Source organism: Nonomuraea sp. NPDC003754 (assembly GCF_053605785.1).
The window spans coordinates 56,551-113,268 of sequence record NZ_JBSGJX010000019.1 but is presented as its reverse complement, the minus strand read 5'-3'; the positions used below and the strand labels follow the sequence as shown (position 1 = coordinate 113,268).

At 72.1% G+C, this 56,718-nt stretch carries 52 protein-coding genes (2 of these 52 cut by a window edge); 25 read left to right on the top strand and 27 right to left on the bottom strand.

Annotation, left to right across the window (positions count from 1 at the left end; all coding sequences use genetic code 11):
* Positions 1 to 606: the end of an alpha/beta hydrolase-fold protein gene (locus ACWEVS_RS23915; RefSeq protein WP_452553342.1), read on the top strand. Its footprint begins 831 nt before the window's first position; 606 of the gene's 1,437 nt are visible here — the last part of the coding sequence; the start codon falls outside the window, past its left edge; it ends in the stop codon at positions 604 to 606.
* 10 nt (positions 607 to 616) lie between these two features.
* A complete protein-coding gene (locus tag ACWEVS_RS23910; RefSeq protein ID WP_449918430.1) occupies positions 617 to 1,222 on the top strand; it encodes a TetR/AcrR family transcriptional regulator in 606 nt (201 codons plus the stop codon).
* On the opposite strand, the gene ACWEVS_RS23905 is transcribed toward ACWEVS_RS23910, so the two are convergent.
* The 8 genes from ACWEVS_RS23905 to ACWEVS_RS23870 form a co-directional block, all read right to left on the bottom strand.
* On the bottom strand, positions 1,191 to 1,484 hold the full coding sequence (locus tag ACWEVS_RS23905; protein WP_449918432.1) for a DUF6204 family protein: 294 nt from the start codon (positions 1,482 to 1,484) through the stop codon (positions 1,191 to 1,193). The genes ACWEVS_RS23910 and ACWEVS_RS23905 overlap by 32 nt on opposite strands.
* Positions 1,466 to 2,110, bottom strand: a complete 645-nt coding sequence (locus ACWEVS_RS23900; protein WP_452418392.1) for a TetR/AcrR family transcriptional regulator — start codon at positions 2,108 to 2,110, stop codon at positions 1,466 to 1,468. The genes ACWEVS_RS23905 and ACWEVS_RS23900 overlap by 19 nt, the downstream gene beginning before the upstream one ends.
* Positions 2,111 to 2,151: 41 nt before the next feature.
* Positions 2,152 to 3,438, bottom strand: a complete 1,287-nt coding sequence (locus ACWEVS_RS23895; RefSeq protein ID WP_449918436.1) for a hypothetical protein — start codon at positions 3,436 to 3,438, stop codon at positions 2,152 to 2,154.
* Positions 3,439 to 3,480: 42 nt separating this feature from the next.
* Positions 3,481 to 4,647: a glycosyltransferase gene (locus ACWEVS_RS23890; protein WP_452553340.1), complete on the bottom strand. Its 1,167-nt coding sequence runs from the start codon at positions 4,645 to 4,647 to the stop codon at positions 3,481 to 3,483.
* 49 nt (positions 4,648 to 4,696) lie between these two features.
* The gene (locus tag ACWEVS_RS23885) at positions 4,697 to 6,052 is read right to left on the bottom strand and encodes an MFS transporter (protein WP_452553338.1); all 1,356 of its coding nucleotides are present in this window, start codon (positions 6,050 to 6,052) and stop codon (positions 4,697 to 4,699) included.
* Positions 6,049 to 9,642, bottom strand: a complete 3,594-nt coding sequence (locus ACWEVS_RS23880; RefSeq protein WP_452553337.1) for an MMPL family transporter — start codon at positions 9,640 to 9,642, stop codon at positions 6,049 to 6,051. The genes ACWEVS_RS23885 and ACWEVS_RS23880 overlap by 4 nt, the downstream gene beginning before the upstream one ends.
* Positions 9,635 to 11,260, bottom strand: a complete 1,626-nt coding sequence (locus ACWEVS_RS23875) for a fatty acyl-AMP ligase (protein ID WP_452553335.1) — start codon at positions 11,258 to 11,260, stop codon at positions 9,635 to 9,637. The genes ACWEVS_RS23880 and ACWEVS_RS23875 overlap by 8 nt, the downstream gene beginning before the upstream one ends.
* A 121-nt stretch (positions 11,261 to 11,381) precedes the next feature.
* Entirely contained in the window at positions 11,382 to 12,017 is a 636-nt protein-coding gene (locus tag ACWEVS_RS23870; protein ID WP_449918448.1) for a hypothetical protein, read from the bottom strand.
* A gap of 63 nt (positions 12,018 to 12,080) precedes the next feature.
* Here ACWEVS_RS23870 and ACWEVS_RS23865 point away from each other — a divergent pair, with 63 nt between their 5' ends.
* The 7 genes from ACWEVS_RS23865 (at position 12,081) to ACWEVS_RS23835 (ending at position 18,639) form a co-directional block, all read left to right on the top strand.
* Positions 12,081 to 12,707 carry an IclR family transcriptional regulator gene (locus tag ACWEVS_RS23865; RefSeq protein ID WP_354914374.1) on the top strand — a complete coding sequence of 209 codons (627 nt, stop codon included), beginning with the start codon at positions 12,081 to 12,083 and terminating at the stop codon, positions 12,705 to 12,707.
* 72 nt (positions 12,708 to 12,779) lie between these two features.
* A complete protein-coding gene (locus ACWEVS_RS23860) occupies positions 12,780 to 13,940 on the top strand; it encodes a homogentisate 1,2-dioxygenase (RefSeq protein ID WP_452553333.1) in 1,161 nt (386 codons plus the stop codon).
* The gene (locus ACWEVS_RS23855; protein WP_449918451.1) at positions 13,937 to 14,695 is read left to right on the top strand and encodes a hypothetical protein; all 759 of its coding nucleotides are present in this window, start codon (positions 13,937 to 13,939) and stop codon (positions 14,693 to 14,695) included. Before ACWEVS_RS23860 ends, ACWEVS_RS23855 begins: the two co-directional genes overlap by 4 nt.
* On the top strand, positions 14,695 to 15,792 hold the full coding sequence (gene fahA, locus ACWEVS_RS23850) for a fumarylacetoacetase (protein ID WP_452553331.1): 1,098 nt from the start codon (positions 14,695 to 14,697) through the stop codon (positions 15,790 to 15,792). The genes ACWEVS_RS23855 and fahA overlap by 1 nt, the downstream gene beginning before the upstream one ends.
* Before the next feature lie 52 nt (positions 15,793 to 15,844).
* Entirely contained in the window at positions 15,845 to 17,011 is a 1,167-nt protein-coding gene (locus tag ACWEVS_RS23845) for an Ig-like domain-containing protein (RefSeq protein ID WP_452553329.1), read from the top strand.
* Between the two features lie 124 nt (positions 17,012 to 17,135).
* Positions 17,136 to 17,567 carry an NfeD family protein gene (locus ACWEVS_RS23840; RefSeq protein WP_449918460.1) on the top strand — a complete coding sequence of 144 codons (432 nt, stop codon included), beginning with the start codon at positions 17,136 to 17,138 and terminating at the stop codon, positions 17,565 to 17,567.
* Between the two features lie 4 nt (positions 17,568 to 17,571).
* Positions 17,572 to 18,639, top strand: coding sequence for an SPFH domain-containing protein (locus ACWEVS_RS23835; RefSeq protein ID WP_449918462.1), 1,068 nt, complete (start codon positions 17,572 to 17,574; stop codon positions 18,637 to 18,639).
* A gap of 100 nt (positions 18,640 to 18,739) precedes the next feature.
* Here the strand turns inward: ACWEVS_RS23835 and ACWEVS_RS23830 are convergent, their stop codons facing one another.
* From ACWEVS_RS23830 to ACWEVS_RS23810, 5 genes are all read right to left on the bottom strand, one after another.
* Positions 18,740 to 19,909: a Gfo/Idh/MocA family protein gene (locus ACWEVS_RS23830; protein WP_354914358.1), complete on the bottom strand. Its 1,170-nt coding sequence runs from the start codon at positions 19,907 to 19,909 to the stop codon at positions 18,740 to 18,742.
* 30 nt (positions 19,910 to 19,939) lie between these two features.
* Entirely contained in the window at positions 19,940 to 21,565 is a 1,626-nt protein-coding gene (locus ACWEVS_RS23825) for a hypothetical protein (protein ID WP_449918465.1), read from the bottom strand.
* A 25-nt stretch (positions 21,566 to 21,590) separates the two neighbouring features.
* Entirely contained in the window at positions 21,591 to 22,472 is an 882-nt protein-coding gene (locus tag ACWEVS_RS23820) for a carbohydrate ABC transporter permease (protein ID WP_354914354.1), read from the bottom strand.
* Positions 22,469 to 23,431 carry an ABC transporter permease gene (locus tag ACWEVS_RS23815; RefSeq protein WP_449918468.1) on the bottom strand — a complete coding sequence of 321 codons (963 nt, stop codon included), beginning with the start codon at positions 23,429 to 23,431 and terminating at the stop codon, positions 22,469 to 22,471. The genes ACWEVS_RS23820 and ACWEVS_RS23815 overlap by 4 nt, the downstream gene beginning before the upstream one ends.
* A gap of 361 nt (positions 23,432 to 23,792) precedes the next feature.
* Positions 23,793 to 24,926, bottom strand: coding sequence for an ROK family protein (locus ACWEVS_RS23810; protein ID WP_452418376.1), 1,134 nt, complete (start codon positions 24,924 to 24,926; stop codon positions 23,793 to 23,795).
* 140 nt (positions 24,927 to 25,066) lie between these two features.
* On the opposite strand from ACWEVS_RS23810, the gene tdh reads away from it, so the two are divergent.
* From tdh to ACWEVS_RS23790, 4 genes are all read left to right on the top strand, one after another.
* Positions 25,067 to 26,110, top strand: coding sequence for an L-threonine 3-dehydrogenase (tdh, locus tag ACWEVS_RS23805; RefSeq protein WP_354914348.1), 1,044 nt, complete (start codon positions 25,067 to 25,069; stop codon positions 26,108 to 26,110).
* A 108-nt stretch (positions 26,111 to 26,218) separates the two neighbouring features.
* A complete protein-coding gene (locus ACWEVS_RS23800) occupies positions 26,219 to 27,388 on the top strand; it encodes a glycine C-acetyltransferase (protein ID WP_449918474.1) in 1,170 nt (389 codons plus the stop codon).
* Positions 27,389 to 27,552: 164 nt separating this feature from the next.
* On the top strand, positions 27,553 to 28,434 hold the full coding sequence (locus tag ACWEVS_RS23795) for a LysR family transcriptional regulator (RefSeq protein WP_452553328.1): 882 nt from the start codon (positions 27,553 to 27,555) through the stop codon (positions 28,432 to 28,434).
* 87 nt (positions 28,435 to 28,521) lie between these two features.
* Positions 28,522 to 29,334, top strand: a complete 813-nt coding sequence (locus ACWEVS_RS23790; RefSeq protein WP_452553326.1) for an SAM-dependent methyltransferase — start codon at positions 28,522 to 28,524, stop codon at positions 29,332 to 29,334.
* A 172-nt stretch (positions 29,335 to 29,506) separates the two neighbouring features.
* On the opposite strand, the gene ACWEVS_RS23785 is transcribed toward ACWEVS_RS23790, so the two are convergent.
* Positions 29,507 to 30,340: an amidohydrolase family protein gene (locus ACWEVS_RS23785; protein WP_354914340.1), complete on the bottom strand. Its 834-nt coding sequence runs from the start codon at positions 30,338 to 30,340 to the stop codon at positions 29,507 to 29,509.
* Between the two features lie 135 nt (positions 30,341 to 30,475).
* Between ACWEVS_RS23785 and ACWEVS_RS23780 the strand changes: the two genes are divergently transcribed.
* The 3 genes from ACWEVS_RS23780 (at position 30,476) to ACWEVS_RS23770 (ending at position 32,996) form a co-directional block, all read left to right on the top strand.
* Complete coding sequence (locus ACWEVS_RS23780; protein WP_452553324.1) at positions 30,476 to 31,369, top strand: TIGR04222 domain-containing membrane protein; 894 nt, start codon at positions 30,476 to 30,478, stop codon at positions 31,367 to 31,369.
* Positions 31,370 to 31,580: 211 nt separating this feature from the next.
* On the top strand, positions 31,581 to 32,081 hold the full coding sequence (locus ACWEVS_RS23775; RefSeq protein WP_452553322.1) for a GNAT family N-acetyltransferase: 501 nt from the start codon (positions 31,581 to 31,583) through the stop codon (positions 32,079 to 32,081).
* A 129-nt stretch (positions 32,082 to 32,210) separates the two neighbouring features.
* Positions 32,211 to 32,996 (top strand): nucleotidyltransferase domain-containing protein, encoded by a 786-nt coding sequence (locus ACWEVS_RS23770; RefSeq protein ID WP_452553320.1) that lies wholly within the window; start codon positions 32,211 to 32,213, stop codon positions 32,994 to 32,996.
* A gap of 30 nt (positions 32,997 to 33,026) precedes the next feature.
* On the opposite strand, the gene ACWEVS_RS23765 is transcribed toward ACWEVS_RS23770, so the two are convergent.
* The 7 genes from ACWEVS_RS23765 to ACWEVS_RS23735 all read right to left on the bottom strand — a co-directional run bounded on the left by ACWEVS_RS23765 (position 33,027) and on the right by ACWEVS_RS23735 (position 41,478).
* Complete coding sequence (locus ACWEVS_RS23765; RefSeq protein ID WP_452418367.1) at positions 33,027 to 34,619, bottom strand: GTPase family protein; 1,593 nt, start codon at positions 34,617 to 34,619, stop codon at positions 33,027 to 33,029.
* Positions 34,616 to 36,475: an ABC transporter gene (locus tag ACWEVS_RS23760; protein ID WP_452553318.1), complete on the bottom strand. Its 1,860-nt coding sequence runs from the start codon at positions 36,473 to 36,475 to the stop codon at positions 34,616 to 34,618. Before ACWEVS_RS23760 ends, ACWEVS_RS23765 begins: the two co-directional genes overlap by 4 nt.
* A gap of 69 nt (positions 36,476 to 36,544) precedes the next feature.
* Entirely contained in the window at positions 36,545 to 37,225 is a 681-nt protein-coding gene (locus ACWEVS_RS23755) for a response regulator transcription factor (protein ID WP_449918493.1), read from the bottom strand.
* 41 nt (positions 37,226 to 37,266) lie between these two features.
* Positions 37,267 to 38,640: a sensor histidine kinase gene (locus tag ACWEVS_RS23750; RefSeq protein WP_449918496.1), complete on the bottom strand. Its 1,374-nt coding sequence runs from the start codon at positions 38,638 to 38,640 to the stop codon at positions 37,267 to 37,269.
* Positions 38,637 to 39,338: a response regulator transcription factor gene (locus ACWEVS_RS23745; RefSeq protein WP_354914324.1), complete on the bottom strand. Its 702-nt coding sequence runs from the start codon at positions 39,336 to 39,338 to the stop codon at positions 38,637 to 38,639. Before ACWEVS_RS23745 ends, ACWEVS_RS23750 begins: the two co-directional genes overlap by 4 nt.
* Before the next feature lie 26 nt (positions 39,339 to 39,364).
* The gene (gene lhgO, locus ACWEVS_RS23740) at positions 39,365 to 40,519 is read right to left on the bottom strand and encodes an L-2-hydroxyglutarate oxidase (RefSeq protein WP_452553316.1); all 1,155 of its coding nucleotides are present in this window, start codon (positions 40,517 to 40,519) and stop codon (positions 39,365 to 39,367) included.
* Positions 40,516 to 41,478, bottom strand: a complete 963-nt coding sequence (locus ACWEVS_RS23735; protein WP_452553314.1) for an NAD-dependent epimerase/dehydratase family protein — start codon at positions 41,476 to 41,478, stop codon at positions 40,516 to 40,518. Before ACWEVS_RS23735 ends, lhgO begins: the two co-directional genes overlap by 4 nt.
* A gap of 209 nt (positions 41,479 to 41,687) precedes the next feature.
* Here ACWEVS_RS23735 and ACWEVS_RS23730 point away from each other — a divergent pair, with 209 nt between their 5' ends.
* Genes ACWEVS_RS23730 through ACWEVS_RS23720 form a run of 3 tightly spaced genes read left to right on the top strand, consistent with a single transcriptional unit; the run spans position 41,688 to position 42,932 of the window.
* On the top strand, positions 41,688 to 42,269 hold the full coding sequence (locus ACWEVS_RS23730; protein ID WP_452553312.1) for an RNA polymerase sigma factor: 582 nt from the start codon (positions 41,688 to 41,690) through the stop codon (positions 42,267 to 42,269).
* Positions 42,259 to 42,543: a hypothetical protein gene (locus tag ACWEVS_RS23725; RefSeq protein WP_452553310.1), complete on the top strand. Its 285-nt coding sequence runs from the start codon at positions 42,259 to 42,261 to the stop codon at positions 42,541 to 42,543. Before ACWEVS_RS23730 ends, ACWEVS_RS23725 begins: the two co-directional genes overlap by 11 nt.
* A gap of 14 nt (positions 42,544 to 42,557) precedes the next feature.
* Complete coding sequence (locus ACWEVS_RS23720) at positions 42,558 to 42,932, top strand: hypothetical protein (protein ID WP_449918503.1); 375 nt, start codon at positions 42,558 to 42,560, stop codon at positions 42,930 to 42,932.
* Here the strand turns inward: ACWEVS_RS23720 and ACWEVS_RS23715 are convergent.
* The 4 genes from ACWEVS_RS23715 to ACWEVS_RS23700 all read right to left on the bottom strand — a co-directional run bounded on the left by ACWEVS_RS23715 (position 42,904) and on the right by ACWEVS_RS23700 (position 50,307).
* The gene (locus tag ACWEVS_RS23715) at positions 42,904 to 46,491 is read right to left on the bottom strand and encodes an SCO7613 C-terminal domain-containing membrane protein (RefSeq protein WP_452553308.1); all 3,588 of its coding nucleotides are present in this window, start codon (positions 46,489 to 46,491) and stop codon (positions 42,904 to 42,906) included. The two genes, ACWEVS_RS23720 and ACWEVS_RS23715, sit on opposite strands and share 29 nt — an antisense overlap.
* Before the next feature lie 72 nt (positions 46,492 to 46,563).
* Positions 46,564 to 47,766, bottom strand: coding sequence for a hypothetical protein (locus ACWEVS_RS23710; RefSeq protein WP_452553306.1), 1,203 nt, complete (start codon positions 47,764 to 47,766; stop codon positions 46,564 to 46,566).
* A 7-nt stretch (positions 47,767 to 47,773) separates the two neighbouring features.
* A complete protein-coding gene (locus ACWEVS_RS23705; RefSeq protein ID WP_452553304.1) occupies positions 47,774 to 49,054 on the bottom strand; it encodes an MATE family efflux transporter in 1,281 nt (426 codons plus the stop codon).
* Entirely contained in the window at positions 49,051 to 50,307 is a 1,257-nt protein-coding gene (locus tag ACWEVS_RS23700; RefSeq protein ID WP_452553302.1) for an MATE family efflux transporter, read from the bottom strand. The genes ACWEVS_RS23705 and ACWEVS_RS23700 overlap by 4 nt, the downstream gene beginning before the upstream one ends.
* Before the next feature lie 95 nt (positions 50,308 to 50,402).
* Here ACWEVS_RS23700 and ACWEVS_RS23695 point away from each other — a divergent pair, with 95 nt between their 5' ends.
* The gene (locus ACWEVS_RS23695; protein ID WP_452553300.1) at positions 50,403 to 51,371 is read left to right on the top strand and encodes an aldo/keto reductase; all 969 of its coding nucleotides are present in this window, start codon (positions 50,403 to 50,405) and stop codon (positions 51,369 to 51,371) included.
* Positions 51,372 to 51,378: 7 nt separating this feature from the next.
* Here ACWEVS_RS23695 and ACWEVS_RS23690 read toward each other — a convergent pair whose 3' ends face one another.
* Positions 51,379 to 51,630, bottom strand: a complete 252-nt coding sequence (locus tag ACWEVS_RS23690) for a DUF2530 domain-containing protein (RefSeq protein WP_449918516.1) — start codon at positions 51,628 to 51,630, stop codon at positions 51,379 to 51,381.
* A 107-nt stretch (positions 51,631 to 51,737) separates the two neighbouring features.
* Here ACWEVS_RS23690 and ACWEVS_RS23685 point away from each other — a divergent pair, with 107 nt between their 5' ends.
* The 5 genes from ACWEVS_RS23685 to thpR all read left to right on the top strand — a co-directional run bounded on the left by ACWEVS_RS23685 (position 51,738) and on the right by thpR (position 55,881).
* Positions 51,738 to 53,192, top strand: coding sequence for an NCS2 family permease (locus ACWEVS_RS23685; RefSeq protein ID WP_449918519.1), 1,455 nt, complete (start codon positions 51,738 to 51,740; stop codon positions 53,190 to 53,192).
* The gene (locus ACWEVS_RS23680; protein WP_452553299.1) at positions 53,189 to 53,323 is read left to right on the top strand and encodes a hypothetical protein; all 135 of its coding nucleotides are present in this window, start codon (positions 53,189 to 53,191) and stop codon (positions 53,321 to 53,323) included. Before ACWEVS_RS23685 ends, ACWEVS_RS23680 begins: the two co-directional genes overlap by 4 nt.
* 280 nt (positions 53,324 to 53,603) lie before the next feature.
* Positions 53,604 to 54,032, top strand: coding sequence for a MarR family winged helix-turn-helix transcriptional regulator (locus ACWEVS_RS23675; protein WP_354914296.1), 429 nt, complete (start codon positions 53,604 to 53,606; stop codon positions 54,030 to 54,032).
* Positions 54,033 to 54,055: 23 nt separating this feature from the next.
* Complete coding sequence (locus ACWEVS_RS23670; protein ID WP_449918527.1) at positions 54,056 to 55,276, top strand: MFS transporter; 1,221 nt, start codon at positions 54,056 to 54,058, stop codon at positions 55,274 to 55,276.
* A gap of 59 nt (positions 55,277 to 55,335) precedes the next feature.
* The gene (gene thpR, locus ACWEVS_RS23665; protein ID WP_449918530.1) at positions 55,336 to 55,881 is read left to right on the top strand and encodes an RNA 2',3'-cyclic phosphodiesterase; all 546 of its coding nucleotides are present in this window, start codon (positions 55,336 to 55,338) and stop codon (positions 55,879 to 55,881) included.
* A 186-nt stretch (positions 55,882 to 56,067) separates the two neighbouring features.
* Here the strand turns inward: thpR and ACWEVS_RS23660 are convergent, their stop codons facing one another.
* Positions 56,068 to 56,718, bottom strand: the end of a protein-coding gene (locus ACWEVS_RS23660; RefSeq protein ID WP_452553424.1) for a sacsin N-terminal ATP-binding-like domain-containing protein. Its footprint extends 2,307 nt past the window's final position; the window shows 651 of its 2,958 coding nt (coding positions 2,308–2,958); its start codon lies beyond the right edge, outside the window; the stop codon is at positions 56,068 to 56,070.

Below are 56,718 nucleotides of genomic sequence, written 5' to 3'. Positions count from 1 at the left end.
AAGTACGCGGCGCAGAACCCCGGCATGTTCGGGTTCGTCGGCGCCTTCAGCGGCATCATGGCCACCCAGCTGCCCGGCATCCCGCAGATCATCCAGAACGCCCAGCTCAGCGAGGGTCACGACCCGAACGCGCTGTGGGGCGACCCGGCCGGGAACAAGGACGTCTGGGCCGCCAACGACCCCCTGGTGCTCGCGCCGAACCTCAGGGGCACCGCGATCTACATGTCCAGCGGCACCAACAGCTTCCTGGGCCCGCTGGACCCGCCCGGCTCGCCGTGGCATCCCGCCCATCTGGGCGAGCCCATCTCCGCCTACACCGCGAAGGCGCTGAGCAAGCGGCTGGATCGGCTCGGCATCAAGCACACCATGAACATGTACGGCAACGGCACCCACACCTGGCCGTACTGGAACAGGGAGTTCAAGAACTCCTTCCCGATGGCCCTGCGCGCCCTCGGCCTGAGGGGCGGCGGGGATCCCTCGGCGGCGACGATGCGGGACGAGCGCGAGTGGGAGTACGACGACCCGCTGCCGCCGATCACGCCGCCCGACGCCGTCCAGCCGGGCCCGCTTCCTCTCGGTGTCATGAACTGGACGCTGCAGCGGTGACACTTGATCCATGAACCTGCGTGACCGCAAGAAGGAGCGAACGCGGCAACTGCTGTCCGACACCGCGATCGCGATGTTCCTGGCCGAGGGTTTCGACCAGGTGGCGGTCGCGGACATCGCGGCGGCGGCGGAGGTGTCGAAGCCGACGCTGTTCAGGTACTTCCCCGTCAAGGAGGACCTGGTCCTGCACCGCATCGCCGACCACCAGGGCGAGCAGGCGAGGGTGGTGGCCGCCCGCGACCCGCGGGAGTCGCCGCTGCGGGCCCTGCGCCGGCACTTCCGCCAGGGCCTGGAGGCGCGCGACCCCGTCACGGGGCTGTGCGACCTGCCCGAGGTGCTGGCCTTCTACCGCCTGGTGTACGGCACGCCGAGCGTGGCCGCCCGCCTGGTCGAGTACGGCACCGCCGACGCCGCCCTGCTGGCCGGCGCGCTGGGCGGGCCCGCGCCGCGCCTGGTGGCCGTCCAGGTGATCGCCGTCACCCAGGTGCTCGCGCACGACAACGTGGCGGCCGTGTCGGCCGGCCGTACGGCCGATGAGGTCTTCCCCGAGGCGGCCGCGGCCGCCGATCTCGCCTTCGACCTGCTCAGCCACGGCGCCGCAGGGCGCGGCTACTGATCTCCGTCATGTTCGTGACGCCGATGGTCTCCTTCTTGAAGGGGTAGGCGAGAGCGTCGAGCGCGGCGAGCTGGGCCTCGGTGTCGTCCTCGGCCTCGGTCTGGAAACGGAAGGTGAACCAGCTGATGGACCGGTCGTAGGCGAGCGAGCCGCCCTCGCGGAAGCCGATCTCGCAGGCGTCGGCCTGCTCGCGCAGCGTCTCCCGCTGGGCGTCGGTGAGGCCGTCGAACCTGGCGCGGATGATCACTCGGTAGGTGTCCATGTCGTGTCCCTCGTCGCGTAGGTGAGGACCCGGTCGCCGAGCAGGCTCTCGATGGTGTCGAGCCGTTCCAGCAGCGCGTCGGCGATGGCCGCGGGGGGCTGCCCGTCGGCCGTCCGCCTGCCGATCTCGCGCAGGACGTGCTCGTGCACCCAGCCGAGCTGCTCGGCCACGAGCGCCGGCGTCGGATCGCCGGGTGCGGCGCCGGTCTCCTCCGCCAGGGCGGCGGCGAGCTCGGCGACCATCTGCTCGGCCAGCTCGACCAGCCTCGCGGTGAGGGTCGGGGCGGCTCGCGCCATCTCCAGGAAGCGGCCGAAGCCCTCGGTCAGCCCGATGCTCCCGTCACGGCGGCGCAGCTCGTCGCGCAGCGTGGCCAGCACGGCGCCGGCGGCCGACTGCCCCGCCGCCCGCCCGCGCACGATCGCGGCGAGCCGGTCCCGCGAGGCGGGCGGGATGACCAGGTCCTCTTTGACCTTGAAGTAGTTGTAGACCGTGTTGGCCGCCACGTCGGCGGCCCTGGCCACCTCGGTGACGGTGACATGGTCGAACCCGCGCTCGACGAAGAGCCGCAGCGCCACTTCGGAGATGTGGCGCTTGGTCTCTTGCTTCTTGCGTTCGCGCAGGCTCACGCCGATGGAGTCTACTCCAAACTTGGAGTCGACTCCATGATTTATCCGACGGCCAGGTAGACCTGGCCGAACACCTCGGCGTACTTCTTCAGGTCCGTCGCCACGTCCACCTCGGGCGTCGCCGGGTTGTACAGGGTGGCCAGGCGCGGCTTGACCTCGCTCAGCCTGCGAAGCTGCTCCCAGGTCGGGTTGGCCGCGAGCTTGTCGCCGAGCACCCGGTTCACCGCGCCCTTCGGGTCCTGCCAGCGCGTCCAGAGCGTCACCGTCTCGGCCGCGTCGGACTGCAGTGGCGTCGCCACCCGCTCGGTGATCGTCTTGAGCGCCTGCTCGGCGGTCAGCTTCGAGGAGCCGGGAGCGGTGAAGACCGCGTCCTCGGCGCCGATCGTGCCGTAGGCGTCCCAGGCGCGGGCCCTGACCTGGATCCACTGGTTGCGCTGAGCGGTGGGGCCGTCGATCTTCCAGGTGGCGTACTCGGTGGCCAGGTGGCCGTTGTCGAGGGAGAGCTGGTCGACCAGGCCCTTGGACAGCCAGGCGCCGACGCGGTCGGGGTCGAGCAGCGGGTACTTCTTGCCCAGCTCCGTCTTGCACTCCTCGTTGGCCCCGCAGCCCAGCACCGGCACGACCGTGTGCAGGGCGAGCTTCCTGCCGGGCACGGCGTCACGCAGCGCCGCAGCGGCCTCGGTGACGAACCTGTCGATCTCGTCGGCCGCGGCGAACGTCTGGTTGTAGCCGAGCTGCGAGGAGAACCTGATGCCCACGGCGCCCTGCTGCATCGCCAGCGCACCGACCCGCTTCACGGCCTCGGCGAGCTTGCCGGCCTTCCAGTCGTCGGCCAGGTCGGTGTCGATCCAGACCCGCAGCCCCGCCTCGGCGGCGGTCTTGACCGCCTGCCCCTCGGCGGTCTCGGCGGCGGTCTTCACCTCGGCCGCCGACAGCTCGGCGGGATCGACGTAGCAGTCCTTGGCACCGCCCTGGCACTCGGGCGTTCCGCCGCCGTCGTTCTCGCCGGCGGGGTCGGGGTCGCCCACGTCACCGGAGGTGCTGTCGCCCGGCGGCTCGACGCAGGTGTTGCCCTCCTCGGTGCAGTCGATGATCGGGGTGTCGATCGGCCCGGCGTTCCTCATGTTCTCGCCGTCGTTGTCCAGCCAGAACCGGGCGATGTCGGCGGCCTCCTCCGGCGTCGCCATCCACCTGCAGACGACGTACGCGGGGGTGTCGCTCGACATCAGGTCGTTGCAGCTCCTGGGGTCGTTGTCCGACCAGGCGGGGACGCCGATGCCCAGCAGCGAGAGCGCCAGGCCGATGACGAAGATCTTCCGGAAACGCATGTCGCCTACTTCGGGGGTGATCAAAGGTGGGCAAGTAGCACACTATCTGGACACTTCTAAGAGATCTACCGCTTGCCGCACCCCGTCTTCCACACGCAGTCGAGCGGCCAGTCGAGGATTCGGTACGGCACGCAGCACCCTGGCCGCCAGCGCCTCTGCCGTGAGGCGCCGGACCGGCAGCGGCGCGGGACCCGCCCGCAGCGCGGCGACGCGCGCCCCCCAGAAGTGCTGGTCGGCGAAGAACGGGCAGACGACCGTGGGCACGCCCGCCGTGAGGCTCGCCGCCGTCGTGCCCGCCCCGCCGTGGTGGACGACCGCGGCCATGCGCGGGAAGAGCGCGGCGTGATCCACCTCGTCGACCGGCAGGACCGTGGCCGAACGCGCCACGCCCAGACCCTGGACCACCGCCCTGACGCCTGCCAGCCTGAGCGCCCGCAGCACCAGCGGGGCGAGCCCCTTGGGCGGCCTCATGCTGCCGAACCCGACGAACACCGGCCTCGGCCCCTCCTCGACGAAGGCCGCGACATGCTCGGGAAGGGGTCCGGGCGGGAGCCGCCAGTAGCCGGTGAGGTGGACCCTGGCGGGCCAGTCGCGCGGCCGGGGCACCACCAGCGGGCTCACCGCGCACAGCACGGGCACCTCCCGCTCCCGTCCCGCCGGCCCGAGCCCGAACACCGTGCGCCGCAGCCGGTTGACCATGCGGCCGAGGACCAGCGAGGTCAGCCTGTCGATCAGGGCGTAGCTGGCCCGGTTGCCCCAGCCGCCCAGAGTGCGTGCCGGGACGAGCGGGTTGGGGAAGGCGGCCGTGGGATGGCTGGGCTGGAAGTGCAGGAGCCGGTACGGCATGCCGTACCGGTCGGACAGGTGGGCACCCATGCCGCCGAGCGCCGGGGACAGGACCAGGTCGGCGGTGCGGGCGGCGGCGTCCACCTCGACGACGAGCTTCTCGGCGAACGGCTCGACGACCCGTTTGAAGCCGGAGACGAAGCCGAGCGGGCCGCTGCGCAGCCATGCCTGGCCCTCGTCCGAGTCGAGCACCGCCGCGGGGTCCACGCTGAGCGGCGCGAGCGTGAGGCCGTCCATCAGCGGCGCGTAACGCGGGGCGGCGACGACGGTGACGTCATGGCCGCGGGCGCGCAGCCCCCGGCCGAGCGCGACGCACGGCTGGGTGTCCCCCCTCGACCCGAACGCGAGGATCGCGACCTTCACGGCGACCCCACCCTCCGTCTCGACGACAGGCCCGCCCCGATGGCGCCTTTCATGGCAGCGTCGCCAGGCCGACCACCGCGCCCGCCAGCACCAGGCCCGCCGCCACCAGCAGCCCCGCGGAGTACCCCGCGGCGAACGTCCCCGCGCTCTGCACGATCACCCCGATCGCCGCGATCCCGAACAGCCCCGAGATCTCCCTGCCCACCGTGAAGACGCCACCGGCGACCCCCGCCCGGCCCTCCGGCACCGCCGCCAGCACCGCCGAACCCAGCGGCATCGTCAACGCCGACCCGATCCCGATCGCGCACACCGCGGGCAGCAGCTCGCCCCACCCGTCGCCCGGCCCGAGGAAGGCGACCCCCGCCATCCCCGCCGCCACCAGCGCCAGCCCCGCGGCCACCGTCCTGCCCGCCCCCAGCCGCCGCTCCACCAGCGGCACCAGCGGCGTCACCGCCACCACCAGCACGGCCAGCGGCACGAACGCCACCCCCGAGGCGGTCGGCGAGAACCCCAGCACTCCCTGCAGGAAGATCGCCGTGTAGAAGAAGACGCCGTTCACGCCGAGACCCCACAGCACCTGCGCCACCACCCCGCCGGTGAAGGACCGGGCGGCGAACAGCGCCGGATCCACCATCGGCTCGGCCGCCCGCCGTTCGACCACGACGAACGCCACGGCCCCCGCCACGCACGCCAGACCCGCCCCGACGATCACCGGCGCCGTCCAGCCGTACTCCGAGCCGTGGATCAGCGCGAACGTCCCTGACGACAGCACCACCGCCGAGGCCGCCACGCCCGGCAGGTCCACCCGCGCCGCGCCCCGCTCCCTGCTCTCGGGGACGACCGCGACGGCCAGCGCGGTCACCGCCGCCCCGATCGGCACGTTGATCAGGAACACCCACGTCCAGTGCGCGTGCTGGCTCAGATAGCCGCCCACCAGCGGCCCGAGCGCCAGGGCCCCCGCGCCCGACGCCATCCACACCGCCACGCCCGCCGACCGCTGCCGGTCGTCCTTCCCCGCGAGTACGGCAAGCGTCGCGGGCAGGATCAACGCCGCGCCCACGCCCTGGACCAGCCGGGCGGCGACCAGCAGCTGGATCGTGGTGGCGAGGCCCGCCGCGAGCGACGCCGCGGTGAACGTCACCAGGCCCGCGACGAGCGCCTTCCTGCGCCCGTACACGTCGGCGAGCCGACCGCCCGCGAGCATCAGTCCCGCGAAGGTCATGATGTAGCCGGTCGCCACCCACTCCAGCGCGGCCAGCCCCGCGCCGAGATCCGCCCTGATCGTGGGGAGGGCGACGGTGACGACCGTGTTGTCCAGCGTGGTCACGAACCCGGCGAGGGCGACGACCAGGAAGAGCGGCCAGACCCTGGAACTCCTCTTGGTGTGGACGGTGACCTGAGTCATCCGTCCACCTCCTGCCAGCTCCATCCGGGACCGTCGGGGCTCGCCCTGACGACCCTGGTGCGCGGCTCGACCTTCACCCAGGTCAGCCGGGGTTCGGGGATCTTCGGCTCGTCCGGCTCCGCCGCCCCGTCGTGAGGAGGAGCCCCAGGAGGAGCCGCCGGAGGGTCCTGGCGAGAGTGCCGGCCCGGCTGCGGGCGGGGCCTGCGGGGGGCGGTGGTGCCGGGGTACGGGTTGAGCCCCCGCTTGCGCCGCACGCCCTTCCCGGGGAGAGCGTCCGCGCCAGGGAGCGCGGCGGAACGAGGGCTGGGGTCGGTCCCGAACAACGGGCCGGGACGAGGGCTGGGGTCGGTCCCGAACAACGGGGCGAGACGAGGGCTGGGGTCGGTGTCGGTCCCGAACAGCGGGCCGGGGGCGAGCACGAGCCCCGGATCCGTGTCCAGCGCGGTCCCACCCGAAGCGTCCGGCACAGGACCGCCAGACGAACCAGGCACCGGACCGGCCGAGACCCCCACAGGACCGGACACCGCGCTGGCCGAGACCCCCGAACGACCGAGCACCGCGCTGGCCGAGACCCCCGAAGAACCGGACACCGCACTGGCCGATCCTCCCGGCACGGTGGCCGCCGAAGAGCCGGACCCTGGACCGGCCGACGGGCCGTGCTCCGGGCTGGCTGACGGGCCGTGCCCCGAGCAGGCCGACCGGCCGGGCCCCGGGCTGGCCGACGGGCCGGAGCGAGAACCGGCCGGGCGCTCCTCCTCGTCGGCCCAGTGCCAGCCCGGCCCGTCGATGTTGGGCCGGACGACACGCCGGCTCCTCCGCCCGCCGGCCTCCGCCCCACTCCGCCCGGAAGCGCCCGCGGCCCTGGGCACCCCGGGCATGCTGTCGGGCCAGGGCCGGCCGGACACACCGGAACCGGACCTGCCTGACGAGCCGGGTGCAGGCGGAACAGGAAGGGCGAGACCCGCCGCCTGGGGCACGGGAGCCGGGGAAACCTCCGGCCGGGGCGAAGTGCGGGTTGGGGAGACGCTGGAGGTTGGTGAGACGGCGGGGTTCGGGGAGACGGAGTCGGTGGGGGTTGGGGAGGCGAAGTCGGTGGGGGCTGAGGAGACGATGGGAGCTGGGAAGACGGTGGAGGGTGTGGAGACGTCGGGGGTTGGAGAGACGCCGGAGACGCCGGGGGTTGGGGAGATGATGCCGGGTGTCGGGGAGACCGCCAGGATCGGAGGGGTGGCGGCGAGGGCGCGGCGGGTGGGCGCGGGAGCCACGGCGGCCCGCGAGCGGCGGGACCCGGAAACCGCGGCGGTGGCCCGGGAGGCCGCGGCGCGAGGGTCGGTGGCAAGCGCCCGCGAGGCGGTGGTGCCGGCCGTGGCGGCGTGGGGGCCGGAGGTGGGCGGGGACTCGTCGGGAAAGTGTTCCCGCAGCTCGATCCGCCGGTGGAGCCCGCGTAACGGACCGGGCAGCCACCAGTTGGCCGCTCCCATCAGCCGCATGGTCGCGGGCACCAGCAGCGCCCGCACCAGCGTGGCGTCCACCACGATCGCCACGAACATCCCGACTCCGAGCAGCTTCACGATCGTGATCCCGGCGGTCGAGAAGGCCCCGATGACCACCAGCAGCAGCAGCGCCGCGCTGGTGATGATCCCGCCGGTCTTCTGCAGCCCGGCCGCGACCGCCGCCGCGTTGTCCCCGGTCCGCAGCCACTCGGCCCGTACCCGGGACAGCAGGAACAGCTCGTAGTCCATCGACAGCCCGAACACCACCGCCAGGATGAGCACCGTGACCGTCGCCTCGATGGTGCCGGTGGGTGTGAAGCCGAGGAGTCCGGCCAGGTTGCCGTACTGGAAGGCCCACACGATGACCCCGAAGGACGCGCCGATCGACAGCACGTTCATCAGCAGGGCCTTCACCGGCAGCAGCAGCGAGCCGAACGCCGCGAACAGCAGGACGAAGGTGGCCCCGCACACCACCAGCGCCATCCACGGCAGGGTCGCGGCGAGACTGTCGACCAGGTCCATCTGCGCGGCCGTGGGCCCGCCGACGACGACCGACCTGATGTTCGGCTCGGGCGTCATCGATCTGATCAGGGTGACGAGCGACCGAGCGGAGTCGGACATGGGGTCGCCGTCGTAGCGGACGGCCAGCCGTACGGCGCCGTTGTCCGGGGAGAAGCCGGTGACGTCGACGCCGGTGACGCCGGGCAGGCGGCGCAGGCGGTCGGTGAAGGGTTTGACGTCCGAGGGCAGCACGGGTGTGAGCGGGCTGACCACGGTGTGGCCCTGGCCGAGCGGGCCGGGCAGCAGCGGCTCGGCCTCCTGGAAGTCGCGCTCGACGAGCACGTGGACGTCGACGGCGGCCATGGAGTTCCGGGCGAAGGAGGTGTCGACGGCCTCGGCGACCTGGCGGCTCTCGACCCGCGGCGGCAGCACCCGGTGGTCGACGTTGCCGAACTTCACGTCGACGAACGGCAGCGCGAGCGAGATCAGCACGGCCGTGACGCCGACGAGGTAGAGCAGCGGGGTGCGCATCACGCTGGAGGCGACGGCGTGCCAGGCCCCGCCGTTCCGCGGCCCGCCGAAGGAGGGGGTGATGCGGAGCGCGTCGACCTTCCGCCCGAGGATCCCGAGAACGGCGGGCAGGACGACGAGCGCGGCGACCATCGCGACGAGCACGACGGCGGCGGCGCCGAGCCCGATGGAGCGCAGGAACATCTGGGGGAACAGCAGCAGCCCGAGCAGCGCGGTCGCCACGGTGAGCCCAGAGAAGGCCACGGTCCTGCCCGCCGTGGCCATCGTCGCCACCACGGCCGCCTCGGTGGACGTCCCGCGCCTGATCTCCTCGCGGAAGGCGCTGAGCACGAACAGGGAGTAGTCGATCGCCAGGCCCAGCCCGAGCATGGTGACGACGTTCAGCGAGAACACCGACACGTCGGTGACCTCGGTGAGCAGCCGCAGCAGCACCAGCGCGCCGAGCACCGACAGCAGCCCGACGAGCAGCGGCAGCCCGGCGGCGACGAGGCTGCCGAAGACCAGCACGAGCAGCACCAGCAGCACGGGCATCGAGATCGCCTCGGCCCTGGCCAGGTCGGCGCCCGTCTGGGTGTTGAGGTCGTCGAGCAGCGGCACCGCGCCGCCGATCTTGACGGACAGCCCTTCGACGGTGCGCAGCCGCTGCTCGATGGCGGTGTACGCGCGCTGCTTGTCGCCCTTGAGCGTGATCAGCGCGTAGGTGGAGCGGCCGTCCCGCGAGATCATCGTGGCGGAGCGGGAGGTCCAGTACGTCGTCATCCGCCGGACGTAGGTGGCCGGCAGGCGGCGCAGCGAGTCGTGGACGGCCTTCCTGTACCTCCGGTCGCGGGCCGGGACCGTGGGGTGGGTGTAGAGCACCACCACGTCGGGCGAGTTCCCGCTGTACCACTCGTCGTTCCAGGTCGCCGACGTGGTCGACTCGGCCGCGGGGTCCTCGAACCCGCCGTCGGCCATCCGCCCGAACAGTTCCAGGCCGAAGGGCGCGACGAGGACCGCGACGGCCACGCTCAGGACGAGGAGCGTCCAGCGGCCGCGGTAGACCAACCGGCCGAGCGACTCAAACAAGCGCGCCCTCCAGGTAGGCCTGCCGGCAGGCCCGCCGGGCGATCTTCCCGCTGGAGGTGCGCGGCACCGCGCCCGCCGCGACCAGCACGACCTCGGCCGCGACCTCGTGGCCGCGGGAGATGGCGGCGCGGACCTCGCGGACGACGCTCTCGTCTGTGCGGCCCGCCCGCGACCGCTCGGCCACGACGACGAGCCGTTCGGTCTCGGCGCCCGGCACCGCGAACGCGGCCACGTGTCCCTTGCGCACGCCGTCGGAGGCGTCCTGCGCGGTCGCCTCGATGTCCTGCGGGTAGTGGTTGCGCCCGTCCACGATCACCAGGTCCTTGACGCGGCCGGTGACGTAGAGCTCGCCCTCGTGGATCACGCCGAGGTCGCCGGTGCGCAGCCAGCCGTCCGCGAAGACCTCGGCGGTGCGCTCGGGGTCGCGCCAGTAGGCGCGGGCCACGTTCGGCCCCTGCACCAGGATCTCCCCCACGCGCCCGTCACCTGGGGAGTCGATCCGCACCCGCTGCCCGGTCGGCTTTCCGCAGGAGACCAGCGTGCTGGCGACGCCCACACCCCCGTCACCGTCGTACGGCACGGCCCGCCCCTCCGCCAGGGCGTCCCTGTCGAAGTCGGTGACCAGCGGCGGCGCGTCGATGGATCCCGCCGTGACGAAGACCGTCGCCTCGGCCAGGCCGTACCCGGGGGTGTGGGCTTCGGGCCGCAGACCGTACGGCGCGAAGACGGAGGTGAAGCGGGAGACGGTGGCGGGTCGCACCGGCTCGGCCCCGTTGAGCATGACCCGCACCCCCGACAGGTCGAGCCCGTCGAGGTCGGCGGGATCGCTCGCCCTGGCGGCGGTGTACTCGTAGGCGAAGTTCGGCCCGCCGGTGTAGACGTCGGCGTGGCCGGACAGCAGACGCATCCACCGCGTCGGCTTCATGACGAACGCCACGGGGTCCATGAACACCGCCTGGTTCCCTCCGACGATCGGGCAGGCGATGATCGCGATCAGTCCCATGTCGTGGAAGAGCGGCAGCCACAGCGCGGCGACCGAGGTGCGGGGCCTGGCGCCGAAGGCCTCCCACAGCTGGGCGGCGTTGGCGCCGAGGTTGCCGTGGGAGATCTCCACTCCCGCGGGGGTCCTGGTCGAGCCGGAGGTGTACTGCAGGTAGGCGAGGTCGCCGGGGCCGATCGGCTCGTCCTCCCACTCGTCGGCGAGCAGGTCGGAGACCGTGTCGACGGCGATGACGGCCTTGGCGGGGGGCAGCCGGTCGGCCGGTGTGGCGCTGGTGGTGAGCACGACCACGGGGTCGGCGTCGGCGTAGGCGAGGGCCAGCCGCTCGGCGTGGCCGGGCAGGTCGGGCGAGAACAGCGGCACGGCCACCACCCGGGCGTACATCGCGCCGAGCATGGCCACCACGTACTCCAGGCTCTGCGGCGCGAGAACGGCCGCCCTGTCGCCGGGCGCGCAGACCTCGCGCAGCCGTACGGCCAGCGCCCGCGCCTTGAGGTCGACCTGCCGCCAGGTGAGCGTGCGGGCGCGCCCGTCGCCGAGGTGGTCGACGAAGGTGTAGGCCGGAGCGTCGGGGATCTCCCGCGCCCACCGGGCGACCCGGCCGATCAGAACGTCCATGCCGAAAGTCCCCTCGCCGCTGACAGGGACCTAGCAAATTACGGCAGAAAGCCCTGCGATTCTTGCCAAAGGCCTGCACATTCCGCGACCGGTCTTGTTACCGGCGTGACAACCCGCCGGGCTAGGCGATGATGATCCGGACGACGACGCCCGAACAGTCGCTCGCCACGCAGACCTGGACGGGGACGGTGTAGACGCCGGGCTTCTCCGGTACGCCGCCCACGTGCCCGTCCGGCCCGATGGTGACGCCCGGCGGGAGCTGGCGGGGGTCGATGACGGTGAAGGTGGGCAGCACGCCGCGCGGGGCGCCCTCGATCTCGATCTCGCTGTCCATCATCACGTGCACCCGGCCGGGGAAGGTGAGCTGGGTGGGCGACCACGACACCCTCGTGTGCACGACGAGCGTGATCGGCTCGCGGGTGCAGGTGTCGCCCTTGCAGATCTTGAGGGTGGAGGTGTAGGTGCCGGCCCGATTCGGCGTGCCGTACAGGAAGCCGATCTCGGAGATCCCGACGCCGGGCGCGACCTCTTTGCGCTGGAAGTAGTAGCCGCTGTCGACGGTCAGCACCCGCTCGTCGACCTCGACTCCCTCGGTGACGTGGAAGATGTTCTCGACGAGCAGGTGGGGACGGGTGTGGTCCTGGATCACGGGGGTGTCGCGGACCATGGAGACGGGTTGCGTGCTCACGGAGGGAAGGAGAGGAATGGCCGCGAACACGGCCGCGATGGCCGCGAGCGCCAGCCATTTCAACTGCATGACGCATTACCTACCCTTTCGCCGGTCGGCGTCACACTCCGCACACGCGGACATAATCAGGACATGGCTGAATCCGCCCAGACGCTTGAACGCGGGCTCCACCTGCTCAGACTGCTCGCCGACGGCCACGGCGGGCGCACGCCGACCGAGCTCGCGGCCCAGCTCTCGCTGAGCCGTCCGGTGGTCTACCGGTTGCTGACGTCGCTGCAGAACGAGGGCTTCGTCCGGCGCGACCGCGAGGGAAGGGCGCATCTCGGCTACGGCGTGCTGGTGCTGGCCCAGGCCGTGCAGCCGCTGCTGAGGGCGGCGGCGCTGCCGACGCTGCGCAGGCTGGCCGAGGAGGTCGGCGCGACGGCTCACCTCACGGTGGCGGAGGGTGACGACGGTCTCGCCGTCGCCGTGGTCGAGCCCTCGTGGACCAACATGCACGTCGCCTACCGGGAGGGCGCGCGGCATCCGCTCTCCAGGGGCGCCGCGGGCCAGGCGATCCTGGCGATGCGTTCGGGCGAGGCCGGGTATCTCGTCACGGAAGGGCAGTTGCAGGAGGGCGCGCGCGGCGTTGCCGCTCCGGTCACCGGGCTGCCGTGGCTGGAGGCGTCGGTGGGCGTGGTGACGTTCGGTCCGCTGGACGAGCGGGTCGGGCCCCGGGTCGTCGAGGCCGCGAAGGAGCTCACCGTCGCGCTCGGTTGACATCTTCGCCCTGATAAAGGACCGTGAATACGGATAGAGGACACTATTGTCCGATAAACGGACGGAGTTGCGATGCCGTACTACCGCCAGGTGGGCGAGGTCCCGCGCAAGCGCCATGTGCAGTTCAAGCGCCCGGACGGCGGGCTGTACGCGGAGGAGTTGATGGGCGAGGAAGGCTTCTCGTCCGACTCGTCACTGCTGTACCACCGCTACCTGCCGACCGCCATCATCAAGGCGGAGGCGGTCGAGTCGCCGCTGCCACTGGCCACCTCGCCCAACCTGCCGCTGTCCCCGCGGCACTTCCGCACCCAGGACCTGACGAGCGCGGGCGACCTGGTCAGCGGGCGGATGCTGCTGTCGGCCAACAACGACGTCCGATTGTCGTACGTCACGACGGACCAGCCCAGCGAGCTCTACCGCAACTCCAAGGGCGACGAGTGCGTCTACATCCAGCAGGGCACCGTCCGCTTCGAGTCGACCTACGGCGCCATCGAGGCGGGCGAGGGCGACTACGTGGTGATCCCGACCGGCACGATCCACCGCTGGGTCCCGTCGGGCCGGGTCAACGCGCTGGTCATCGAGGCGTCCGGGCACATCAGGCCGCCCCGTCGCTACCTGTCGCAGTACGGCCAGTTCCTCGAGCACGCCCCCTACTGCGAGCGTGACCTCAGGACGCCGCAGGCGCCGCTGCTGGAGGAGGGCGAGGAGGTCCCCGTCCTGGTGCGCACGCGCGGCGGGCTCACCCGGCTGACCTACCGCCACCACCCCTTCGACGTGGTCGGCTGGGACGGCTACCTCTACCCCTACGCCTTCAACATCGACGACTTCGAGCCCGTGGTGAAGAAGACGCACGCGCCGCCGCCGGTCCACCAGACCTTCGAGGGGCCGGGATTCGTGGTCTGCTCGTTCATGCCGCGGCCGCTCGACTTCCACCCCGAGGCGGTGCCGATCCCCTACAACCACCACAACGTCGACTCCGACGAGTTCATGTTCTACGTGGGCGGCGACTACTCCGCGCGGGCCGGCTCCGGCATCGACGTCGGCTCGATCTCGCTGCACCCCGCCGGCTTCACCCACGGCCCGCAGCCCGGCGCGGTCGAGGCGGTGATCGCCGCGGGCGCCACCCATACCAACGAGATGGCCGTCATGGTCGACACCTTCCGCCCGCTGGACCTCGGCGAGGGCGCCCTGGCGTGCGAGGATCCCGCCTACGCGTGGACGTGGGCCCGATGAGCGCCGTCGATCCCGGCACGCCGCGGGTCCGGACGGCGCTGTTCTCCGCGCTGGTCGACGACGCGGGCCTGTTCCCGCCGACGTCGCTGCACATGGACGAGGCGGTCGCCCGCCACCAGCGCGACCTGGAGTCGGGCAACCCCGTGCTGACCCACCGCTTCCTCTGCCCGACCAGCCGGATCGACGGCCTGCGCCGGCAGGAACAGCAGCCGCAGCTGGTCGGCCTGATCGTCGACACCGAGACCGTGCCCGACTTCTCCGACCTGCCGGTGGACTTCGTCGAGAGCACCGCGATGCTCCAGGTCCCCGAGCACGTCAGGTTGTTCGTCGAGACGCACCCGAGGCACATCTCCCCCGTGCCGCACGGGGTCGGGCTCAAGGTCCGCTGCGGCGGCATGACCGCCGACGCCTTCCCGTCGGTCGGCGAGCTGTCCGAGTTCATCAGCTACTGTGCCGAGCACGACCAGCCGTTCAAGGCCACCGCCGGGCTCCACCACGCGGTGCGCCACTTCGACCCCTCGCTCGGCGTCGACCGGCACGGCTTCCTCAACCTCGTCCTCGCCGTCTGCGCGGCCGTCGAGAAGCGCGACCCGTTCCGGGTGCTCGGCTCCACCGACGTGGGCGACCTCGTCCGGCAGGCGCAGGCCGTACCGGAGGACGTGGCCCGGCAGGCCAGGCGGATCCTGGTCAGCTACGGTTCGTGCAGCACGGCGGCGCCCGTGGAAGACCTGAAGACCCTCGGATTGGACGGCTGATGAGCTCGGGACTCGACAACCTGCCCTACGGGGTCTTCTCGCGTGCGGGCCAGGCGCCCCGCGTCGGCGTGCGGTACGGCGATGCCGTCCTCGACCTGGCCGCCGCCCTGCACGACGAGGTGTTCGCCACCGGCTCGCTGAACGCCTTCATGGCCCGCGGCCACCGGGCCTGGCGTGACACGCGCGCCCTGATCGTCGAGAAGCTGTCGACGGACCGGTCGATCACCGGACCGCACCTGGTGCCGCTCGACCAGGTGACGCTCCACCTGCCCTTCGAGGTCGCCGACTACGTCGACTTCTACTGCTCGATCGAGCACGCGTCGAACCTGGGCCGGATGTTCCGCCCCGACGAGGAGCCGCTGAAGCCGAACTGGCGGCACCTGCCGGTCGGCTACCACGGCCGGGCCGGCACCGTGGTCGTGTCGGGCACCCCGGTCACCCGCCCGCGCGGGCAGCTCGGGGCCGGCAGGTTCGGGCCGACCGCGAAGCTGGACATCGAGGCGGAGCTCGGCTTCGTCGTGGGCTCGCCCGAGGGTTCCTCCTTCGAGGAGCGCGTCTTCGGGGTGACGCTGGTCAACGACTGGAGCGCGCGCGACATCCAGGCCTGGGAGTACGTGCCGCTCGGGCCCTTCCTCGGCAAGTCGTTCGCCACCTCGGTCTCGGCGTGGGTGACGCCGCTGGAGGCGCTGCCCAGGATCGCGGGCCGCGCGCAGGATCCGGCGCCGCTGCCGTACCTGGAGCGCGAGGGCGACTGGGGGCTGGACATCGCGATGGAGGTCGAGCTGAACGGCGAGATCGTCTCGCGGCCGCCGTACCGGAACATGTACTGGACCCCCGACCAGATGCTGGCGCACATGACGGTGAACGGCGCGAGCCTGAGGACCGGCGACCTGTTCGCCAGCGGCACGGTCTCCGGCGAGAGCCCGGACACGCGGGGCTCGTTCATCGAGCTCACCTGGAACGGCGCGGAGCCGCTCAAGCTGGGCGACGGGCAGGTCCGGACCTTCCTGGAGGACGGCGACACCGTCACGATCCGCGCCACGGCGGGCGACATCAGTTTGGGGGAAGTGTCGGGAACCGTCACCCGGAGTGCCTGACCACTCACTCCTCGCTAAACTCTGGAGGCTTCCCCCGGAGTGAAGGAGTGAGATGCGCAGCGCCCTCCTGCGGCTCACCGTGCTGCTGTCGCTCGTCTGCGGCTGCAGCCCGGTGACGGCGCGCCTGCCGCAGCCCGCCGCGCCGATGGTCACGGTCTCGCCCGCCCTCGGCGACAACCGCGCCAGGCCCGACAAGGGCCTGGTCATCAAGGTCAGGGGCGGCAGGCTGAGCAAGGTCGAGGTGCGCGCGGGCGGCACGGCCGTCCCCGGCAGGCTGGACGCGACAGGCACGGTGTGGCGCTCGACCTGGACCCTCCCGCCCGGCGTGGAGCACGTCGTGACGGTCAGGGCGGCGGGCCCGGACGGCCCGCCCGCGCTGACCGTGGGCCGCTTCCGCACCCGCCCCGCCGAGCACACGGTCAAGGTGGCCTCGGTGTCGCCGCTGCCCGGCGAGACCGTCGGCGTCGGCACGCCGGTCATCGTCACCTTCGACAGCCCGGTCCGCGCCAAGGCCGCCGTCGAGCGTGCCCTGGAGGTGCGTTCCACCAAGCCCGTCCAGGGCGCCTGGCGGTGGGTCAGCGACACCCAGGCCGTCTACCGCACCCGGCACTACTGGCCGGCCCGGCAGCGGGTCGCGGTCATCGCCCACCTCGCGGGCGTCAGATCCGCCCCCGGCGTGTACGGCAGCGCCGACCACGCGCTCACCTTCGCCGTCGGCCGCAAGCAGACCAGCACCGTCGACACCGTCACCCACCAGATGGTCGTCCGGCGCGACGGCCAGGTCGTGCAGCGGATGGCGATCAGCGCCGGCATGGGCACCACCCGGGAGTACACCACGACCAGCGGCATCCACCTGACCATGGAGAAGGGCGACCCGGTCAGGATGGTCTCGCCCGGCAGGAAGAAGGGCGATGACGGCTTCTACGACCTGCTGATCGACCACGCGGTGCGGATCTCCAACAGCGGCGAGTACGTCCACGCCAGGAACAACCTCTGGGCGCAGGGGCGGCGCAACGTCAGCCACGGATGCGTCAACGCCCGGCCCGACCAGGCGGCCTGGTTCTACGAGACGTCGCTGCGCGGCGACCCGGTCACGATCACCGGCACGTCGCGGGAGCTGGAGTGGTACAACGGCTGGGGCTACTGGCAGCTGCCGTGGGAGGCGTGGGTCGAGGGCAGCGCCCTCGACAGACCCGGATCGCCCACCGCTCTCCGCTGACCCCGTCACGACATGTCCGTGTAACCGGACCGCCGAAAGCTGCCATGCCGGTAATCAAAGGATTACCGTAGAGACGGAACCCCTTTGGGACACGGGCCCGTTCTCCTTCCAGGAGGGCCGGAGTATGGATGATTGGGTCATCTGGATAATCCTCGCCGTCGTGCTCGGCCTCGCCGAGATCTTCTCTCTCACCGCCGCTCTCGGCCTGCTCGCCGCCGCCGCTCTGCTGACGTCCTTGACGGCGGCCATCGGACTGCCCATCCCGCTGCAACTCCTGGTGTTCACCGCCGCGTCGGCCGCGGGCCTGCTGGTCATCAGGCCGCTGGCCATGCGCAGCATCCGGCAACCCCCGCGGCAGCGCTTCGGCGTCGAAGCGCTCGTCGGCAAGCCCGCGCTCGTCGTCAGCGAGGTGACCGCCCACTCCGGACTGGTCCGCATCGGCGGCGAGGAGTGGACCGCGCGGGCCTACGACGACACGGTGGTGATCCCCGCCGGAGCGACCGTCGACGTCATCGAGATCGAAGGGGCCACCGCCCTCGTCTACCCTCGGGAGTGATCATATGGCGCTACTCATCGCGGGTCTGGTCGTCGCGTTGTTCGTGGTGTTCACCGTGCTGCGTGCCGTACGCATCGTGCCCCAGGCACGCGCGCGCAACGTCGAGCGGCTGGGTCGCTATCACCGCACCCTGAAGCCGGGCCTGAACTTCGTGATCCCCTACGTCGACCGCGTCTATCCCATGATCGACCTGCGGGAGCAGGTCGTCTCGTTCCGCCCGCAGCCGGTCATCACCGAGGACAACCTGGTGGTCGAGATCGACACCGTCCTCTACTTCCAGGTCACCGATCCGCGGGCGGCCGCCTACGAGATCGCCAACTACATCCAGGCGGTCGAGCAGCTCACGGTGACCACGCTGCGCAATGTCGTGGGCTCCATGGACCTGGAGAAGACGCTCACCTCCCGCGACACCATCAACAGCCAGCTGCGCGGCGTCCTGGACGAGGCCACCGGCAAGTGGGGGCTGCGCGTCAACCGCGTCGAGATCAAGGCCATCGACCCGCCCAAGACGATCAAGGACGCGATGGAGAAGCAGATGCGCGCCGAGCGGGACAAGCGCGCCGCCATCCTGAGCGCCGAGGGTCAGCGCCAGTCGCAGATCCTCACCGCCGAGGGCGACAAGCAGGGCGCGATCCTGCGCGCCGAAGGCGAGCGCACCGCCGCCATCCTCAAGGCCGAAGGCCAGTCACGCGCCATCGATCAGGTCTTCCAGGCCGTCCACCGCAACGACCCCGACCCCAAGCTGCTCGCCTACCAGTACCTCCAGGTGCTTCCGCAGCTCGCCCAGGGGCAGGGCAACACCTTCTGGGTCATCCCCAGCGAGGTCACCTCGGCCCTGCAGGGCGTCTCCAAGGCGTTCACCGAGGCGCTGCCTCGGTCGGCGGCCACCCAGGAGATCTCTCCTGACACCTCCGAGGCCGAGGAGGAGATCGCCCGCGCGTCCGAGGCGGCCGCGGAGGCCGTCGCCGACGCCCGCGAGGCCGAGCACACCTCGGGGCCGCGCCAGCTGCCCCCCAGCATCCCCGAGCCCAGCCCCTTCCCCGACCTGGAGAAGAACCACCAGCAGGCGTGACGCGACGAGGAGCCGGCACACAGGTGTAAGCGGGCGGTCGCGCATGCGTGCGGCCCGGCCGTCATGAAGACGGCCGGGCCGGATCCACGCGGCGGGTCGGTCAGGCCTGGCCGCGGTCGAAGTAGGCGATCAGCTCAGGATCGAGCGCCGGCACGTCGTACGGCGTGCCGCCGTCGCGCAGCGACATCGTGGCCATGTAGCCGGCCGCGACGCTCATGCGGGCGGCCACCGGCGAGGTGTCGGTGACGCCGCCCTCCCGCACGAACCTGTTGAACTCGCCGATGATCTCGGTGTCCGCGCCACCGTGCGAGCCCTTCGCCTCCGGCACCCGGTAGGCGATGTCGCAGTCGTCGCGGTAGGACGTCGGCCCGGTGTTCCACACCTTCACCGTGTCGCCGGGGCCGTCGCCGAAGTTCTCCAGCCGCCCCTCGGTCCCGATGACGGTGTAGTTGCGCACGTAGTCGGGGCTGAAGTGGCACTGCTGGTAGGCGGCGATGATGCCGTTGTCCAGCCGCATGTTCATGACCGACACGTCCTCCACGTCGATGACGTGGTGGAGGTTCCTGCGCTGGGTGGGCGGCCACTCGAACTCCTTCAGCCAGCCGTCCGGCCGAGGGGTGTCGGGCGCGCGCCGCGGCAGGTCGCCGTACAGCATCAGGTCGCCGAAGGCGTTGACCCTGGTGGTGTAGCCACCGGCGAGCCAGTGGATGACGTCCAGGTCGTGCGCGGCCTTCTGCAGCAGCAGGCCGGTCGTGCGGGAGCGGTCGGCGTGCCAGTCCTTGAAGTAGTAGTCACCGCCGTAGGACACGAAGTGCCGCACCCAGATGGTCTTCGGCTCGCCGATGATCCCCTTCTGGATGATGTCGCGCATCAGCCTGACCACGCCCATGTGGCGCATGTTGTGCCCCACGTACAGCCTGGTCCCCGTCCGCCGCGCGGCGCGCAGGATGTTGTCGCAGCCCTCGACCGTGATGTGCAGCGGCTTCTCCAGGTAGACGGCCTTGCCCGCCTCGAGCGCGTCCACCGCGATGCGCTCGTGGGTGTCGTCGGGCGTCATCACGATGACGGCGTCGAGGTCCTTCCTGTCGAGCAGCTCGCGGTAGTCCTCGGTGAGGATGTCCGCCTCGAACCGCCCCGCCTGCCGCTTGAGCACAGCCGGGTCGGAGTCGCACAGCGCGGCCACGACCGACCCCTTGCCCGGGCGGTGCGCCGACAGCGCCAGGCTGGTTCGCAGCCCGAGGCCGATGACTCCGATGCGCAGGTCTTCCACTTCTGTCCTTTCCTTGACGTACGGCGGGGCTCAGCCCTTGGCGATGGAGGCCTCGTACTCGGCCTTCATCGCGGCGCCACCCTTGTCCATCCACTTCTTGACGAAGCTCTGCCACTCCGACAGCGGCTTGCGGCCGGTGACGAAGTCGACGATCGCGTCTGATGCCATCGTGCTCAGTTCGCCGTTCTTCTGCGTGTAGGTGTCGGAGAAGTGGCCCGTCGTGACGCGCGGCTGGAGCATGGGCGCGACCTTGGTCTCGAAGTCGTGGATGAGCTTGGTCCGCTCCGGCTGGCCGGGCAGGAACAGCGCGGACGGCGAGCCGATCACGAACTGCAGCGGCTGCACGGTGGTGGGCACCTCGGCCTTGCCCTTGTCGGTGAAGCCGAGGTCGCCGTCCTTCTTGGTGAAGTGGGTGCCCTCGACGCCGAAGTTGACGAGCTGGTACTCCTCGGTACCGAACGGCGCGGCCAGGTAGTTCAGCACGCCGAGCAGCGTCTCGACGCGCGCCTTGTCGACCTTGTTGCTGATGGCGGTGAAGCCGACCGAGCCGAGGCCCGCGTTGTAGACGGGCTTGGAGGACGGGGTCGCGGCGAACGGCACGATCGCGCCGAGGTTGTACTTCTGGGTCTTGGCGTCGTTGAGGAAGCCGGGGAAGGACTCGACGTAGGCGCCGATCTGACCGTTGGCGACCTTGTCCTTGATGGTGGCCAGGGCGGGGTCGGGCCAGAACAGGTTGGCCTGGAAGCACTTCACCGCGAACTCCAGCGCGGCGAGGTACTCCTGCGTCTCGTACTGGTGGGTCAGCTTGCCGCCCTCCAGCTTCCACGTGTTCGGCGCGCCGTACCAGTGGCTGAACATGTGGACGTGGTTCACGTAGGACGGCTCGAGCGGGTACTTGTTCTTCTTGACGTCGAGCAGCTGCTTGGTCTTCTCGAGGAAGTCGTCGGCGCTGGTGAAGGTGGCGCCGCCGACCGGCTCCCAGTAGTCCTGGTTGACCAGGAAGACCTGACCGAACTTGCTGTACGAGACGGCCACGCCGTACAGCTTGCCGTCGGTGACGGCCGACTTCCACGCCACGTCGCCGAGGTTGGCCAGGTTCGGGTACTTCTTGATGGCGTCGCCGCTCAGGTACGACGTCAGGTCGTGGAACTTGGCGGCCAGCAGCTCGGGCACCCGCTGCAGGCCCTGGTTCGGCGGGAACCACACCAGGTCGGGCAGGTCGTCGCTGGCGATGATGGCGTTGAACTTGTCGGGGTAGCCGTCGCCGACCACGATGTTCATGTCCCACTCGGCGCCCAGCGCCTTGTTGAGCTCCTGGAGGTAGGCGCTCTGGCCGGGGGCGGGCGGCGCCACGTCCCAGGTCTGGGTGAGCGAGGTGATCTTCTTGCCGTCGCCGGGCGGGGCGGCGACGGACTTGACCAGCTCCGTGGGGTACTTCAGGTAGGCGGGGTCCTGGCCCGCGTCGATCGGCAGGTCCGGCGTGGGGATCTTCGCGGCGGTGTAGGTCGGCAGCACGAGCTTCTTCGACAGCTCGGCGCCGCCCTTCTTGACGCCTGCCGCGCCGCCACCCTCGCCCCCGCAGGCGGCGAGGCCGGCGACGGTGGCACCGGCCAGCGCGAGTCCGAGGAAGCCGCGGCGGGACATGGTTGTGGACATGTGTTTCTCCTGGAAAGGGTGCGGTTCAGCCCTTGATGGCGCCCGTGAGGACGCCCTTGGTGAAGTACTTCTGGAGGAAGGGGTAGACGAGCAGGATCGGCACCAGCGCGATGACCAGGACGGCCATCTGCACCGAGGCGGCGGGCAGGTCCCGCACGATGGCGACGTCGGAGCCGGTGGCCGAGGTGCCGCGGAAGATGAACTGCCGCAGCACGACCTGGATCGGGTGCTTGGACTGGTCGTTGATGTAGAGGATCGCGGTGAAGAAGGTGTTCCAGTAGGAGACGGCGTAGAACAGGCCGACCACCGCGATCACCGCCTTGGACAGCGGGATCGCGATCCGCCACAGCATCCGCCACTCGGTGCAGCCGTCCATGCGGGCCGCCTCGAACAGCTCCTCGGGCAGGTTCTGGAAGAAGGCCCTGACCACCACCACGTTGAAGGCGTTGACCAGCACGGGCACGATCAACGACTGGTAGGTGTCGATCATGCCGAGCTCCTTGACCATGAGGTAGCTCGGGATCATGCCGGGGGTGAACAGGAACGTGGCCAGCACCATCAGCAGGATCGGCTTGCCGCCGAGCAGGCCCCTGCGCGAGAGCGCGTAGCCGAGGAAGACGGTGCAGATCAGGCTCAGCGCGGTGCCGGTCAGCGTGATGCCGATGCTGATCAGCACCGACCTGGTGACCGCGCCGCCCGACAGGATCAGGCTGTAGGCCTCGAAGGTCGGCTGGGAGGGGAAGAGCACGTAGCTGCCGCCGTTGGCGATGCTCTCCTCCCGCCCCATCAGGCTCGTGCCGACGGCGAGCCCGAACGGGTACAGCACGGCCACCACGACCGCGGCCAGCACGACGAACTTCAGCGCGCGCCCGGCGATCGACGGGCGCTCCATCCATGGCGGCCTCACCGGTAGATCCCCTGCTCTCCGAAGCGGTGTGCGAGCTTGTTGGCCGCGTAGATCAGCGCCGCGCCGATGAGGCCCTTCATCAGGCCTGCCGCGGTGCTCATGCCCCAGTCGCCGTCACGGATGCCGTGGTAGTAGACGTAGGTGTCGATGACCTCGGCGGCGCCGGCGCCGACCGCGTCCCGTTGCAGGACCATCTGTTCGAAGCCGACGGACAGGATGTCGCCGAGGCGCAGGATCAGCATCATCAGGATGACCGAGCGGATCCCGGGCAGCGTGACGTGCCAGAGGCGGCGCTTCCAGTCGGCGCCGTCGATCGCCGCGGCCTCGTACTGGTTCAGGTCGATGGCGGTGATCGCGGCCAGGAAGATGATCGTGCCCCAGCCGCAGTCCTTCCAGATCACCTGGGCCGTGACGAGCAGCTTGAAGGTGTCGGGGTTGGACATCAGGTTGCCGATGGTGATGCCGTGGGAGTTCAGGAACCCGCTCACGGTGCCGGCGCCGCCGATGACCTGCTGGAACATCGCGACCACCACGACCCACGACAGGAAGTGGGGCAGGTAGACGACCGACTGGATGAAGCGCTTGATCCGGTGGCCGACCAGCGAGTTCAGCAGCAGGGCGAGCGCGATGGGGGCGGGGAAGTACAGCAGCAGCTGCAGCGCGGTGATCTCCAGCGTGTTGCCGACGGCGGACCAGAACTCCGGCTCGGCCAGCAGCGTCGCGAAGTTCTCCAGGCCGACCCACGGGCTGCCGGAGATGCCGAGGAAGGGCGCGTAGTCCTTGAACGCGATGACGTTGCCCAGCAGCGGGACGTAGAAGAAGACGGCGAAGTAGAGGACGCCGGGCAGGCACAGCGCCAGCAGCGTCCAGTCGCGTCTCAGCCGGTCGCGGATGCTCCCGCGGTGGGAGTGGACGTCCGTCTGGGCATCCACCAGGGGGGTTGCCGTGGATGCGACCACGTCTCACCTCCAAGTCGGAACGGGTTGCCGTGAGGTTAGCGCCCATTTATGAAAGTTACTAGGGTAAACCCCACATTTATGCGCAGTCGTGCCCCAGCATCGCCGTCCTCGGGCACGCATCCCGCCCCTGTTAAGCAACCTCTCAGGAGAAAGCGGCTACCTGGATGATCTGCCGCCGCATCGTGACGAAGCGGTGCGCACCTTCCAGGCGAAGGGCATCACCAAGCCCCCGGCGCCGACGGCCGGCACGCTCGCACGGTGGGCCCACTTCTTCAGCAGCCGGAACCGGATCACGGTGAGGACCGGCGTGATGGCCGGCAGCACCACCGCCGGCGTGGCCGCGTGGCCCGATAAAGACGATCTACGAAAAGAGCACGGCGTCGCCGTGGTTCAGCGCCATCCGCGCCGCGCCGAGCGTGATCGACTCGCTGCCCAGCTCCGACGCCACCACCCTGGGCGGGTAGAGGCAGGCCTCGTCCAGGTAGCTCTGGATCGGTCCGACCAGCAGATCGCCCGCGGTGGACAGGCTGCCGCCGACCACCACCATCTCCGGGTCGAGCGGGTTGACGATGCTGATCAGGCCGCCGGCCAGGTGCCGGGCGAACCTCGAGACCGCCTCCGCGGCCTGCGCGTCGCCCGCGCGGGCCCTGGTGATGGCGAACTCGGCGCTCTGCCTCGTGGACCTGAGCTCGCCCGGCTCCACGGCCATGGCGTAGTCGAGGACGTGCCTGAACGCGGCCCAGTGGTCGCCCGCCTGCACGCCGATCTCACCCGAGGCCGCGTTGGCCCCCCGGTACGGAACCCCGCCGATGAGGAAACCGAGACCCAGCCGGTCGCCGGTGAACAGGTAGACGACGTTGCTCCGGCCCTGGGCGGCCCCCCGCCAGTGCTCGGCCAGCACGGCCAGCCGCATGTCGTTCTCGACGAGGATCGGCGCGGGGATCCGCTTCTCCAGCTCGGCCCGCAGCTCCACACCCGTCCACCCGGGCAGCACGACGCTCTTGACCACCCGGCCCTCGCCGTCGACCACGCCGGTGGTGCCCACCCCCACCGCCACCAGCCCGGACGGCTCGCGCCCCACCTCCGCGGCGGCCCTGAACACCAGGTCGCGCACCAGGGCCAGCCGCTCGACCGGGGCCGCGTCGCGCGGCAGCGGCTCCCTGCAGGAGGCCAGGATGGTGCCCCCGAGGTCGGCGGCCATCGCGCGGACGCTGGACGAGCCGATGCCCACGCCGACCACGTGGCCCGAGGAGGCGCGGAAGCGGTAGCGGCGCGCGGGCCGGCCGCGCTGCCGGTCGCCCTGCTCCTCCTCGCACTCCTCCGCCCAGCCGTCGCCGAGCAGGTCCTCGACGATGACCTCGGCCGTCGGGCGCGAGACCCTCGCGGCCCTGGCGAGCTCGGTCAGCGTCGCGTCTCCCGCCCCCCGCATGGCGCGCAGGATCGCCGCGGAGTTGAGCTTCCTCAGGAGGGACGCGTCACCGCTGACCTGTCTCATGGTGGGTCATTCTACTTTGACAAGGTTCTTTCGATAAATCGTGTAGCGGGGCTGACAGGGCCGTTAAGAAAACCTCGATGGACACGAGGGGTGATCACCGGCACAGTGCGTAAGGTTGTCAGGAGGGGGAAACGACCGTCATGAAAGCGCTGGTCAAGCAGAAGGCCGAACCCGGCCTGTGGCTGATGGACGTGCCCGAGCCCGCCGTACGGCCGGGCGAGGTCAAGATCAAGGTGTTGCGTACCGGAATCTGCGGCACCGACCTCCATATCCGGAAATATGATGACTGGGCGAAGCACACGCTGACGCTTCCGCTCATCGCCGGGCACGAGTTCTCCGGCGAGGTCGTCGAGGTCGCACCGGGCGTCGAGGACATCCAGGTCGGCGACCTCGTCAGCGGCGAAGGCCACATCGTCTGCGGCAAATGCCGCAACTGCATGGCGGGCCGCCGCCACCTGTGCATCAACACCATCGGTCTCGGCGTCCACCGCGACGGCGCGTTCGCCGAGTACGTGACGCTGCCGGCCTCCAACGTGTGGGTGCACCGCATCCCCGTCGACCCCGACATCGCGGCGATCTTCGACCCGTTCGGCAACGCCGTCCACACCGCGCTCTCCTTCCCAATGGTCGGCGAGGACGTGCTGATCACCGGCGCGGGCCCGATCGGCCTGATGGCCGCGGCCGTCGCCACGCACGTGGGCGCGCGCAACGTCGTCATCACCGACGTCAGCCCCGAACGGCTCGACCTGGCCGGCAAGCTGGGCGTCAGCCTCGCCCTGAACGTCGCGCAGACCTCCATCGCCGACGGCTGGAAGCAGCTCGGCATGCGCGAGGGCTTCGACGTCGGCCTCGAGATGTCGGGACACCCGCAGGCCATGCGCGACATGATCGCGAACATGACCCACGGCGGCAGGATCGCCATGCTGGGCCTGCCCGCCGAGGAGTTCGCGATCGACTGGGCCACGGTCGTCACCTCGATGATCACCATCAAGGGCATCTACGGCCGCGAGATGTACGAGACCTGGTACAACATGTCCGTCCTGCTGGAGAAGGGGCTCGACCTCTCCCCGGTGATCACCCACAGGTTCCCCGCCCACGACTTCGACGCCGCCTTCGACACGGCGGCCAGCGGCAGGGCCGGCAAGGTCATCCTCGACTGGAGCGACGCCGCGCCCCGCGCGTGACGGCTCGCCGTACCCACCCCTTCCCCAGCACCACCAGACCCAGGCGACGACGGAGAGGGCGCGCGCGGACCGCGCGCGCGAACCCTTCAGCAGAGATTGGAGCGCGCGATGTTCGGAACGACGCGGGATGACCTGCGGGCCACGCTGGACGAGATCGCCTCGGCAGGGCTGCTCAAGCCCGAACGCGTCATCACCAGCCCGCAGAACGCCACGGTCGGCGTCGCGGGCCGCGAGGTACTGAACTTCTGCGCCAACAACTACCTCGGCCTCGCCGACAACCCCGAGGTGATCGAGGCCGCCAAGCAGGCGCTCGACACGTGGGGCTTCGGCATGGCCTCCGTGCGGTTCATCTGCGGCACCCAGGAGGTGCACAAGGAGCTCGAGTCGCGTCTTTCCGACTTCCTCGGCATGGAGGACACCGTCCTCTACAGCTCCTGCTTCGACGCCAACGGCGGCGTGTTCGAGACGCTGCTCGACGCCCAGGACGCGGTGATCTCCGACGCGCTCAACCACGCCAGCATCATCGACGGCATCAGGCTGTCCAAGGCCCGCCGCTACCGTTACGCCAACCGTGACATGGCCGAGCTGGAGGCCCGGCTGAAGGAGGCCGCCGACGCGCGGCGCAAGCTGATCGTGACCGACGGCGTCTTCTCCATGGACGGCTACGTCGCGCCGCTGCGGGAGATCTGCGACCTGGCCGACCAGTACGGCGCGATGGTCATGGTCGACGACTCCCACGCGGTCGGCTTCGTCGGCCCCACCGGGCGCGGCACCCCCGAACTCCACGGCGTGACCGACCGGATCGACATCATCACCGGCACCCTCGGCAAGGCACTGGGCGGGGCCAGCGGCGGCTACGTCGCCGCCCGTAAGGAGATCTGCGAGCTGCTGCGGCAGCGCTCCCGCCCCTACCTCTTCTCCAACTCCCTCGCCCCGGTCATCGCGGCGGCGACGCTGCGCATCCTCGACCTGCTGGAGACCTCCAGCGAGGCCCGCGAGCGGCTGCGCGACAACACGCGGCGGTTCCGGACGCAGATGACCGAGGCGGGCTTCGACGTGCTGCCCGGCGACCACCCGATCGCCCCCGTCATGATCGGCGACGCCGCCGAGGCCGCCGCGATGGCCGAACGCCTCCTCGACCAGGGCATCTACGTGATCGGCTTCTCCTACCCCGTGGTCCCCCACGGCCAGGCCCGCATCCGCGTGCAACTGTCCGCCGCCCACACCCCCGCCGACGTCGACCGCGCCGTCGCCGCCTTCATCACCGCGCGACACTGATCCCCGCACCCCCGGGCCGGCTCGCCTTCCCTCAAAGGCAAGCCAGCCCGAAAGGCAAGCCAGCCCGGCCACCGCTCCTATAAGGCAAGCCGGCACCCCACCCGGGGCCGCGCGCAGGTCCGTGCGCAGAGCGGCCACCGGTGGGGGCGGGTCACAATGGGCGGGTGATTGATAGTCGGCGGCTCCGGACGCTGCGCGCGGTGGCGGATCACGGCACCGTGACCGCGGCGGCCGCCGCGCTGCACCTCACGCCCTCCGCCGTCTCCCAGCAGCTCGGCGCGCTCGAGCACGAGGTGGGGCACCGCCTGTTCGCCCGCGACGGCCGGGGCATCAGGCTCACCGCGGTGGGCCGCATCATGCTGGCCCACGCCGACGAGGTCCTCGCCCAGCTCGAACGTGCCGAGGCCGAGGTCGCCGCCTACACGACGGGTTCGGCGGGCGAGGTGACGGTGGCCTCGTTCGCCACCGCGATCAGTGTCGTGCTCGCGCCCGCCGTCAGCGCCCTGCGGGTGAGCGCGCCCGCGCTGAAGATCCGGGTCCTGGACGCCGAGGGCGACCGCGGCCTCACCATGCTGCTCGACGACGAGGCGGATCTGGCCATCGCGGTGGAGTACCGCGGCGCGCCCGACGACCATCGCCTGACCCGGCTGCCCCTCTACGCCGAGCCCTTCGACCTGTTGCTTCCGGCGGACCACGCGCCTGCCGGCACGCTGTCGGAGGTGGCGGACGAGCCGTGGATCGGCCCCTATCCCGGCAATCCGGTCCACGACGTGATCGCGTTCGCCTGTGAGAGGGAGGGCTTCACGCCGGGGTTCGCGCACTCCTCCGACGACTTCCGCGCCGTGGTCGCGCTGGTGGGCGCTGGTGCGGGGGTCGCGCTCGTGCCCCGGCTGGCGTTGCGCGACCTCGACCTGTCCAGGGTGGTCGTCCGCCGGATCCCCGGCCCGGAACGCCGTGTCTTCGCGGCGGTCCGGCGGGGGGCCGACCTCCATCCGTTGCTGCGCCCGCTTCTCACCACTCTCACCGCGAGCCGGCCCCTGGACTGATATCTCGATAATCGAGATAAATCTGAACGATCTCTCGGTGGCGGTTGAGTAGCATGGCGATCCAGAGGTTTGAGGCAAGGAGACGCCGTGGCCGAGTTAGAGCGTGTTCCTCCGGGTGTCGATCCGACGGTGCCGAGTTCGGCGCGCGTCTACGACTACCTCCTCGGCGGCAAGGACCACCTCGCCATCGACCGCGCGGTGGCCGACCGGCTGCTCGCCGTGGCACCCGACACCCGGTTGGTGGCCCGCGCCAACAGGCTGTTCCTCACCAGGGCGGTGCGCCATCTCGCCGAGCAGGGCGTGCGGCAGTTCATCGACCTGGGCACCGGCATCCCGACCTCGCCGAGCGTCCACGAGGTCGCGCGCGCGGTGAACCCCGCGTGCCGGGTGATCTACGTCGACTACGACCCGGTCGTGCGGCTGCACGCCCAGGTGCTGCTGGCCGACGTGCCCGGCGTGGAAGGCATCCAGGCCGATGTGCGCCGCCCCAAGGACATCCTCGGCGACCCCTACGTCGGCGGCCTGATCGACTTCGAGCAGCCGCTCGGGGTGCTGATGGTCGGGCTCCTGCACTACGTGATGGACGAGGAGGACCCCGCCGGGATCGTGGCCGCCTTCAGGGACCGCATGGCGCCCGGCAGCCACCTGGTGCTGACCCACGGCATGGCGGAGAGCCATCCCGAGGCGATCGCCCGGCTGACGACCGCCACGGCCAGCTCCCCCGCGCAGGCCGTCTTCCGCGACCGCGCCCGGGTCCTGCGGTTGTTCGACGGGTTCGAGCTGATCGGACCGGGCCTCGTTCCCGTGCAGGACTGGCGCGTCGACGACGAGGACGACCTCAACCTGCTGGACGCCCCGCCGCGCCTGCGCATCGACGGCGGGGTCGGCGTCCTGCGCTGAGCCGTCCCCTCAGCTCGGCTCTGGCCGCCTCAACCGGCCACGAGACCGCGCCGCCCCCGCCGAGCGCCATGGCGGACCGTCTCGGCGATCCCGTGCCAGACGCCTTCGGCTCGGCCTGCTCGGTAGAGAGCGGCGAGGTCGCCGACGGGGCGGCGCGGCTGGTTCTCCTGACTCAGTCCTCCGCGCCCAGCCTGAAGACGCGGCGGGCCGTACCGCCGAGGAAGTCGGCGCGCGCCTCGGCCGTCAGCTCCAGCTCGTCGACCTGGGCGAGCGCGCGGTCATGGGACAGCTGGGGCCAGTTGGTCCCGAACATCACCTTGCCCCTGCCGTAGGTGTTCATGAAGTGCACGAGCTGCGGCGGGTAGTAGCGCGGCAGGTAGGCCGAGGTGTCGATGAAGACGTTGTCGTGCTTCCACGCCATGCCGATCATCTCGTCGGTCCACGGATAGCCGATGTGGCCGCCGACGATCATCAGCTCGGGCAGGTCCAGCGCGATCCTGTCCAGGTACGGCACCGGCCGGCCCGTCTCGGACGGCTTCAGCGGCCCCGTGTGCCCGACCTGGGTGCAGAAGGGAACGCCCAGCTCCACGCAGGTGGTGTAGAGCGGGTAGTAGAGCCGGTGGTCGGGCGGCAGCTCCCACAGCCACGGCACCATCCGCAGCCCGACGAACCCCAGCTCCTCCACCGCGCGGCGCAACTCGGCCACGGCCGCGACCGGATGGGCCAGGTTCACCGCCGCCAGCCCCGCGAACCGGTTCGGGTAGGCCGCGGTGAAGGTGGCGACGTCGTCGTTGCTGATCACCCATCCGCCCGGCCGGTGCCAGGCCGACAGCAGGAGCATGTCGACGCCTGCCGCGTCCATGAGCGCGACCAGTTCCCCCGGCGTGACGGGCTTGTCGATCAGGTCGGCGCTCCCCGACTTCTCGAACAGCCGCCGGATCTCCGGCATGGGCAGCCTGCCTGGCCGTCCGCCCATGGTGGGTTGCGCCCACACATCGATAATCACCTTCCCACCCTCTCCCGCACCGGCCGGACGATCAATGCCGGACAGGCGAAAGATCGTGCACGACCGCTCAACGATGCTCCCAACACGGCTCCCGACATCGCGGCAGGATGAAGGGTGGAAGCTCGAAGGCGACACATGGAGGCGATCATCGACCTCGTCTTACTTCTCCTGTCCTGCTGCGTCGCGGTGGTCTCCGCGGTCGGCGCGCTGAGGGTGCGACCGGGCCGCTACCCGGCCCACGCCGATGTCGGCAGGGACCGGCTCGCCTACCTGGCGGGCGGCCACACCCGCGTCGTCAACGCCGCGCTCGCCGAACTCGTCGCGAGGGGCACGGTCACGATCTCCGCCACGCGGCGCATCCAGGTCTCCTCCTCCGGCCCGGAGGCGCGCGGACCGATCGAGACCACTCTCGTCGAGGCCGCCCGCGGCTCCGATGACGGGTTGGAGGTCCATCTGGCGCATCAGGCCGTCACGGACGACGACGTCAAGCGGCTCGTCGGCAAGGGTTGGGTGACCGAGCGGGCGGCGGAGCGGGCCCGCCGGCTGCTGGGCGTCACGACCGGCGCCCCCGCGCTGGGCCTGGTCATCACGCTCGTCCTGCTGGGTCTGCGCGCGATCCCCGCCGCGGGCCTGACGTACGCCGCGGCCGGGGTGTTCGGCCTGGCCACGGCCGCCGGCCTGACCGGCCTCTGGACCACGGGGCGGGTCTCCCGCCTGCTGCGGGACGCGCGGCTCGCCCAACCCCGGGGCGAGCGTCCCGCCCGTCCTTCGCCCGAGGCCATCGGGCGCGGCGTGGCACTGCACGGCCTGCAGGAACTGCCCGACCGCAGAGTCAGGGCCGCGCTCGGCCACCGGCCCCACCCCCGACCCCGACCCGTCCGGCACACCCGCCGCAAGAGCGGCCGTCGGCGATACGGGGGCGATGGCGGCTACCACCACACCTACGACACCGGTGGCGGCATGGGCGATGGCGGGGGCTGGGGCGATGGCGGCGGGGGCGGGGGCGGAGGGGACGGCGGCGGAGGCTGAAGGGCCTGCCGGGCGCGCTCGCTTCGCGCCATGGCGGCGGCGTCGAGACAGTCGCGGGCTCGACAGGCCGCCCTGCTACTCTGCTGCGGCGCGCGAGACGAGGGAGGTCGATGAATATGGCTGTCAGCCGGCCATGTCGTCATGCCCTTGTCCGGGCCGCCGCACGCTGAGAGCGCGGTCCGGCTCCTCCCAACGACCAGGAGTCTTCGCGTTGTCCACTTTCCAGCTCTCCGGCACCGACCTGATCACCGACCGCCTCGTCCTGCGGCCGTGGTCGTCCGCCGAACTCGCCGCCGTCCTCGACGGTCCCCGGCCCGCGCACTGGGCCGAGGACTTCCCCTCCGAGGGTGACCGCGTCATCGCCGGCTTCATCGCCGAGCACCCCGCCGCCGCCGGCGAGTACGGCCAGCGCCAGATCGTCGAGCGCGAAACCGGCCTGGTGGTCGGTGCGATCGGCCTGTTCTGGCCGCCGAACGACGGCTCCCTCGAGATCGGCTACGGCGTCGTGCCGTCCCGCAGGGGCCGCGGCTACGCCACCGAGGCCGCGGGCGCCATGGTCGCGTTCGCCTTCACCGCGCCCGGGGTGCACACCGTGCATGCCGGCGTGGAGCAGGCGAACCCGGCCTCGGCGCGCGTGCTCGAGAAGGCGGGGCTGCGGCTGCTGAGCAGCGACGCCACGACCGCCCGCTACGCGGTCACGCGCCCCGCGTAGTCCAGCCCCGCGTAGTCCAGCCCGCGTAGTCCAGCCCGCGTAGTCCAGTCGACGGGGTCCGGTCGACGGAGTTCAGCCGACGGAGAAGGGGACCGGCGGGCCGCCGCCGGTCCCCGTAGGGTCATCCGGATGACCGACAAGATCGACGCGTCCGTCGAGGCCGTGTGCGCGGCCTATCTCGACCTGGCCGACCGGCACGCGCCCGGGCTGGTCGAGGGGCTGTACCTGCAGGGTTCGGCCGCGCTCGGCGACTTCACACCCGGGGTGAGCGATGTCGACTTCGTCGCGGTGATCCCCGAGGGCGCCGACGTTGAGCCGTTGCGCGAGGTCCACGCCCGGCTGAAGGAGCGCGGCAGGTCACCGCACTTCGACGGGCTCTACGTCACCTGGGACGACCTGCGGCGCGACCCCGAGCAGACCCCCGCGCGCCCGGGCGTGCACGCCTGGCGGTTCGAGGCCGAGAGCAGGTTCGAGCGGCACCTGGTGACCTGGCACGTCCTGGCCCAGAGCGGGGTGACGGTCAGGGGGCCCGCCGTCGCCGAGGTCGGCGTCCACACCGACTGGGACCTGCTGGCCCGCCGTACGCGGGAGAACCTGGCGGGCTACTGGACGCGATGGGCGGAGAAGTCGTCCAGGACCACCTCGCTCTGGGGGCTCGCCGCGCTCGTCCCGGCGCAGACGAGCTGGGGCGCGCTGGGGGTGACCAGGCTGCACCACACGCTCGCCGCGGGCGAGGTGACGTCGAAGACGGCGGCGGGCGAGTACGCGCTGCGCCTCTTCGACGAGCGCTGGCACCGGATCGTCAGGGAGGCGCTGCGCATCAGGAAGGGCGGGGCGGCGCTGTACCGCAACCCGTTCGCCCGCCGGGCCGAGCTGATCGCCTACATGCGGATGGTGCTGGCGAACGTCCCTTGACGGATCGGCGGCGCCGGGGCACGGCCGGTCTCAGGACCTGGCCACGCCCAGCGCCTCGGTGAAGCGGACGTACCTGTCCAGCTCCTCCTTCACCGGCTCCAGCACCAGCTCCTCGCCCACCTCCGCCACAGCCGACCGCAGCGCCCTCGCGACCCGCCTGGCCCTGCGCCGGCCGCCCAGCCGTGCGGCCAGCCGGGAGAGCAGCGCGATCAGCAGGCCGGCGATCGCCCCGCCGATCAGCAGGACGGTCGGCCACGGCACCTCGCCGACCGTCGGCAGGGGCGGCTCGGGCAGCCGCAGATAGGTCAGCAGGAACAGCACGCCGAGCCACACCGCGCCGAGCACCGTCGCCGCGAACACCAGCCACTGCAGCCCGCCGACGGCCGCCCACCAGCGGGGGCTGCGCGTCACACCGAACGAGGCGGCCGCCACCACCTTGTCGAGCGCCGCCGCCAGCTCGCCTTCGCGCGAGCGGGCCGCGTGCCGTACGGCCACGGCCCACGGCGGGGGCAGCTCGCGCGCGGCCGCCTCGCCGACGTCCCTGATGGCGGTCTCCATGCGGGCCCGCTGCACGGCCGACGCCTCGGGCAGCGAGGTCCTGCCCACCAGCTCGCCCTTCGCGCCGCTCCCCAGCCCCAGCCTGCGCAGCGGGTCGGGCCTGAACCTGCGCATCCACCTGGTCACCGGCCAGCCGGTCGCGGCCACCGCGCGGTGCGTGTGGGCCCTGGCGACCGCCTCCACCACCAGCGGCACGCCCGCCGCCTCGGCGAGCGCCGTCGTGAGCCGCCCCTCCCGCGGGACGGCGGGGCCGGAGTGGTCCGCCGCGCCGGCGGCGGCGAGGCGTCCCGCGGCGGTGGACACGTCCGCCGCCAGGCGGGCCGCCCACGACGTCCGTTCGGCGACGCGCTCCTCCAGCAGGGCGCGCAGCTCGGCCAGCCCGGCGCCGGTCCGCGCCGAGGCGCCCATCACGGGCACGCCGCGCAGGCCGTCCTCGTCGAGCAGGCGGCGCAGGTCGGCCGCGCAGCGTTCGGCCGCGCCCGGCGGCAGCCTGTCGATCTGGTTGAGCACGACCACCATCACCTCGCCGTGCTCGGCCAGGGGGCGCAGGTAGCGGTCGTGGAGGGCGGCGTCTGCGTACTTCTGCGGATCGACCACCCACACCAGCAGGTCGACCAGCTCGACCAGCCGGTCCACCTCCAGCCGGTGGGTCAGCTCGATGGAGTCGTGGTCGGGCAGGTCGAGCAGGACCAGCCCCTGGGGGTCGCCGGTCACCTCGTGGCGGTGCGGCACCTGGAGCCAGTCGAGCAGCGGTCCTGCTCCCGTGCCGTCCCACAGCGCCGCCTGGGCGGTCGAGGTGGTGGGCCTGGTGACGCCCACCGTGGCCAGCTCGCCGCCCGCCAGCGCGTTGAACAGCGACGACTTGCCGCTGCCCGTCGCGCCCGCGAGCGCGACCACCGTGTGGTCGACCGAGAGCTCGCGCCGTGCGCCTGCCCGCTCGGCCACCTCCCGCGCCGCCGAGACCGGCTCGTCGGGAAGCCTGCCCTCCGCGAGCTCCGCCGCCTTCAGCAGGCCGGTCAACCGGTCGTCCAGCGAGGGGATCTCCTCGCGCCGCGACAGCTTCACGCGCCCTCCCCGCCCCGCGCCGGCCGCCGCCCGTCCTCGCCCGCCGGGTCCTCCCGCACCTCGACCGGATCGACCAGCCCGTCCGCCAGCTCCGGATCGGCCTGTCCGCTCGCGAGCTCCGGCGCCTCGACCGCCGGGAGTCCGTTGGTCGGGGCCGCCGGGAGTTCGGCTCGGTGGTCGCGGACAGCGTGAGCCGCCGCCAGCAGTTCGCCCGCCATGCCCTCCGGCACCGACACCTCCTCCAGCAACGACGTGAACCTGGCCGCCTCCGCGTCGAGCAGCGCCTGCACCCTGGACCGCAGGTCCTCCCGCGCCTTGGCCGTCAGCGTCCGCACCGCCTGGTCCCCGAAGATCGCCTCCAGGACCTTCTGCGACAGCACCGACGTGCCGCCCGCGATGCCGATCTCCACCCCCGTCAGCCCGCCCGTGGAGGCGAAGACCGCGAGCATCAGCAGCAGCCCCGCCCCGTTGACCCCGAAGGAGGCCGCCCGCGCGCTGGTGCGCTTGGCCGCGCCCTCCTCCCTGACCAGGTCGAGCACGTAACCCTGCCAGCCGCGCACCACGTCGTCGTAGTCGATGCCGGACGAGGCGCGGCCCAGCCTGGCCGCGGCGAGCGCCCCCGCCTTCTCCAGCAGATCCTTGCCGCCGGGCGCCGCCGTCCAGCCGTCGAGGGCCCGCTCGGCCGCCGCGTCCGCCGCCCCCCTGATCAGCGCGGCGACGCCGCTCTCCAGCGCCACCCGCAGCCTGGCCTGCGGCGCCTCCCGTCCGGTGAGCACCGCCGACAGCCGGTCGCGCAGCCAGCCGATGCGCGACTCGAGCGAGCGCATGAGGTCGCCGGTGCCGATGAAGTCCTGCCATCGCGCCATCACCTCGCCGCGCAGCAGCGAGCCGTCCCGCATGCCCTCGTCGAAGTCGGCCATCCCGCCCGAGTAGGCCGCCGCGACGATGTCGGCCAGCCGTTCGGCACCCTTGCGCTGCCTGGCGACGGCCACCGCCAGCGCCGGGACCCTGCTCCCCAGGCTGTCCAGCGCTCCCGCGAGCGTCTGGCGCACCACCCGGGCCCGCGCGGCCGAGGAGGCGGCCAGTCGCGCCAGCCAGTCGTTGATCGGGCGCACGGCGTCGGGGTGCAGCCGCCCCCTCTCCGTCAGCAGCACCGCCTCCTGGACGGTGAACAGCGGCGTGCCCGCGAGGCCGTTGACCTCCAGCAGGCGGGCCAGGTCGGCGGAGACGGGCCCGACCGCGTCGGGCGGCACCCGGTCGAGGATGATCGCGAGCGCGGTGCTCCGCTCGCGCGCCGAGCGCAGGAAGCTCCACGGAACCTCGTCGGCGTAACGGGCGGCGGTGGTGACGAACAGCCACAGGTCGGCCGCCGCGAGCAGTTGCGCCGCCAGCTCCCTGTTCGCGGTCACCACCGAGTCGATGTCGGGCGCGTCGAGCAGCGCGAGACCCTGCGGCAGCGCGGGCGCGCTCACCACGCGCAGCGTGCCCGGGTCGCCGGAGGCTCCTGTCACACGCGGCAGTCCGGGCAGGACCGCCAAGGACATGAACCAGTGCGTGTCGGCCGGGCTCGCCACCAGCGTCGGCGCCAGCGTGGTGGGCCGCAGCACGCCCGGCTCGGACACGTCGGCCCCGACGAGCGAGTTGACCAGCGTCGACTTGCCGGCACCGGTCGAGCCGCCCACGACGGCCAGCAGCGGCGCGTCGATCGCGGCCAGCCTGGGCAACAGGTAGTCGTCCAGCTGTCCCTTCAGCTCGCGCAGCGCTCGCCTGTCGGCCGCCACGTCCCCGATGTCCAGCGGGAACAGCTCGCGGTCGAGCAGGCCCCGCAGCGAACGCAACGCCTCGAGGAGGTCCATGCCCCCACGCTAGCCAGTGGAGCCGAGCTCGTCGGGACCGCCACGACGGATTCGTGGCATTGGTCCGGCTCAGGACTCGGCCGGCGGCTCCCTGAGCACGTATCCGACGCTCCGCAGCGTGTGGATGAGGCGCGGCTCCACGTCGTCGACCTTGCGCCGCAGGTACGACACGTACGACTCGACCACGCCCGCGTCACCGCCGAAGTCGTAGTTCCACACGTGGTCGAGGATCTGCGCCTTGGACAGCACCCTGCCCGCGTTGGCCATGAAGTAGTGCAGCAGCTTGTACTCGGTCGGCGACAGGTGCACCTGCCGGCCGCCGCGCCACACCTCGCGCTCGGTCTCGTCCAGCACCAGATCGGCCACCTGCAGCCGGGCGCCGCCCACCTCCCCCCTGGTACGGCGCAGCACCGCCTGCACCCTGGCCAGCACCTCCTCCAAGCTGAACGGCTTGGTCACGTAGTCGGAGCCGAGCCCGAGCCCGGTCAGCTTGTCGTCGACCGCGTCGCGCGCGGTCAGGAACAGCACGGGCGCCTCCAGCCGCCTGGCCACCTCGAACCCGTCGAGGTCGGGCAGCATCACGTCGAGCACCACGAGGTCGGGCCTGGCCCGCTCGGCGATCTCCACGGCCTCCAGGCCGTCGGCGGCGGTCAGCACCTCGAAGCCGGAGAAGCGCAGGCTGGCGGAGAGCAGGTCGCGAATGCTCGGCTCGTCGTCCACCACCAGGATCAACGCCTCAGGTGTGTTCACCCCGCCAGCGTGCCGCAGCAGCCTGAGGAAAAGCTGAAGGGTTACTCAGGAGCGAGTGGGAGTTCGACCCTGAACGTCGCGCCCTCGCCGGGCACGCTGTGCACGACCACGCTGCCGCCGTGCGCCTCGACCAGCGCCGCGACGATGGCCAGGCCGAGGCCGCTGCCCCTGTCGTCCTCCGACCGACGGGCGCGCGCGGAGTCGGCCCGGTAGAAGCGCTCGAAGACCCGTTCGGCCTGCTCAGGCGTGAGGCCGGGCCCCTTGTCCACCACTTCCAGGAACACCGTGGCGCCGGCGGCGCCGACCCTGATGGTGACGGGCGTGTCGGCGGGGGTGTGGGTGAGCGCGTTGGACATGAGGTTGCCGACGACCTGGCGCAGCCGTACCTCGTCGCCGGAGACGATGAGGGCGGCCCCGCCCACGACCTCCAGCGAGATGCCGCGTTCGGGGGCCAGGATGCGGGCGTCGTGGACGGCGTCGGCGGCCAGCGCCAGCATGTCGACGGGCCGCATCTGCAGCGGACGCTGCTGGTCCACCCTGGCCAGCAGCAGCAGGTCGTCGACCAGCAGGCTCATCCGGCCCGCCGCGCGCTCGACCCTGGCCAGCATCTCGGCGGGATCGGCCTCGGGGTTCTGCCTGGCGTACTCGGCGAAGCCGCGGATCGTGGTCAGCGGTGTGCGCAGCTCGTGGGCGGCGTCGGCGACGAAGCGGCGCATCCGCTCCTCCGACCTGCTGGCGGCGTTCTCCGACGCCGTCCGCGCCGCGAAGGCCGCCTCGATCTGGGCGAGCATGCCGTTGAGCGCGCGGGCGAGCCGTCCGACCTCGGTGCGCGGGTTGCCGTCGGGCACCCGCCTGCCGAGCTCGCCGCCGGCGATGGCCTCCGCCGTACGCTCGATCTGGGCCAGCGGGCGCATGCTCTTTCGCACGCTCGTGATGCCCACGACGGTCAGGATCAGCATGATGCCGCCGCCGCCGAGCAGTTCGATGAGCGCCAGCCTGCGGGTGATCTGCGTGACCTCGTCCAGGTCCATGGCGATCAGCACGACGGCGTTGTCCGGGCCTCGCACCTCCTGCACCCGCCACTCGCCGTCGCCGGAGACGGCGGGCACGGTCGTCGGCACGGCCGGCGGCGGCACCGGCACGACGGGCAGCTGCCGGTGGTCTGCGTCGAGGCCGCTGACCCACGGGCCGCCCGCCTTGACGATCACGTCGGGCTCCAGCACCAGGTTCTTCAGCGCCGGGGCGCCCCGGTGCTGCACCCGCATGAGCGCCCTGGCGGCCACCACCGAGATCTGCGTGTCCACCCTGTCGATCAGGTAGGTGTGCAGGACCGAGACGCTCAGCACGCCGATGAACGTGAGCCCGAAGGCCAGCAACGCGAGCGTCGCGGCGATCAGCTTGATCCTGAGGGTCATGTCTCGGGAGGGCTGCGCAGCACGTAGCCGACACCGCGCAGGGTGTGGATGAGCCGCGGCTCCCTGTTGTCGATCTTGCGGCGGAGCACCGACACGTACGACTCGACGATGCCCACCTCGCCCCTGAAGTCGTAGTCCCAGACGTGGTCGAGGATCTGCGGCTTGGACAGCACCCTGCCCGCGTTGGCCATGAAGTAGCGCAGGAGCTTGAACTCCGTCGGCGACAGCGACACCGGCCGGCCGCCGCGCCACACCTCGTGGCTCTCCTCGTCGAGCTCGATGTCGGCGAACGTCAGCCGGGGCGGCGGCGCCTGCGGGTCTCCCGCGGTACGGCGGAGCACCGCCCGGATCCTGGCCACCACCTCCTCCAGGCTGAACGGCTTGGTGACGTAGTCGTCGCCGCCGATCGTGAGCCCGCGGATCTTGTCCTCCGTCTCGTCCCGAGCGGTGAGGAACACCACCGGCGTGCCCTGCCCGCTGCTGCGCAGCCGCCGCACGACCTCGAACCCGTCCAGGTCGGGGAGCATCACGTCGAGCACCACGAGGTCGGGCCGGTGCCGCTGCACGGCGGTGACCGCGTCGAGCCCGTTCTTCGCGGTGGACACGTCGAAACCCGCGAACCTCAGGCTCGCGGCGAGTAGCTCGAGGATGTTCGGCTCGTCCTCGACGATCAGCAGGCGTGCTTCCACGGCGTCCATAGTGGCCATCACATCTAAGAATGCCCTTAACGGGCGAGTGCTGGGACAATCCCCGCGATATGCCTGGCTATCGCCAGGCTGGACGTGGCGGCGGGAGAGGGCGCGTTGCGCACCAGCGCGATCCGGCCGTGGAGGTCGACCACGAAGTCGTCGACCATGCCGCCGTCGCGGGAGACGGCCTGGGCGCGCACGCCTCCTTCGGTGCGCGCGAGGTCGGCGGCGGTGATAGCCGGGACGTAACGCCTGGCGGCGCGGACGAACGCGCCCTTGACCGCCGAGCCGTACAGCTCCCGCAGGCCGGTGCGCCAGTGGCGGCGCGCGAGCCTGCGGGTGCCCTCCCAGGTCAGCAGCGCGCGCACGTCGCCGAGCACGGCGTTGGGCCCGACCAGCACCTCGCCGTCGATGCGCCGGGTCAGGTGGACGCCGAGGAACGGGTAGCGGGGGTCGGGCACCGGGTAGATCAGGCCGCGCACCAGGTCCTTGGCCGACCCGGCCAGCGCGTAGTACTCGCCCTTGAACGGCACGATCCGCACCTCGCCCGGCTGTCCCGCCATCCTGGCGACGGCGTCGGTGCCGAGCCCGGCGCACGCCACGAGCCGGTCGAAGGCGAACTTCCGGCGACCGGCCAGGACCTCCACCGCGCTCGCGGTCTCACGGATCGCCCTGACCGGGTGGGCCAGCCGTACCGAGCCGCCCAGCTCGGCCACGTCGCGAGCGAGCCGGCGGGCGACGGCGGGGAAGTCGGCGATCGCGGTGTGCGGCGAGTGGACGGCGGCGATGCCCACCGCGTGCGGCTCGACCTCGCGCAGGGCCAGCGCGTCGAGCTCGGCGATGCCGGGCACGCCGTTGGCCCTGGCCCGCTCGGCGAGCGCGCGCAGCGCGGGCCGCTCGGCCGCCGTGGAGGCGACCACGAGCTTGCCCACCTCCTCGTACGGCAGGCCGTGCTCGGCGCAGTACTCCCGCAGCAGCGCCATGCCCTCCCGGCACAGGGTGGCCTTGAGCGAACCCGGCTGGTAGTAGATGCCGGCGTGGACGACCCCGCTGTTGTGGCCGGTCTGGTGGGCCGCGACCCGGTTCTCCCCCTCCAGGACGATCACCTCGGCGCCTCTGGTGCGCGCGAGCTCCCGGGCGACGGCCAAGCCGACGATGCCCGCTCCGATGACGCCGATCCGCTCTGTCATATGGTCAAGTGTCCTTCAGCGATGAGCCATCTCACCGTGTCCGCCACGGTGTTCTCCACGGGTCGCAGCGAGACCCCCAGCTCGCGCAGCGTCGGGACGTCGTCGGTGGGGACGAGCGTCAGCATGATGTCGGCGGCGTCGCGGGTCAGCGGGTGGTCGAGGGGCACGACGCGTTTCAGCGCGTCGAGCGTGGAGCCCGTGGCTCGCAGCAGCGCGCCGGGGATCCTGAAGCGCCGCACCCGCCGTCCCGTGACGTCCTCGCAGAGCGTCGCCATCTGCCCCCAGGTCAGGAAATGTCCGCCTAACAGGTAGCGGCGGGCGCCCTTGCCGGGGGTGAAGCACCGGGCGAGCGCGACGGCCAGGTCGCGCACGTCGAGCACGTTCACCCCGCCGGGCACGATCGGCCAGCCCTGCCTGAGCCCGGCCCTGATGCCCTCGTTGAGCGCGTCGAGCGTGGGCTGGCCGGGGCCGACGACGCCGCCGGGGTAGACGATGGTCACGCCGTCGAGATCCCTGGCGTAGCGCTCGCCGTACAGCTTGGTCATGCCGTAGGCGTTGCGCGGCCTGGCCAGCGGGCTGTCCACGGTGATGACGGGGTGGCTGGGCGGCACGAACACCGCGACGGTGGACAGGTGCACGATCGGGTCCAGCCCGAGCTCCACGGCCTGGGCGAGCACGTTCTTCAGCCCGCGGACGTTCGCGCCGTGCAGGTCGACCTCGTGCCCGGTCACGCCGATGTCCGCGGCGGCGTGCAGGACCGCGTCACACTGTGCCAGTGCCTTCCGTACGGCTTCCGCGTCCGTGATGTCCGCCTGGTAGAGGACACCGGGTACCTTGACCACCTTCTTCACCTTTTCCGGATTTCTCACCAGAAGAAGGCACTCATGGCCCGCCTCGCGCAACGCGACGACCGCGTGGGAACCGATGAAGCCCGACGCACCCGTCACCAACACGCGCATGCTCTGGAAGCTAGCGCTTGGATGTTTGCCGTCTCAAGTGCCGGACGGCGACGGTGAATCCTTTCGCGACCGAAACGCCTCTCATAGATGTCCGGCCACCGCGCCGGACCCGGATCCGGAGGTTGTCATGATCGTTGGTGCCGTCATCGCCGCGGCCGTTCTCGTCTGCACGTGCTCTGTCGTCGTGCTGCGCCGAAGGAGCCGCTCGCGTGGCTGACCGTGCCTGGCCCGACGACGTGCTGATCGCCGCCGCCCAGCGTGGAGACGTCGAGTCGATCACCGCGCTGGTCTCCGGCTCCCACCCGCACGTACGGCGATTCGCGCATGCCCTGTGCGCCTCGCCCGAGGACGCCGAGGACGCCGCGCAGGAGGCGCTGATCATCCTGTACCGGAAGATCGGGATGCTGCGCGCCTCCGGAGCGCTGGCCTCGTGGATGTTCCGCATCGTCCGCAACGAGTGCCTGCGTCAGGCGCGGCTGATGCTGCGGCAGTTTCCGCCGGCCGAGGACACCCCGTCATCGGCCGGCACGGCCCTGCGGTCGGCCGAGGACGAGGTCCTGGGCCGCCTGGAGGCCGAAAGGGTCGCGGCGGCGATCGCCGCGCTGCCCGACGACCAGCGCCGCGTGCTGATCATGCGAGACGTCCAGGGCCACAGCGGGCGGATGGTCGCCGACGCGCTCGGCCTCAGCACCGCCGCCATGAAGTCCCGGCTGCACCGCGCCCGCGCCGCGGTTCACGACACACTGCACGGCACCCTCGACACCGCCATCGGAGGCGATGATGACCACTGACGATCGAAGCTTCGCGAGCGCGTCGGTGCCCCGGCACCTGCTCCGCGGGGTGGTGGGGTTCGGCGCGCTGATCGGGTCGCTCGCGCTCGTTCCCGCGTTCGGCCTCGCCGCCCTCCTGCTCGCGCCGGTCGGGCTGCTGGCCCTGCGCGGCTGCCCGACCTGCTGGGCGATCGGACTCGCGCAGACCATCTCCAGAGGCCGGTTGCAGCGTTCCTGCGAGAACGGCACGTGCGAGCTGACCGTCGCCCCTCCACGGTCGCACAGTCGAACATGAGTACGATGAGTCTCATGTACGTCCCGCCGGAGTGGCCGCCCGAGGTCCGCCCGCCCAGCGTCCCCGACTGGGAGACCTCGGCCGTGGCCTGGCTGCTCGACGCCGTACCGCCCGACTACCGCGGCTACGAGGTGCTCCGCCGCCACCCGATCGCCCTGGCCAGGATGGCCGGCCACCACGTCGACTCGGCCATCGCGGCGGCCAGGGCCGGCTACCGGAGCGCGGCCGTCGACCTCAAGGACCGGCTGCCGCCGCACGCCGTCGAGGCGGTGCTCGACGTCTACCGCGCGGAGGGGCCGCGCCTGGTCCGGCTGGCCCGCTCGATCAGCGTCGTCGAGCGGGCCCTGCGCGGCGAGGCGTTCACCGCAACCTTGCGACAGCGTCCCTGAGCCTGCGCACGTCCCGCTTGCGCGCCTCGTAGGTGGCGCCCACCACCACGAGCAGCAGGCCGCCGAGCGCCATCGGCACCCACCGCGGCACCACGCCGAACAGATCGGCGATCCACGGCGCCAGCTCCCGCACCGCCACCACGGCCACCGTGAGCGCGCCCATGACGGTCGGCGCCTGCAGCCGCCACCTGGCGCCCGCCAGCGTCACGGCCAGCGCCGCCGTACCCAGGAGCAACGCCCTGAGCGGGGTGGCCGCCTGCACCAGGCTCGGCCCGAACGCCAGCGCCAGGCCCGGCCCGTACACCGGCCACGAGGACAGCGCCCTGCCGCGCGCCCCCCACCAGCCGGCGACCAGCAGCAGCACCGCGAACGGCAGCGTGTAGGCCTCCACCACCCGCACCTCGAACGCGGCCGCCACCGCGACCACCTCGCCCGCGACGAGCGCCCCGGACAGCACCGTCCAGCCGAACCGCGCCCGCCCCGTTCCGCCCGCGACGCCGCCGGGGCCTCGGACGTCCGCCCACAGCAGTCCGGTGAGCGCCGCGACGGCCGCCAGCGCGGGCAGCACCGCAAGCGTCGCCGCCTGCACCGCCAGCGCCCAGCCGAGCGCCAGCGACCCGAGCCACAGCGCGGCCCCCGCGCTCCCCCGCCTGACCACCGCGTGCCCCGGCCCGCGGGCCGCCACCGCCGCGGCGGCCGCGGCCCCCAGCACCAGCAGGACCAGCACCACCGGGTACGGCACGCGCACCGTCACCGGCACCACCGCCAGCGCGACGGCGCCCGCCGGCACCCCGAACGCCGGCCGGGTCGCCAGCGCCGCCACCGCCACCGCCACGCCGACCGCGACCAGCGCCAGCGGCCTGCCCCCTGCGAAGGCCGGCGCGCCACTCCACGCGTCCACCACCGGCAGGTACGCCCCCAGCGTCCCGACCAGCACGTCCCCGACGATCAGCACGGCCGCGACCGCCATCAGGACCGCCGTCACCCGCCCGGTGAACGCCGCCCATGAGCCGTCCCGCCCGGCGCCCCCCAGCAGCGTCCCGCCCGCAGAAGCACCACCGCCCCCCAGCACCCCAGGACGACCGCCACCCGGCAACACCCCCGTGCCGCCACCGGGCCCCACCGACCCCGGATGACCGGCACCCGGCATGACCCCCGGCCCACCGCCAGGCCCCACCGGCCCCGGGTGACCGGCACCCGGCATCACTCCCGGCCCACCGCCAGGCCCCACCGGCCCTGGGTGACCGTCGCCCGGCGTCACCCCGGGACTGCCGCCGACCTGCCCCGGCCCGGGACGATCGGCGCCCTCGCCCAGAGGACCCGATCCCAGTGCTCCCCCGGAGTCACCCCCCTGCGTCCCGGCGCCCGCGAGAGCGACCGGCCCCTGAGGCGGCGACGCCGCCGACGACTGCGACGGTGCCGATCCCAGCACCGGTGGCGCGCCTCGCGTGCCGTACCAGCCGAGCAAGGCCAGCGCCGCGCCCACCGCGAGCCCCGTCGCCGCCGCGTCCCTGGGAACCACGCCCAGGCCGTCCAGCGCCAGCCACACCAGCCCCGTGCCCGCGAACGACGCCCCCACCAGCGCCGCGGGCCGCCGGTACAGCGCGCCCCACGCCACCAGCAGCACTCCCAGCACCACGTAGGCCACGGCCCGCTCGTTCAGCGACCACAACACCGCGAGCCCGCCGGAAACCCCCGCCGTCCACGCCCACGGCGCAGCACCCCCGACGATCCCCGCCATCCGCGCCCGAGAACCACCGGCCACCGGCACCCCGCCGGGCCCCTCCGCGCGCGCGGCTGCCCGTTCCGTCCCCTCCGTGCCCGCGGCTGGCCGTCCCGTTCCCTCCGTGCCTGCGGCTGCCAGTTCCGTTCCCTGCGCGGCTGCCCGTTCCGTCCCCAGGAGCGCCGCGGCGAGCGTGCACCCCACCGCCACGACCAGCTGGACGGCCACCACCGCCGTGTACGGCAGCCCGTACGCCACCGGCGCCACCAGCACCGCCGCCACCAGGGAGACCGGCGCCATCCACCGCACCCTGCCCACGATCAGCGGCACCGCCGCCAGCAGGACGAACACGACGGGCGCCGACCGCACCATGACGAGTGTCCCCAGACGGAAGGACTCGTCCCCCATCACCGGCGCCTGCAGCAGGGCCAGCAGCGCCTGCGGCACGACCGGCACCGCGCTCACCAGCGCCAGGCCCACCCCGGCATAGGCGTAAGGCGCGCGCAGCCGTACCGGAAGCCACCTGGCCGCCGTCGCCACCGCCAGCGCGGCCACCGTGTACGGCACCACCCGCCAGGCCGACGGCAGCGGCTCGATCAGCAACGCGCCCGCCGCCACGACGAACGCCGTCGCCGACCCGACGGCCGCGACGCCCCTGCCGACCGCCTCGTCCGACCGGAACGCGACGTACCCGCCGACCGCCGCCAGCACCACCAGCCCGGCCGCATGCCACGGCCTGTGGGTGGCGAACGACGCGAGCCCGGCCCCCATCAACGTGACCGTCCCCATGACGGCCAGGCACACCGTGGCCGTGACGCGTGCCGCCCGGCCGCGCGCGGCCGACGTCCAGATGGCGGCGTCGAGGGCGACCGTGGCGGCCAGCGCCCCGCTCGTCCAGCCGCCGCCGTGGCCGATCGACAGCAGCGGCAGCGGCGCCTGCAGCAGCACCACCGCCAGCGGCATCGGCACCTTGAGCGGCAACACCCTGCTGTAGCCGGCCGCCGCCGCGGCCACCACCGCGAGTGTGGCCGCCGTGTAGTCCCACCCGTCCAGGCCGCCGACCAGGCCGACCCTGCGCGCCGCGTACCCGTCGAGCAGCATCAGCGCCAGCCCGAGCACGCCGATGGTCTCCGCGGTCGCGTTGAGCCCGCGCCTGAGCAGCAGCGCCGGTACGGCCAGCGTCACCCCGGTCAGGCCCGCCAGGATGGCCGCCCTGCCGCCGATGCCGAGGTGGCCCCAGCTGACGACCGTGAACACGATCGCCGCCACGGCCAGCATGAGGCCGCCGAGGATGAGCAGCACGTTCTGCGCCGTCCGCTTCGACACCTCCGGCCGCGCCGCCTGCCCGGGACCGCCGGCACCCGTACCCCCCGGCACCCAGCCACCCGCGCCGCCGCCCGCACCACCGCCGGCACCCGCACCCTGCGCCCGGCCGCCCGCGACCGGCCCCGCGGGCCCGCCGGCTCCCGCCACCCCCGCACCGGCGCCTGTCCCCGCATCCCCCGTCGGCCCCGCGCCGGCTCCCTCCTGGCGGCCCGGAGAAGCCGAGTCGCCGGCGAAGGCTCCCGCGGGACCCGGATCGACGCCCTGGGGGGCGACCCCCGGCGCGGGCCGTTCCGCCTGCCCCTGGAACCGGGCGCGGTCGGCGCGCAGGAGGGAGAGCAGGTGCTCCCGGCGCGCGTTCAGTTCCGCCTCGCGCGCCCTGAGACCCGCCAGCGCCCCGTCGACCTGCCAGAGTTCCACCGCTACCGGCCCCGCCAGCGGCAGCGCGCACCGGGGGCAGGCCGTCACGGGCCCGTGGAGGGGAAGCCCGCAATCAGGACAGTTCACGTGCATGCGGAGAACAATGCCGCACCCACTTGATGATCGCTTGCGTCTCGCTACTCAGATACGCCTGAGCATCCCGACTCAGCGCGTCTTCCTGGCGATGAACGTGATCACACCCGTGGCGCCCAGCGCCACCGCCAGCCACAGCAGGATGTCCCGTCCCGTGATCCCGCCCGGGGCGTCCGCCGCCGTTGCCGAGGCGGGCGTGCTCTCCTGGTCCTCCGCCGGTTCGGCCGCCTCCTCGGCCCGCGCCGACGGCGAGGGGGACGGCGACGGCAGCGCCTTGGCGGGCAACGGCACCCGGTAGACCGGGCTGTCGGCGCCCTCGGTTCCCGTGAGCAGCGCCGTGCCGTCCCGGGTGTAGGCGATCGACTCCGCCTGGTCCATCGCGGGCATCGACACCTTCGCCAGCTGCTCGTCGAACCCGCTGAACACGGTCGCGGAGAAGTAGGTACGGATGACGAAGCTCGACCCGTCGGGCGCGTAGGCCGCGTCCGTAGCCATGATCGGCGCGGAGCCCACCTTGCGCAGGACGTTCGTCCCGCTCGCCCGCAGCCGCCTGGGCGCCTCGTAGATCGCCCCCGCGAACTGTTTGGTCACCACGTACAGCCGGCCGGTCTTCGGGTTGACCATGATGCCCTCGGCGTTGTGGCCGCCGTCCTCGTAGGTGAACCGGTAGCGCACGGCGGGCAGCGTCGCGTCGCGCAGCGTGCCGGGCTCCATCACCTTGTAGACGGAGATGTCCGGCCAGGCGCCGTCGAAGTTGTCGCCGATGTCGGCGAACCACAGCACGCCTCGCCCTGTCGCCGGATCCCTGCTGGCGGCCATCGCCTCCCAGTCACGCGCCTGGGCGCCCCGCAGGGTGAAGGTCGCCTTGGTCTTCCCGTCGTCGTCGAGCGCGTAGAAGACCGGCCCCGCGTCGCTGTCGTTGTGGGTGTAGACCACGCCCTCACGGGTCGGCGAGAGCGCCAGCCCGCTCGACTCGGTGATCCGCGGATCGGAGATCCTGAACGCGACCGTCTCGCGCTCCCCCTCCGCGGGAGTCCCCTCAGCGGCGGGACTGCCCGCGGCAGGGGTCGCCGCGGCGGGACGACCCTCAGCCAGGCTCCCCTCGGCGGCAGCAGGAGTCACCTCGGCGGGCGCGAGAAGCCCGGGCGTGGAACCGGCAGCCGTGGACACGGCGGGTGCCGGGACCGCGGGCGTACCGACGGCGAAGGCAGGAGTCACCGGCAGCACGACCGCCACCCCGACCCCAGCAAGCGTGCGAACCAGGACATCCCCCATCCGCCCATCATGCCCCAGCAGTGACCATCCCTATCCGCGCGCTGTGCCGCAAGAACCCGCCGCCCTGCAGCAGGACCAGCACGACGTTCATCACCAGCACCGCCGTCCACAACCCCGGCAACCCCGCGAACCCCGCCACGGGCACCGCGACGCCCGCGAGCATGCCGTACCCGAGGAGAAAGCACCCCAGGCTCCAGCTCGACCGCTTGAGCGCGGTCAGCCCGAACCCCATGACCGCCTGCCAGCCGTCGGCGACCGACGCCGGCACGAGCAGCGGCAGGAGCGCGAGCGCGGTGTCACGCACGCCCGCGTCGCTGGTGAACAGGCCCATCAACGGCTCGCCGAAGGCCAGCAGGCCCACCGCGCCGACGCCTGACGCGGTGACCGCCAGCAGGACGGCGCCCCTGTTGACCCGCCTGGCCCGAGCAGCGTCGGCGGCGCGGGCGATCTCCGGAACAGACGCCTGGGCGACCGCGAGCGCCGCCACCATGAGCAGCCCCGCCAGCGATCCGAGGAGGGCGTGCGCCGCCGCGTTCCGCGTGCCGGTGCCGGCGGCGGCGTAGGTGACGACGGCCAGGGCGCCGAACTTGACGAGCGTGGTCGCCGACAGCGGCAGCCCGACCCGGGCCAGTTCGGCGATCTCCCGCGGCCTCGGACGGCCGGGCCGAAGGGACTGCCCGCGCAGGCCCGGCACGCGCATCAGGGCGAGATTCGAGACGAGCATGCCGGCGGCCGCCGAGCCCAGCGCGGCGAGGCCGACTCCTCCGACGCCGAGCGACGGCGCCAGCACGACGATCAGCGCCACCTCGACCGCCGTGGCCGCCAGCGCGGACCACAGCACCTGACGGCTACGGCCCAGCGCGATGAGGACCGAGTTGGCGCCGCCGCCCGCCGCCAGCACCACGACGCACGCCGCCAGCAGCCAGGGCAACGCGCCCAGCTCGGCGACGACCTCACCGGGCGCGCCACTGGCCGTCGCGATCAACGGCACGCACGTCATGACGGCCGCGCCCAGCCCGCCGACGCCGTAGGCGAGCCAGCGGGCGTCCTTGAGCACGGGTAACGCCGCCGCGGGGTCGCCGGTGTGCGGCGCGACGAACGGGACCATCCCCCGCACCGCGCCCGCCACCGCCGCGACCACCGGGTTGTACACGGCCAGCGCCAGCGCGAGGGCCGCGAGCGCGGCGGCCGACCGGTTGCCGAGGACGGCGCTGCCGACCAGGTGCGCCACCATGCCGGAGACCATCGACAGGAAGAGGGGTACGGCGGCGCCGATCAAGGCCTTCACGAGACGACATGCCTATCAGCCGTGACCGACAGAAACGCGAGCCCCTGCAGGGCCACCAGCAGCAGGTGGGTGGCCAGCACGGCCGTCCACAGCCCTACCAGTCCCCAGGCGCCCACCACCGGCCCGGCGGCGACGACCAGCAGGCCCCAGCCGACGGCGACGGAGCGCAGGCTCCGAGCGGACCTCTTCATCGCGGTCAGCGCGAAGCCCAGAACCGCCGACGCCGCCTCCGCCATGCTCGACCCGAGCGCGACCATCACCACCGCGGACACCTGCGCGCGCACCGCCGGGTCGCCGGTGAACAGCCGAACCAGCACGCCGTCGAAAGCAAGCAGCAGGCCCGCGCCGGCCGCCGCTGCCGCGCCTGCCAGGGTGAGCGCGACGCGCGCGACGCGCCGTTTGCCGCAGGCCCCGCCGGCGCGGGCGATCTCCGGAACCGCCGCCTGGGCCACGGCGAGCGCGGGCACCATGAGGAACCCGGTCAGCGCGTAGACGATCGCGTGGGCGGCGGCCCCCGTGGCACCGGTCCTGGCCGCCGCGTAGGCCAGGACGCCCAGCCCCGCGAACTTGATCAGCATGGTCGCCGACAGCGGAAGGCTGACCCTGGCGATCTTCCTGATCTCCCGCGGGCGCGGCCGTCCCCTGCCGATGGGCCGGCCCAGCACGCGGCGCAAAGCGTGGTTCGCCACGGCGGCACCGGCCAGCGACGAGCCGAGGTAGGCCAGTCCCGCGCCGGCCGGCCCCCACCACGGCACCAGGACCGCCACCAGCACCACCGCCGCGGCCGTGGCCGCGACGCCTGCCCGCAGCACCTTCCCGCCGTGGCCGAGCGCGACGAGCACGGTGCTCACGCCGCCGTTGGCCGCGCCGACCAGCAGCGAGCACGCCAGCAGGTACGGCAGCGCGCCGAACCCCGTCACCGCGGCCCCGCTCACGGCGGCGACGAGCGGCACGCAGGCCACCGCGAGGGCGCCTGCCGTACCGATGGCGAGGGCGAGCCAGCGGGCGTCCCGCAGGACGGGGATCGCGGCGACGGGCTCGTCCCTGTGCGGGGCCACGAAGGGCGCGAGTCCCCGCAGGCCGCCGATGACGGCCATCGAGGCGGGCTGGTGGACGGCCATGGTCAACGCGAACGCGGCCAGTGCCGATGTGTCGTGGCGGCCCAGCGTGGCGGTGACGACGAGGGAACCGGTCAGCCCGGTGACGGACGACAGCAGGAGGGGAAGCGCGGCGCTTGCGAGGAGTCGGTACATAAACGCACGATCCCGAGGCGACCACCCCGGGAGTTGTGATCACTATATCGAAAGGACTGGCCTGGAGTGGGGTCCAGGTTCTTAGGGTGGGTCTCATGGAATACGTGAACCTTGGACGCAGTGGCCTCAAGGTCAGCCCGCTCTGTCTCGGCACGATGAACTTCGGCCCCGAGACCACGGAGGAAGACTCCTTCGCGATCATGGACAGGGCCCACGAGCTCGGCATCAACTTCTTCGACACCGCCGACGTCTACGGCTGGAAGCTCGGCGAGGGCGTGACCGAGAACATCGTCGGCCGGTGGTTCGCCCAGGGCGGCGGCCGCAGGGAGCGCACGGTCATCGCCACGAAGTTCCACGGCAGGATGGGCGAGTGGCCGAACGAGAGCATGCAGTCCGCGCTGCACATCCGCAGGGCCTGTGACGCCTCGCTGCGGCGGCTCCAGACCGACTACATCGACATCTTCCAGGCCCACCACATCGGCAGGGAGACCCCGGTCGAGGAGTTCTGGGAGGCGATCGACGTCCTGCGCCGGCAGGGCAAGATCATCTACGCGGGCTCGTCCAACTACGCCGGCTGGCACATCGCCAAGGCGCAGGAGGCGGCCGCGAAGCGCACCATGTTCGGCCTGGTCAGCGAGCAGAGCCACTACAACCTGCTGACCCGCGCGGTCGAGCTGGAGGTGCTGCCCGCGTGCGAGGACTACGGCCTGGGCGTCATCCCCTGGAGTCCGCTGGCGGGCGGCCTGCTCGGCGGCGTCCTCCGCAAGATCGACAAGGGCCGCTCGGCCGCCGAGCACATGGTCAAGCAGCTCGAGAAGCACCGCGACAAGATCGAGCAGTACGAGGCGTTCTGCGACGAGCTCGGCGAGGATCCCGCGCACGTCGGTCTGGCCTGGCTGCTGACCAGGCCCGCGGTGGCCGCGCCGATCATCGGCCCGCGCACGATGGAGCAGCTCGACGGCGCCATGCGGACGCTGGAGATCAGGCTCGACGACAAGGCCCTCGCCCGGCTCGACGAGATCTTCCCCGGGCACAGCCCCGCCCCGGAGGACTACGCGTGGTAGCGGAGCCCTAGATCGGCGGTTCGACGGGGGTCTGGTCGGCCGGAAGCTGCCTGCGGCTCCTGCGGTCGACGAACCAGTAGCCGAACCCGCCCAGGACGATGCCCGTCACGCAGGTCCAGATCCACCACTCGTGGTCCGGCCCTGGCCGTACGATCAGCAGGACGGCCAGGGCGACGGCCCACAGCCCTGTCCCCACGAGCACGGCGGCCCGGTCGTTGGTCTCGAGCGGCTCGGGGTCGGGACGCCATGCCTGCTTCACGTCGTCCAGACTAGTCGACGTCCCGTTTCGCGCGATATGGCGGCAAATCAGTCTCGATCAGGTCGCAAGGTCTTTTGGCAGGTGGCAAGCCCTGCCACTCTTCGCGCGTGAAAGACACGATAACTCCCCCTCTTTCCGGTCTTGACCGATTCTTCGCCATCTCGGCTCGTGGTTCGACGGTGTCCCGCGAGGTCCGCGGTGGCTTGGCCACCTTCTTCACGATGGCCTACATCGTCGTCCTGAACCCGATCATCATCGGCACCGTCAAGGACGTCCAGGGCCAGTTCATCGGCGACGGCCTGGCCGCGAACCTGCCGCTGGTCGCCTCCGGCACCGCGTTCGTCGCGGGCCTGCTGTCCATCCTCATGGGCGTGGTCGGCAGGGTGCCGTTCGCCATGGCGGCCGGCCTCGGTCTCAACGCCTTCGTGACGTACGGCATCGCCTCCCAGATGACCTGGGAGGCGGCGATGGGCCTGGTCTTCCTCGAGGGCGTCATCATCGCGATCCTCGTGCTGACCGGGTTCCGCGTGGCCGTGTTCAACGCCATCCCCGCCCAGTTGAAGACCGCGATCAGCGTCGGCATCGGTCTGTTCATCGCGCTGATCGGCTTCGTGGACGCCGGTTTCGTCCGCCGCGTCGCCGCGGGACCGCCGCTGGAGATGGGCATCGCGGGCGCGCTGACGTCGTGGCCGCTGCTCGTCTTCATCATCGGCCTGCTGGCCACGGCCGTGCTGGTGGCGCGCAAGGTCAAGGGCGCCATCCTCATCGGCATCGTCGGCACCACCCTGCTGGCGATGGTCGTCGAGGCGCTCACCAACACGGGCCCGGCCTCCAAGACGAACCCGTCCGGCTGGCAGCTGAACGTCCCCACCCTCCCCGAGCAGATCTTCGGCTTCCACAACCCGCTCACGCTGTTCACCGAGTTCGACCCGCTCGGCGCGTTCAGCCAGGTCTCGGTGATCCTGGCGATCCTGTTCGTCTTCACGCTGCTGGTGACCGACTTCTTCGACACGATGGGCACCATCGTGGGCGTCGGCCGCCAGGCGAACCTGGTCGACGAGGACGGCCAGATGGCGCGCACCCGCGAGATCCTGCTCGTCGACTCCATCGGCGCGGCGGCCGGCGGTGCGGGCTCGGTCTCGTCGAACACGACCTACATCGAGTCGGCCTCCGGTGTCGCCGAGGGCGCGCGGACCGGTCTGGCGGCCGTGGTCACCGGTGTCCTGTTCCTGCTGTCGATCCTGGTCGCGCCGCTGGTCGTGGTCGTGCCGTACGAGGCGGCGGCGCCCGCGCTGGTCGTGGTCGGCTTCATGATGATGACCTCGGTCCGCGAGATCGACTGGAACGACTACGGCATCGCGATCCCGGCGTTCCTGACGATCGTCCTCATGCCGTTCACCTACTCCATCTCGAACGGCATCGGCGCGGGCTTCCTCAGCTACGTGCTCATCCAGCTGGCGAGGGGCAGGCGCAGCGACATCCACCCGCTGCTGTGGGTGGTGGCGGCGCTGTTCGTCGTCTACTTCGCGCTCGGCCCGATCAGGAGCCTGCTCGGCATGTGACGTCCTCGACCCGCCAGGCCGTGGTGGCCTGGCGGGTCCGCGCGATCATGGCCAGGGCCGCGCCGACGAGCGCGGCGGCCACCGGCAGGGCCGCCGTGACCGCACGCGGCCAGTACCGTGCCGCCGCCTGACCAGGCCGGCCGCCGCGAGCAGCGCCACGCACGCCGCCGTCGCCACCGGCCCTGGCGTCGCCCCTTGAGCGGGAGCGGCCGGCCGTACTCGTGGGCGAGGACCGGACAGGGCGGGAACCGCGAGCGTTCCGCCGGCGCCCACCAGGCCGCGGTCACCCAGAATAAGAAGTGCGCGGCGCACTGTATCAATGGGTGAGACAAACCCAACTGAAGGGAATATCGTGGCAAACCATATAGTTAGCAAGGGTAATGAGACGTGCTAACGAATCCCTCGCACAAGATGGACCTGCGCAGCGACGCGGGCCTGGCCTCAGCCCTGCGCGTGTCGCTGGCGCGGCTGACCAGGCGACTCCGACGACAGGCAGCGGCACACACCCTGACACCCACGCAGTTCGCGACGCTCGCCGCCGTGGAACGGCATTCAGGGATAACCCCCGGCGAATTGGCCGAGCTCGAGAAGGTGCAGCCACCCTCGATGACACGGGTGATCGCCGCGCTCGAGGAGCGCGGGTTGGTCGCGCGCTCGCCGCATCCGACCGACCGGCGGCAGGTGACCGTGGCGGTGACCGACGCCGCCAAGGCGCTGCTGAAGGAGGAGCGCCGGTTGAAGGAGGCGTGGCTGACGCAGCGCTTGAAGGAGCTGACACCCGAGGAGCGGGCAGTGCTCCGGCAGGCGGCGCCGATTCTGGAGAAGCTCAGCAAGATATAGAGCCTGACGAACCCAGGACCGGAATGTTCCGGTCGCTTCGGGTTCACAACTACCGGCTGTTCGCGGCCGGAGGCGTCGTCTCCAACGTCGGCACCTGGATGCAGCGCACCGCCCAGGACTGGCTGGTGCTCGACCTGACACACGGCAGCGCGGCGGCGCTCGGCGCCACGACCGCGCTGCAGTTCCTTCCCCAGCTGATGTTCGGCCTGTTCGGCGGTGTGCTCGCCGACCGCTACCCCAAGCGCCCCGTCCTGGTGGTCGCCCAGTCGCTCATGGCGATGCTGGCGCTGACGATGGGCGTCCTCACCGTCACCGGTTCGGCCCAGGTCTGGCACGTCTACACGATGGCCTTCCTTCTCGGCGTCATCTCCTGCGTGGAGGTGCCGACCCGGCAGGCGTTCGTGGTCGAGATGGTGGGTCGCCGCGACCTGCCCAACGCGATCGCGCTGAACGCCTCGATCTTCAACCTGGCCCGCGTGGTCGGCCCCGCCGTCGCCGGCGTGCTCATGTACGCCATCGGCACCGGCCCGATCTTCCTGCTGAACGCGCTGACCTTCGGCGGCGTCATCTCGAGCCTGCTGCTCATGCGCAGGTCGGAGCTGACCCCGGCCGAGCTCGTCCCGAGAGCCAAGGGCCAGCTGCGCGAGGGCCTGCGCTACGTCGTCGAACGCCCGGAGCTGCTGCTTCCCATCCTGGTGATCGCGTTCATGGCGATGTTCACGCAGTCGTTCTCGATGTCGATCGCGCTGATGGCGCGCCAGGTCTTCGGGCAGGGAGCCTCGTCGTTCGGTGTGGCCTCCAGCGCCTTCGCCGTCGGCGCGCTCGCCGGGGCCCTGCTGGCGGCCCGCCGCGCCCGCCCGACCCGCAGCCTGCTCATCGCCGGCGCCGTCGGTTTCGGACTGTTCCAGGTCGTGGTCGGGGTGGCCCCGTTCTACCCGGTCTACCTCCTGCTGCTGGTCCCCACCGGCATCGCGCTGATCACCGTCAACACCGCGGCCAACTCGCTGGTCCAGATGTCCACCTCGCCCGAGATGCGGGGCCGGGTCATGGGCATCTACGTGCTGGTCTTCACCGGCGGCGCTCCGATCGGCGCGCCCCTGATCGGCTGGATCGCGGATATGGGCGGCCCCCGCGTCGGCGTCATGCTCGGCGGGGTGCTCACGCTGGCCGGCACCGGCCTGGCGATCCTGCTCAGCCGGTTGATCACCACCCGGCTCACCCGGCCGGCCCTCGCCACCGCCTGACGGCCGGCGACCCGAGCCCCGCCCGCCGCCCCAGGGCCGCGGGCGGGAGAATCGGTCCTGTGAGACTGTTCGCCGCGATCATCCCGCCGCCCGAGATCCTCGACGAGGTGGCCGCCGCCCTGGCGCCCGTCGCGGGGCTGGTGGAGGGCGTGCGCTTCCCCGACCGCGCGACCTGGCACCTCACGCTCGCCTTCTACGGGGACGTGCCCGAACGCGTCCTGCCCGACCTCGAGGAACGGCTGGCCCGCGCCGCCGCCCGCCATCCCGTCAAGCGGGTGGCCTTCACCGGCGCGGGCGCCTTCGCCAAGCGCGTGCTCTGGCTGGGCCTCACCGGCGACCCCCTGGTACGGCTCGCCGCCTCCGCCAGCGCGGCGGGGCGGCGGGCGGGAGCCGTACAGACCGATGACAAGCCGTTCCGCCCGCATCTCACGGTCGGCCGCACCCGCCACCCCACCGACCTGCGCCCCCTGGTGGAGGCGCTGTCGTCGTTCGCCGGGTCGAGCTGGTCGGCCGACGCGGTCGATCTGGTCCGCAGCCACCTGGGCGCCTCGGTGAGGTACGAGTCACTGGGGCGATGGGCTCTCGCACCCGATGAGCGGGGTTAGGCTACGCCGCGTGGACCGTCCTCGTTTCTGGCTTCTTCCGACCGTGCTCGGCGTGCTGCTGCTCATCGTCATCGTCGGCGCGGCGCTGACCTGACCTCGCCGCCGGCGCCGGCCCGACGTGGCTTCAGGGAAGCCCGCGGGAAGCACCCCGGAAGGCCAGGAGCCTCCGGGGCACACCCTCGAGGGTCAGGACAGGTCGGACTCAGCGAGCAGCAGCGGCACCGCCGAGGGGTCGCGCAGGAGGGCGGCGACGGCGAGGCGGTCGTTCCACTGCCCCGTCGCCCACGCCAGCCCCCTGGCCAGCCCGTCGACCCCGTCGCAGTGGACCATCCCGTCGAAGTAGCGCCAGGCGCACGGCACCCCGTCGACCAGCAGCTTCTCGTGCTCGACGTACGCCTCGGGAGCGCCGGGCAGCAGTGACCTCACCTCCGCGGGCACCGTGCGCCGCACCCCTGACGAGGTGACCTCCCCCGTCACCAGCTCGCCCGCCAGCGGCAGGTCGAGCAGCTCCGACAGCGACTCGGCCAGGTCGAAGGGCGCCAGCACCAGCGGCCGGTCGGTCACCAGCTGCAGCAGGTCGGGGGCCTCCACGATCACCGCGTCGTCGGCCCCGGCGATCACGATGTCGCCACCGAGAACGGCCCGCACCGAGGACGGCGGAGCCACCCGCGCCGGGTCGACGGCCGCCAGCGCCATCCACAGCGCCCGCAGCTGGGCCCGGTCGACGGTGACCGCGGGATCCGCCAGGAGCTCCAGGAGCTCCTCAGGGCCGCCGTGGGAGGCCAGCAGGTCGGTCAGCGTGGTGCGGACGCCCAGCATCGCCAGCGCGCCCGTGTC

Excerpts from the sequence above, each read along its gene's own strand:
- ACWEVS_RS23835 (WP_449918462.1), top strand. The coding sequence starts at position 17,572 with ATGGCGCTACTCATCGCGGGTCTGGTCGTCGCGTTGTTCGTGGTGTTC.
- ACWEVS_RS23675 (WP_354914296.1), top strand. The coding sequence starts at position 53,604 with ATGGACCTGCGCAGCGACGCGGGCCTGGCCTCAGCCCTGCGCGTGTCG.
- ACWEVS_RS23710 (WP_452553306.1), bottom strand. The coding sequence starts at position 47,766 with ATGGGGGATGTCCTGGTTCGCACGCTTGCTGGGGTCGGGGTGGCGGTC.
- ACWEVS_RS23905 (WP_449918432.1), bottom strand. The coding sequence starts at position 1,484 with ATGGACACCTACCGAGTGATCATCCGCGCCAGGTTCGACGGCCTCACC.
- ACWEVS_RS23735 (WP_452553314.1), bottom strand. The coding sequence starts at position 41,478 with ATGCGCGTGTTGGTGACGGGTGCGTCGGGCTTCATCGGTTCCCACGCG.
- fahA (WP_452553331.1), top strand. The coding sequence starts at position 14,695 with ATGAGCTCGGGACTCGACAACCTGCCCTACGGGGTCTTCTCGCGTGCG.
- ACWEVS_RS23770 (WP_452553320.1), top strand. The coding sequence starts at position 32,211 with ATGACCGACAAGATCGACGCGTCCGTCGAGGCCGTGTGCGCGGCCTAT.
- ACWEVS_RS23825 (WP_449918465.1), bottom strand. The coding sequence starts at position 21,565 with ATGTCCACAACCATGTCCCGCCGCGGCTTCCTCGGACTCGCGCTGGCC.
- ACWEVS_RS23870 (WP_449918448.1), bottom strand. The coding sequence starts at position 12,017 with ATGCAGTTGAAATGGCTGGCGCTCGCGGCCATCGCGGCCGTGTTCGCG.
- ACWEVS_RS23745 (WP_354914324.1), bottom strand. The coding sequence starts at position 39,338 with ATGGACGCCGTGGAAGCACGCCTGCTGATCGTCGAGGACGAGCCGAAC.
- ACWEVS_RS23860 (WP_452553333.1), top strand. The coding sequence starts at position 12,780 with ATGCCGTACTACCGCCAGGTGGGCGAGGTCCCGCGCAAGCGCCATGTG.
- lhgO (WP_452553316.1), bottom strand. The coding sequence starts at position 40,519 with ATGACAGAGCGGATCGGCGTCATCGGAGCGGGCATCGTCGGCTTGGCC.
- ACWEVS_RS23780 (WP_452553324.1), top strand. The coding sequence starts at position 30,476 with ATGGAGGCGATCATCGACCTCGTCTTACTTCTCCTGTCCTGCTGCGTC.
- ACWEVS_RS23725 (WP_452553310.1), top strand. The coding sequence starts at position 42,259 with ATGACCACTGACGATCGAAGCTTCGCGAGCGCGTCGGTGCCCCGGCAC.
- tdh (WP_354914348.1), top strand. The coding sequence starts at position 25,067 with ATGAAAGCGCTGGTCAAGCAGAAGGCCGAACCCGGCCTGTGGCTGATG.
- ACWEVS_RS23910 (WP_449918430.1), top strand. The coding sequence starts at position 617 with ATGAACCTGCGTGACCGCAAGAAGGAGCGAACGCGGCAACTGCTGTCC.
- ACWEVS_RS23865 (WP_354914374.1), top strand. The coding sequence starts at position 12,081 with ATGGCTGAATCCGCCCAGACGCTTGAACGCGGGCTCCACCTGCTCAGA.
- ACWEVS_RS23840 (WP_449918460.1), top strand. The coding sequence starts at position 17,136 with ATGGATGATTGGGTCATCTGGATAATCCTCGCCGTCGTGCTCGGCCTC.
- ACWEVS_RS23695 (WP_452553300.1), top strand. The coding sequence starts at position 50,403 with ATGGAATACGTGAACCTTGGACGCAGTGGCCTCAAGGTCAGCCCGCTC.
- ACWEVS_RS23845 (WP_452553329.1), top strand. The coding sequence starts at position 15,845 with ATGCGCAGCGCCCTCCTGCGGCTCACCGTGCTGCTGTCGCTCGTCTGC.
- ACWEVS_RS23750 (WP_449918496.1), bottom strand. The coding sequence starts at position 38,640 with ATGACCCTCAGGATCAAGCTGATCGCCGCGACGCTCGCGTTGCTGGCC.
- ACWEVS_RS23810 (WP_452418376.1), bottom strand. The coding sequence starts at position 24,926 with ATGAGACAGGTCAGCGGTGACGCGTCCCTCCTGAGGAAGCTCAACTCC.
- ACWEVS_RS23760 (WP_452553318.1), bottom strand. The coding sequence starts at position 36,475 with ATGGACCTCCTCGAGGCGTTGCGTTCGCTGCGGGGCCTGCTCGACCGC.
- ACWEVS_RS23885 (WP_452553338.1), bottom strand. The coding sequence starts at position 6,052 with ATGACTCAGGTCACCGTCCACACCAAGAGGAGTTCCAGGGTCTGGCCG.
- ACWEVS_RS23895 (WP_449918436.1), bottom strand. The coding sequence starts at position 3,438 with ATGCGTTTCCGGAAGATCTTCGTCATCGGCCTGGCGCTCTCGCTGCTG.
- ACWEVS_RS23700 (WP_452553302.1), bottom strand. The coding sequence starts at position 50,307 with ATGTACCGACTCCTCGCAAGCGCCGCGCTTCCCCTCCTGCTGTCGTCC.
- ACWEVS_RS23875 (WP_452553335.1), bottom strand. The coding sequence starts at position 11,260 with ATGGACGTTCTGATCGGCCGGGTCGCCCGGTGGGCGCGGGAGATCCCC.
- ACWEVS_RS23855 (WP_449918451.1), top strand. The coding sequence starts at position 13,937 with ATGAGCGCCGTCGATCCCGGCACGCCGCGGGTCCGGACGGCGCTGTTC.
- ACWEVS_RS23800 (WP_449918474.1), top strand. The coding sequence starts at position 26,219 with ATGTTCGGAACGACGCGGGATGACCTGCGGGCCACGCTGGACGAGATC.
- ACWEVS_RS23670 (WP_449918527.1), top strand. The coding sequence starts at position 54,056 with ATGTTCCGGTCGCTTCGGGTTCACAACTACCGGCTGTTCGCGGCCGGA.
- ACWEVS_RS23720 (WP_449918503.1), top strand. The coding sequence starts at position 42,558 with ATGTACGTCCCGCCGGAGTGGCCGCCCGAGGTCCGCCCGCCCAGCGTC.
- ACWEVS_RS23715 (WP_452553308.1), bottom strand. The coding sequence starts at position 46,491 with ATGCACGTGAACTGTCCTGATTGCGGGCTTCCCCTCCACGGGCCCGTG.